The sequence below is a fragment of the Pilimelia terevasa genome (assembly GCF_014647915.1).
GTDB classification, from domain to species: domain Bacteria; phylum Actinomycetota; class Actinomycetes; order Mycobacteriales; family Micromonosporaceae; genus Pilimelia; species Pilimelia terevasa.
This window is the reverse complement of the sequence record NZ_BMQC01000017.1, coordinates 1-57,671: the sequence shown is the minus strand read 5'-3', so window position 1 is coordinate 57,671 and position 57,671 is coordinate 1. Positions and strand designations below refer to the sequence as shown.

The 57,671-nt window shown below is 73.5% G+C and carries 43 protein-coding genes (1 of these 43 running past the window's edge); 32 read left to right on the top strand and 11 right to left on the bottom strand.

The features are described 5' to 3' along the window. From IEY75_RS18130 to IEY75_RS18075, 12 genes are all read left to right on the top strand, one after another. A protein-coding gene (locus tag IEY75_RS18130; protein WP_189115582.1) for a VOC family protein crosses the window boundary here: on the top strand, window positions 1-184 show its 3' end. It extends 593 nt beyond the left edge of the window; the window shows 184 of its 777 coding nt (coding positions 594-777); its start codon lies off the left edge, out of view; the stop codon is at window positions 182-184. Between the two features lie 75 nt (window positions 185-259). Further along, window positions 260-2,038, top strand: a complete 1,779-nt coding sequence (locus IEY75_RS18125; RefSeq protein ID WP_189115581.1) for an HSP90 family protein — start codon at window positions 260-262, stop codon at window positions 2,036-2,038. Next, window positions 2,035-4,863, top strand: coding sequence for a hypothetical protein (locus IEY75_RS18120; protein ID WP_189115580.1), 2,829 nt, complete (start codon window positions 2,035-2,037; stop codon window positions 4,861-4,863). The genes IEY75_RS18125 and IEY75_RS18120 overlap by 4 nt, the downstream gene beginning before the upstream one ends. A 200-nt stretch (window positions 4,864-5,063) precedes the next feature. Next, window positions 5,064-5,951 carry a S1 family serine peptidase gene (locus IEY75_RS18115; protein WP_189115579.1) on the top strand — a complete coding sequence of 296 codons (888 nt, stop codon included), beginning with the start codon at window positions 5,064-5,066 and terminating at the stop codon, window positions 5,949-5,951. Window positions 5,952-6,055: 104 nt separating this feature from the next. After that, window positions 6,056-7,243, top strand: coding sequence for a serine hydrolase domain-containing protein (locus tag IEY75_RS18110; protein ID WP_189115578.1), 1,188 nt, complete (start codon window positions 6,056-6,058; stop codon window positions 7,241-7,243). A gap of 48 nt (window positions 7,244-7,291) precedes the next feature. After that, a complete protein-coding gene (locus IEY75_RS18105; protein WP_189115577.1) occupies window positions 7,292-7,582 on the top strand; it encodes a metal-sensitive transcriptional regulator in 291 nt (96 codons plus the stop codon). A gap of 165 nt (window positions 7,583-7,747) precedes the next feature. Next, entirely contained in the window at window positions 7,748-17,134 is a 9,387-nt protein-coding gene (locus IEY75_RS18100; RefSeq protein WP_189115576.1) for a polymorphic toxin-type HINT domain-containing protein, read from the top strand. Between the two features lie 11 nt (window positions 17,135-17,145). Further along, window positions 17,146-18,273 (top strand): Clp protease N-terminal domain-containing protein, encoded by a 1,128-nt coding sequence (locus IEY75_RS18095; protein ID WP_189115575.1) that lies wholly within the window; start codon window positions 17,146-17,148, stop codon window positions 18,271-18,273. 277 nt (window positions 18,274-18,550) lie between these two features. Next, window positions 18,551-20,440, top strand: a complete 1,890-nt coding sequence (locus IEY75_RS18090) for a tachylectin-related carbohydrate-binding protein (RefSeq protein WP_189115574.1) — start codon at window positions 18,551-18,553, stop codon at window positions 20,438-20,440. Window positions 20,441-20,588: 148 nt separating this feature from the next. Next, on the top strand, window positions 20,589-22,745 hold the full coding sequence (locus tag IEY75_RS18085; protein WP_189115573.1) for an acyltransferase family protein: 2,157 nt from the start codon (window positions 20,589-20,591) through the stop codon (window positions 22,743-22,745). A gap of 53 nt (window positions 22,746-22,798) precedes the next feature. Next, entirely contained in the window at window positions 22,799-23,509 is a 711-nt protein-coding gene (locus tag IEY75_RS18080) for a Clp protease N-terminal domain-containing protein (RefSeq protein ID WP_189115572.1), read from the top strand. A 104-nt stretch (window positions 23,510-23,613) separates the two neighbouring features. After that, window positions 23,614-24,438 carry a pentapeptide repeat-containing protein gene (locus tag IEY75_RS18075; RefSeq protein WP_189115571.1) on the top strand — a complete coding sequence of 275 codons (825 nt, stop codon included), beginning with the start codon at window positions 23,614-23,616 and terminating at the stop codon, window positions 24,436-24,438. Between the two features lie 104 nt (window positions 24,439-24,542). On the opposite strand, the gene IEY75_RS18070 is transcribed toward IEY75_RS18075, so the two are convergent. Further along, window positions 24,543-25,130 (bottom strand): histidine phosphatase family protein, encoded by a 588-nt coding sequence (locus tag IEY75_RS18070; protein WP_189115570.1) that lies wholly within the window; start codon window positions 25,128-25,130, stop codon window positions 24,543-24,545. A 410-nt stretch (window positions 25,131-25,540) separates the two neighbouring features. On the opposite strand from IEY75_RS18070, the gene IEY75_RS18065 reads away from it, so the two are divergent. Both IEY75_RS18065 and IEY75_RS18060 read left to right on the top strand, forming a co-directional pair. Beyond that, on the top strand, window positions 25,541-26,215 hold the full coding sequence (locus tag IEY75_RS18065) for a VOC family protein (RefSeq protein WP_189115569.1): 675 nt from the start codon (window positions 25,541-25,543) through the stop codon (window positions 26,213-26,215). A 161-nt stretch (window positions 26,216-26,376) separates the two neighbouring features. Beyond that, window positions 26,377-27,156 carry a hypothetical protein gene (locus IEY75_RS18060; protein ID WP_189115568.1) on the top strand — a complete coding sequence of 260 codons (780 nt, stop codon included), beginning with the start codon at window positions 26,377-26,379 and terminating at the stop codon, window positions 27,154-27,156. Between the two features lie 13 nt (window positions 27,157-27,169). On the opposite strand, the gene IEY75_RS18055 is transcribed toward IEY75_RS18060, so the two are convergent. Then, a complete protein-coding gene (locus IEY75_RS18055) occupies window positions 27,170-28,450 on the bottom strand; it encodes a DUF418 domain-containing protein (protein ID WP_229789870.1) in 1,281 nt (426 codons plus the stop codon). A gap of 285 nt (window positions 28,451-28,735) precedes the next feature. Between IEY75_RS18055 and IEY75_RS18050 the strand changes: the two genes are divergently transcribed. The 5 genes from IEY75_RS18050 (at window position 28,736) to IEY75_RS18030 (ending at window position 34,762) form a co-directional block, all read left to right on the top strand. Beyond that, entirely contained in the window at window positions 28,736-29,332 is a 597-nt protein-coding gene (locus tag IEY75_RS18050; protein ID WP_189115567.1) for a hypothetical protein, read from the top strand. 106 nt (window positions 29,333-29,438) lie between these two features. Then, window positions 29,439-30,497 (top strand): DUF2157 domain-containing protein, encoded by a 1,059-nt coding sequence (locus tag IEY75_RS18045; protein WP_189115566.1) that lies wholly within the window; start codon window positions 29,439-29,441, stop codon window positions 30,495-30,497. A gap of 59 nt (window positions 30,498-30,556) precedes the next feature. Then, entirely contained in the window at window positions 30,557-31,429 is an 873-nt protein-coding gene (locus IEY75_RS18040; protein WP_189115565.1) for an LLM class F420-dependent oxidoreductase, read from the top strand. A 130-nt stretch (window positions 31,430-31,559) separates the two neighbouring features. Further along, window positions 31,560-33,863, top strand: a complete 2,304-nt coding sequence (locus IEY75_RS18035) for a putative bifunctional diguanylate cyclase/phosphodiesterase (protein WP_189115564.1) — start codon at window positions 31,560-31,562, stop codon at window positions 33,861-33,863. A 77-nt stretch (window positions 33,864-33,940) separates the two neighbouring features. Beyond that, the gene (locus tag IEY75_RS18030) at window positions 33,941-34,762 is read left to right on the top strand and encodes a DUF1206 domain-containing protein (RefSeq protein WP_189115563.1); all 822 of its coding nucleotides are present in this window, start codon (window positions 33,941-33,943) and stop codon (window positions 34,760-34,762) included. A 22-nt stretch (window positions 34,763-34,784) separates the two neighbouring features. Here the strand turns inward: IEY75_RS18030 and IEY75_RS18025 are convergent, their stop codons facing one another. After that, complete coding sequence (locus IEY75_RS18025; RefSeq protein WP_229789872.1) at window positions 34,785-35,354, bottom strand: helix-turn-helix transcriptional regulator; 570 nt, start codon at window positions 35,352-35,354, stop codon at window positions 34,785-34,787. A 349-nt stretch (window positions 35,355-35,703) separates the two neighbouring features. On the opposite strand from IEY75_RS18025, the gene IEY75_RS18020 reads away from it, so the two are divergent. Further along, a complete protein-coding gene (locus IEY75_RS18020) occupies window positions 35,704-36,204 on the top strand; it encodes a hypothetical protein (RefSeq protein WP_189115561.1) in 501 nt (166 codons plus the stop codon). A 21-nt stretch (window positions 36,205-36,225) separates the two neighbouring features. On the opposite strand, the gene IEY75_RS18015 is transcribed toward IEY75_RS18020, so the two are convergent. Beyond that, window positions 36,226-36,801 carry a MauE/DoxX family redox-associated membrane protein gene (locus IEY75_RS18015; protein ID WP_189115560.1) on the bottom strand — a complete coding sequence of 192 codons (576 nt, stop codon included), beginning with the start codon at window positions 36,799-36,801 and terminating at the stop codon, window positions 36,226-36,228. Between the two features lie 306 nt (window positions 36,802-37,107). On the opposite strand from IEY75_RS18015, the gene IEY75_RS18010 reads away from it, so the two are divergent. Then, window positions 37,108-37,791 carry an HD domain-containing protein gene (locus IEY75_RS18010; RefSeq protein WP_189115559.1) on the top strand — a complete coding sequence of 228 codons (684 nt, stop codon included), beginning with the start codon at window positions 37,108-37,110 and terminating at the stop codon, window positions 37,789-37,791. A 19-nt stretch (window positions 37,792-37,810) separates the two neighbouring features. On the opposite strand, the gene IEY75_RS18005 is transcribed toward IEY75_RS18010, so the two are convergent. Then, window positions 37,811-38,758, bottom strand: coding sequence for a zinc metalloprotease (locus tag IEY75_RS18005; protein WP_189115558.1), 948 nt, complete (start codon window positions 38,756-38,758; stop codon window positions 37,811-37,813). Window positions 38,759-39,107: 349 nt separating this feature from the next. On the opposite strand from IEY75_RS18005, the gene IEY75_RS18000 reads away from it, so the two are divergent. Both IEY75_RS18000 and IEY75_RS17995 read left to right on the top strand, forming a co-directional pair. Next, window positions 39,108-40,379: a serine hydrolase domain-containing protein gene (locus IEY75_RS18000; protein WP_189115557.1), complete on the top strand. Its 1,272-nt coding sequence runs from the start codon at window positions 39,108-39,110 to the stop codon at window positions 40,377-40,379. Between the two features lie 129 nt (window positions 40,380-40,508). Continuing rightward, window positions 40,509-41,627: an outer membrane protein assembly factor BamB family protein gene (locus IEY75_RS17995; RefSeq protein ID WP_189115556.1), complete on the top strand. Its 1,119-nt coding sequence runs from the start codon at window positions 40,509-40,511 to the stop codon at window positions 41,625-41,627. 112 nt (window positions 41,628-41,739) lie between these two features. On the opposite strand, the gene IEY75_RS17990 is transcribed toward IEY75_RS17995, so the two are convergent. After that, window positions 41,740-42,453 (bottom strand): hypothetical protein, encoded by a 714-nt coding sequence (locus tag IEY75_RS17990; protein ID WP_189115555.1) that lies wholly within the window; start codon window positions 42,451-42,453, stop codon window positions 41,740-41,742. Window positions 42,454-42,762: 309 nt separating this feature from the next. On the opposite strand from IEY75_RS17990, the gene IEY75_RS17985 reads away from it, so the two are divergent. The 5 genes from IEY75_RS17985 (at window position 42,763) to IEY75_RS17965 (ending at window position 49,526) form a co-directional block, all read left to right on the top strand. Then, the gene (locus IEY75_RS17985; protein ID WP_189115554.1) at window positions 42,763-43,542 is read left to right on the top strand and encodes a hypothetical protein; all 780 of its coding nucleotides are present in this window, start codon (window positions 42,763-42,765) and stop codon (window positions 43,540-43,542) included. A gap of 211 nt (window positions 43,543-43,753) precedes the next feature. After that, on the top strand, window positions 43,754-45,025 hold the full coding sequence (locus tag IEY75_RS17980; protein ID WP_189115553.1) for an FG-GAP repeat domain-containing protein: 1,272 nt from the start codon (window positions 43,754-43,756) through the stop codon (window positions 45,023-45,025). 124 nt (window positions 45,026-45,149) lie between these two features. Next, complete coding sequence (locus IEY75_RS17975) at window positions 45,150-46,760, top strand: pyranose oxidase (protein WP_189115552.1); 1,611 nt, start codon at window positions 45,150-45,152, stop codon at window positions 46,758-46,760. Further along, window positions 46,760-47,659 carry a myo-inosose-2 dehydratase gene (gene iolE / locus IEY75_RS17970; protein WP_189115551.1) on the top strand — a complete coding sequence of 300 codons (900 nt, stop codon included), beginning with the start codon at window positions 46,760-46,762 and terminating at the stop codon, window positions 47,657-47,659. Before IEY75_RS17975 ends, iolE begins: the two co-directional genes overlap by 1 nt. Window positions 47,660-47,666: 7 nt before the next feature. Beyond that, window positions 47,667-49,526, top strand: a complete 1,860-nt coding sequence (locus IEY75_RS17965; protein WP_189115550.1) for a glycoside hydrolase family 15 protein — start codon at window positions 47,667-47,669, stop codon at window positions 49,524-49,526. On the opposite strand, the gene IEY75_RS17960 is transcribed toward IEY75_RS17965, so the two are convergent. After that, window positions 49,470-50,258, bottom strand: a complete 789-nt coding sequence (locus IEY75_RS17960) for a bestrophin-like domain (RefSeq protein ID WP_189115549.1) — start codon at window positions 50,256-50,258, stop codon at window positions 49,470-49,472. The genes IEY75_RS17965 and IEY75_RS17960 overlap by 57 nt on opposite strands. Window positions 50,259-50,361: 103 nt before the next feature. Here IEY75_RS17960 and IEY75_RS17955 point away from each other — a divergent pair, with 103 nt between their 5' ends. Further along, window positions 50,362-50,817: an ester cyclase gene (locus IEY75_RS17955; RefSeq protein WP_189115548.1), complete on the top strand. Its 456-nt coding sequence runs from the start codon at window positions 50,362-50,364 to the stop codon at window positions 50,815-50,817. A gap of 61 nt (window positions 50,818-50,878) precedes the next feature. Here the strand turns inward: IEY75_RS17955 and IEY75_RS17950 are convergent, their stop codons facing one another. From IEY75_RS17950 to IEY75_RS17935, 4 genes are all read right to left on the bottom strand, one after another. After that, a complete protein-coding gene (locus IEY75_RS17950; RefSeq protein WP_189115547.1) occupies window positions 50,879-52,954 on the bottom strand; it encodes an amylo-alpha-1,6-glucosidase in 2,076 nt (691 codons plus the stop codon). Further along, window positions 52,951-53,343, bottom strand: a complete 393-nt coding sequence (locus tag IEY75_RS17945; RefSeq protein ID WP_189115546.1) for an SCP2 sterol-binding domain-containing protein — start codon at window positions 53,341-53,343, stop codon at window positions 52,951-52,953. The genes IEY75_RS17950 and IEY75_RS17945 overlap by 4 nt, the downstream gene beginning before the upstream one ends. Before the next feature lie 134 nt (window positions 53,344-53,477). Beyond that, a complete protein-coding gene (locus tag IEY75_RS17940; RefSeq protein WP_189115545.1) occupies window positions 53,478-53,648 on the bottom strand; it encodes a hypothetical protein in 171 nt (56 codons plus the stop codon). 220 nt (window positions 53,649-53,868) lie between these two features. After that, entirely contained in the window at window positions 53,869-54,159 is a 291-nt protein-coding gene (locus IEY75_RS17935; RefSeq protein ID WP_189115544.1) for a CYTH domain-containing protein, read from the bottom strand. 219 nt (window positions 54,160-54,378) lie between these two features. Between IEY75_RS17935 and IEY75_RS17930 the strand changes: the two genes are divergently transcribed. The 3 genes from IEY75_RS17930 (at window position 54,379) to IEY75_RS17920 (ending at window position 57,610) form a co-directional block, all read left to right on the top strand. Beyond that, window positions 54,379-55,056 carry a hypothetical protein gene (locus IEY75_RS17930; protein ID WP_189115543.1) on the top strand — a complete coding sequence of 226 codons (678 nt, stop codon included), beginning with the start codon at window positions 54,379-54,381 and terminating at the stop codon, window positions 55,054-55,056. A 183-nt stretch (window positions 55,057-55,239) separates the two neighbouring features. Beyond that, window positions 55,240-55,473 (top strand): hypothetical protein, encoded by a 234-nt coding sequence (locus IEY75_RS21500; RefSeq protein WP_373290292.1) that lies wholly within the window; start codon window positions 55,240-55,242, stop codon window positions 55,471-55,473. Window positions 55,474-56,167: 694 nt separating this feature from the next. Then, window positions 56,168-57,610, top strand: coding sequence for a hypothetical protein (locus IEY75_RS17920; protein WP_189115541.1), 1,443 nt, complete (start codon window positions 56,168-56,170; stop codon window positions 57,608-57,610). Window positions 57,611-57,671: the final 61 nt, after the last annotated feature.

Sequence of the window (57,671 nt, the reverse complement as noted above, 5' to 3'; positions counted from 1 at the left end):
CCCGCCCCACTGGTCGGTCTACTTCGCCGTGGCCGACTGCGACGCGGTCGCCGACCAGGCCCTGGCGATGGGCGCCACCGAGCTGCTGCGCGAGACCACCCCGCCCGGCCGGATGGCGCTCATGCACGACCCGCAGGGCGGCAAGTTCTGCGTGATCACGCCGGACCCCACGTTCAGCATGTAGGACGGCGGGCACACCCCGCGCCGCGATCCGGGCTAGCCTGGCTCCTCGACACCCGGCGTCGAGGAGCCAGCGCGGATGAACAGCTTCCAGGTCGACCTGCGCGGCGTGGTGGACCTGCTGAGCCACCACCTGTACGGCAGTCCCCGCGTCTACCTGCGCGAGCTGCTCCAGAACGCCGTCGACGCCATCACCGCCCGCCGCGCCGACGACCCCGGCGCGCCCGCCGTCGTCTGGCTCGAACCCGCCGACGCCGGCCCCGACGGCGTGCTGCGCGTCCACGACACCGGCGTCGGGCTCACCGAGGACGAGGTGCACCGGTTCCTGGCCACCATCGGCCGCAGCGCCAAGCGCGACGAGCTCGGCTTCGCCCGGCACGACTTCCTCGGCCAGTTCGGCATCGGGCTGCTGTCCTGCTTCATGGTCGCCGACGAGGTCCGCGTCGACACCCGCGCCGGGGACGGCCGCACGGTGCGCTGGGTGGGCCGCGCCGACGGCCGGTACACGGTCGGGCCGGCGCCCGCCGGGCGGGCCGAGCGCGGCACCACCGTCACCCTGGTCCCCCGCCGCGACGCCGCCCACTGGCTGGACACCGCGACCGTCACCGCGCTGGCCCGCACCTACGGCTCGATGCTGCCCTACCAGGTCCGGGTCGGCGACGCGGTCACCACCGTCGGTGCCCTGCCCTGGGCGCCCGGACCGGACCGGCGCGCGCGGCTGCACGCCTACGGGCGCACCCTGCTCGGCGCGCCGCCCTTCGACGTCGTCCCCGTGCACGTGCCGGCCGCGGGGCTGACCGGCGCGGCGTTCATCCTGCCGGCGCCGGCCAACCCCGTGGCGCGCGCCGGACACCGGGTGTACCTGAAGCGGATGCTGCTGTCCGAGGGCGCCGAGGGCCTGCTGCCCGACTGGGCGTTCTTCGCCCGCCTCGCCGTCGACGCCACCGAGCTGCGCCCGACCGCGAGCCGGGAGGCCCTGTACGACGACGGGGTCCTGGAGGAGGTCCGCACCGCGCTCGGCGGCCAGATCCGGGACTGGCTGCTGCGGCTGTCCACCCGCGACCCGGCCCGGCTCGCGGCGTTCCTGGAGATCCACCACCTCGGCGTCAAGGCGCTCGCCCTGCACGACGACGACCTGCTGCGGATGGTCGCCCGCTGGTGGCCGATGACCACCAACACCGGTCCGCTGACGCTGACCGAGTTCGCCCGGCGGCACGGGGTCCTGCGGTACGTCGCCACGGTGGACGAGTTCCGGCAGGTCGCCGCCGTCGCCGCGGCCCAGCAGCTCGCCGTGGTCAACGCCGGGTACACCTACGACGCCGCGCTCATCGGCCGGCTCGCCGCCGTGGACCCCGCCGTGCGCACCGTCCGGCTGGAGCCGGGGGACGTGGCGACGGCGTTCGACGGGCTGGACCCGGCCGTCGAGCTGGGTCTACAGGGGTTCCTCGCCGCCGCGCAGGACGCCCTCGGCGCGGTGGACTGCGAGGTCGTGCTGCGCGCCTACGACCCCGTGTCGCTGCCGGCGCTGTACCTGGCCGGCCGGGACGCGCAGTTCCGCCGCGAACTCGCCGCCACCCGCCCGCAGGTCGGCGACGACTGGGCCGGGGTGCTGGACGCGATCGCCGACACCGCGCCGGCCAGCCGGCCGCAGCTCGTGCTCAACCACCGCAACCCGCTCGTGCGCCGCATCGCCGGCCTGCCCGACCGCGACCTGGCCGGCGCGGCGGTGCAGGGCCTGTACGGCCAGGCGCTGCTGCGCGGCCACCACCCCGTGCGGCCCGCCGAGGCGGCGCTGATGAACACCTCATTCCACGCCCTCATCGACCGGGCCGTGGCCGACCAGGACGGTGCGATGTGAACAGCGAACAGGTGACCGCGCTGCTGCGCGAGGCCGAGCGGCTGCCGGACGGGGCGGCGCAGATCGCCGCCGCCGAGGAGGCGATGCGGCAGGCCGACGCCCTCGACGACCCGAAGCTGCGGTTCGCGGCGCGGATGGGCGCCACCGAGGCGTACGAGCGCGGCGGCGAGCCGGCCAAGGCGTTCGTCACCTTCTCCTGGTCGCTGGCCGAGTTCGACCGCAACCCGGGGTACCACGACCGGTCCGACGACTGGCGGCTGCGCTGGCAGTTCAAGTACGTCTGCGGGTCGCTGACCGCCTTCCCGGAGGTGCCCCTGGACCGGACGCTGGCCGTCCTCGACGACATGGAGCGCCGGTACCGGGCCGGCGGGCACAGCCTGCACGCGGTGTACACGCAGCGGTTCGGGCTGGCCCGGCACCTCGGCGACGACGAGGCGGCCGCGCACTGGTACGACCGCTGGCAGGCGGCGCCGCGCGACGAGAACTCCGACTGCGCCGGCTGCGACCCCACGACCCGGGTCCACTACCTGTACGACCTGGGGCGCTCGCCGGAGGCCGTGGCGCTGGCCGGGCCGGTCCTGGACGGCCGGCTGACCTGCCGGGTACAGCCGGAGGCGATCCTCACCGCCCTGATGCTGCCGCTGCTGCGCGTCGACGCCCCGGACCGCGCCCGCGACGCCCACCTGCGCGCGTACCGCCGCCAGCGGGACCGGCCCGCCCGGCTCGACGCGATCGCCCAGCACGTGCGGTTCTGCGTGTTCACCGGCAACGACGCGCGGGCGCTGGAGCTGGTCCGCCGGCACCTGGACTGGCTGGACCGGGCGCCCTCGCCGTACGCCGCGATGGAGTTCGCCGCCGCGGCGGCCGCGGCGCTGCGCCGGGTCCCGGACGCCCGGATCCACCGCCGCCCCGCCGCGGGCGGCGAGGCCGTCGCGCGCGCCGCCGGGGACCTGGCCGAGGAGCTGGGCGGCCGGGCCGAGGAGCTGGCGGCCCGGTTCGACGCCCGCAACGGCACCGACTACCAGAGCGGGCGCGTGGCGATGCTGCGGCACGCCGGCCCGCTCGGGACGCACGTCCCGCTGACCGCGGTGCCGACGCCCGCGCCGGGACCGGCCGGCCACCCGAAGGACGCGGGACCGGCCGCCGACGCGCCGGTCGACGTGGTCCTGGACGAGCTGGAGCGCCGCCAGCGCGGCGGCGACACGAGCGCGGTGCGAGCGCTGGTGGCCGCCCACGCCGACCGCCTCGCCGCCGCGGGACTGGACCCGGTGCAGCGCGCCCGGCTGACCGAGGCGCGCGGCTGGGTGCACATCGCCGCCGACGAGTTCGCGCAGGCGCGGGCCTGCTGGGGCGAGGCCGCCGACGGGTTCCGGGCGGCCGGTGACGACGTCCGCGCCCACCTGTGCGTCGCCGCCGCCGGACTGGCCCGCTGCGTGGCGGCCGCGCAGGCGGAGCCGCCGGCCGGGGACGAGACCGACGCGGGCCTGGCGCAGGTGCGGGCGGCGACGGCCGAGGTGGTCGCCCGGGGTACCGCCGCGGACGCCTGCCGGGCGCGGCTGCGGCTGGCGCTCGCGCTCGTCGCCACCGGCGACGCCGCCGCGGCGCTGCCGGTCGTGGAGGCCGCCACCGCCCCCGCCGACGAACCGGAGCTGGGCGCCACCGTGGCCCTGCGCCGGATGCAGGTGCTGGCGGCGCTCGGCCGCGAGGACGAGGTGCCCGCCGCGCTGCGCGCCGCCTACGAGGCGGCCCGGGGGCTGGGCGGCGACGACTGGCCGCAGCTCTGCCTCGCCCACGCCGCGCACCTGCCGGAGGACGCGTCCGAGCTGGACACCGTCCTGGACGAGGCCGTGGCCGCGGCCGTCGAGCCGGACGTGGTCGCCAACGCCCACCTCCAGCGCGCCCGGCACCGGCGCGGCCGGGACCGGGCACCGGAGGCGGTCGCCGACTACGTGGCCGCCCTCGGCGCGTGCGTCGCGGCCGGCGCGACCGAGCCGGCCGCGTTCCTGCGGGCGGAGCTGGCCGACGCCTACCTGTCCGTCGGGCGCCCGGTGGAGGCGGCGGAGCTGGCCGAGGAGGCGCTGCCCGGCCTGGTCGCCGCCGGTGCCGCCGCGGACGCCGACCGGTGCCGGTACCTGCTCGTACGCTGCTACCGCGAGCTGGGGGAGTCCGCGGCGGCCGTGACGACGCTGGACGAGCTGGCCGGCAACCTCAGCGGGTTCGACCTGCTGGGCGACCACGGCCAGATGCGCGAGGAGGCCGGGGTGCTGCTGTACCGGGCCGACCGAGACGCCGAGGCCGCGGTGCGGTTCCGGCAGGCCGCCGACGCGTACACCCGGGCGGGGCTGGTGCTGCCCGCGCTGCGCGCCCTGCGCCAGCGGGCCGGCGCGCTGCACTGGGCGCAGGACCCCGCGGCGCCGGCCGCGCTGGCGGAGGCCGACGCCGCCGCGGCGGCGCTGCCCCCGCAGGTCGCCGCCGAGCCCGAGGGCGTCTGGGAGACGGCGATGCTCGCCCGTGACGGGGCACAGGTCCTCATCGGCGCCGACGCCCTCGACGCCGCGCTGGCCCGGGTGGCGCCGGTGGCGTCCCGGCTGCGGGAGATCGAGGCGTTCGGCGAGGCGCTGAGCGCCGAACTGGTGCGCGCCGAGATCCTGCTGCGCCTGGGTCGGGCCGCCGACGCCGAACCGGTCCTGCGCGAGCTGCTGACCGCCATCCCCCGCGACGCCCCCGCGATCGGCCGGGCGGCGGGCCTGTTGGCGGGCGCGCTGGCGGAGCAGGGCCGGCAGGAGGAGGCCGAGAAGGTCGCCCGGGAGTACGACCTCGCCTGAGAACGCCGCGCGCCGGTCGGCCCCGGCGCGCACCTTGCGTAGTGGTGCTCGGGTCTGCGTCTGCGGCGCTGGTGGGATCCACCAGCGCCGGCCTCCGCCTCCTCCGAACCGGCAGTCACACATTGTGACGTTCGGAGTGAACCGGGGGGCCAATCGACGCGTCTCTATGACCAGGAGTCCGCAGGCGGAGGAGAGTGCACATGGGCCGACGGTTGTTGATCACGGGATCCCTCATCTCGGTGGGCGTGCTGCTGGGAACGGCGGTCGTCGCGCATGCGGAGGAGGACCCGGTCGGCATCGTCGGCGGCAAGCCGTCGGCCGAGGGGGTGTACCCCTGGATGGCCCGGCTGAGCATGGGCTGCGGCGGCAGCCTCATCTCCCCGGACATCGTGCTCAGCGCCGCGCACTGCTTCAGCGGGTCCGACCCGGTGACGGCGGCGATCGGCAAGGTCCGCCACTCGGAGGGTGAGAAGATCACCGGCGACCAGGTGCGCAAGGGCGCCGGGCCGGAGCAGAGCGACTGGGCGGTCCTGAAGCTGAGCACGCCCTCGGCGGCGACGAGCTTCGTCAAGCTGCCCGCCGACGGCAGCCTGGACACCTCGCCGAGCTTCAGGACCATCGGCTGGGGGGCGACCTCCGAGGGCGGGCCCCAGTCGGAGGTGCTGCTGGAGGTCGACGTGCCGCTGGTGCCCGAGGCGCAGTGCGGGCCGGCGGCCCAGGTCGAGATCTGCGCCGGCGACATGGACAAGGGCGGCATCGACTCGTGCCAGGGCGACTCCGGGGGCCCGCTGCTGGCCGGTGACGTGATCGTCGGCCTGGTGAGCTGGGGCGAGGGCTGTGCCCGCAAGGGCAAGCCCGGCCACTACGCGAAGGTCAGCGCGTTCCTGGACGACATCCGGGACGCGATCACCGAACTCGGCGGGCAGCAGCCCGGCGGCGGTGGCGGCCCGACCCCCACGCCCAGCCCTACTCCGACGCCCGGCCCTACCCCCACGCCCGGCCCGACGGCCTCGCCCACCGCCTCGCCGTCGCCCACCCCGGACGGGGGTACGCCGTCGGACACCCCCGGACCGGGGGACACCGACTGACCATTTCCGGGCGCCTCATCCGCCATAAACTGACCGATTCAAGCGGTTAATCCGTTTTAGGTCGTTGTATCCGCGAAGCAGGCGGGTGAGGGCGGGAGGACACGATGCGGCGAACGGGCCGTGCGCGGTGGGTGGCCTGGTTGGCGGCGATGGCGACGGTGGCGGCGTCGGCGGGGTGCGGCCCCACGTTCGGCGGCGACGCCGAGCGGGTCGCCTGGCACCCGGCGCCGCCGCCCCGGGAGTCCACCTGCGAGGCCATCGCCCAGCGCCCGGGCAGCGACGCGTTCTACGAGTCCAACAGGCCCTACGTCGACCGGGGCGAGATCCGCCCCGACCCGCCGCGCGCCACGCCCGCCTCCCAGGGCGTGGACCCCGCCCGGCTGGCGCGGGCCGCCGCCGCGCTGGACGGCAAGCCCGGCGTGCGCAGCCTGCTCGTCCTGCGCAACGGCAGGCTCGTCTACGAGCGGTACCTGCACGGCGGGAGCCGCACGCAGAGCAACAACGTCCACTCGGCGTCCAAGGGCATCATCCAGGCGCTCGTGGGCATCGCGGTCGCGCAGGGCAAGGTGCGCAGCCTGGACGTCCCCGCCGCCGCGTACGTACCCGCCGAGTTCCCGCCCAGCTCGCCCAAGCGCGCCATCACCCTGCGCCAGCTCCTGACGATGTCCTCCGGCCTGAGCTGGACCGAGGACAGCACCGAGCACAGCATCGGCCGCACCCGCGACTGGGTGAAGGCGATCATCGACCGGCCCTACCGACCGGCCGGCCGGTTCAACTACAGCACCGGCAACACCCACGTCCTGTCGGCGGTACTCCAGGCGGCGACCGGCATGAGCACCTGCGCCTACGCCGAGCGGTACCTGTTCGGCCCGGCCGGGATCACGCCCGAGCACTGGGGGCGCGACCCGCGCGGCGTCTACTCCGGGGGCTTCAACCTGTTCCTGACCGCCCGCGAACTGGCCCGGTTCGGGCAGCTCTACCTCGACGGCGGGCGCAAGGGCGGGCGGCAGGTCGTCCCCGCCTCCACGGTCCGGCAGGCGGGCGCCGCGCGCTTCCCCGACGCGGGCGGCGCCGGCTTCGGCTACGGTTCGGGCTGGTGGGTCACCCGGGTCAACGGGCACAAGGTCCTGCTGGCCTGGGGCTGGGGCGGCCAGTACGTGGCCGTCGTCCCGGACCTGCGGATGGTGGTCACCACGACCCAGGACACGCAGGGCGGCGGCCGCCGGGTCGACGCCCGCGAGCTGGACATCCGCCGCTTCCTCGGGCAGTACCTGGTGACCCGGCGGGCCTGAGGTCCCAGCAGGCCCGATACCCCTCGGGGGTGTCGGTAGCATGAGGGGATGACGGCACCGCAGCGCGGCTACAGCGCCACCAAGGACCAGCTCCTCGCCCGGCTGCGCCGCATCGAGGGCCAGGTGCGCGGGGTCGAGAAGATGGTGGACGACGACCGGTACTGCATCGACGTCCTCACGCAGATCAGCGCGATCCAGGCCGCGCTGGACAAGGTGGGCCTCGGCCTGGTCGACGGGCACGCCCGGCACTGTATGCGCGAGGGTGCCTCCGCCGGCCGGGCCGAGGAGCTGACGACGGAGATGATGGCCGCCGTCGGGCGGCTGATGAAGCGCGGCTGACCTGCTACTGACGGGTACCGCTGTCGGATAGCCGACAGTCGCGGGCGCCCTCGTCCGGCTACGGGTAACGGCCGACGGGTTCGCCGCTTTCGCCCCGCATTGACGGACGTATATCTTCGTGGCACGGTCTCCGCCGACACTCCTTCACCCTCACCGGGGAGCGGTATGCGCGTGCGTCGGTTCCGGCCCGTCCGACGAGGTCTGTGGCTGCGTGCCCACCGGCCGACCGCCCTGCGGGCGGCCGTCGCCGTGGCGCTGGCCGCGGTCCTCGGCGCGAACGCCGCGGCCGCGGGCGCGGCGGCCGTCGACATTGCCCCGGCCCCGGCCCCGCCCCCGGCGCCCGCCCCGCTGCCCACCCAGCGGCTGGGCACCGCGACCGACTTCAGCCACGTCAGCCGTCCCGGCCTCAACCGGACCGTGCCCCAGAGCTGGCGCGGCAGGTACCCGCTGCCCCGGGCGAAGGCGCCGGTCTGGAACAGGGCCGCCGTCACCCCTGCCCCGGCGCCGGCCCCGCGCGCCTTCGACGCCGGCTTCGCCGAGGCCACCAGCCCCGAGGTGCCGGAGCTGCGCGACCGGTACCGCCGGGTGTACGCCAACCCCGACGGCTCCCAGACCACGATGCTCTCGACGAGCCCGCTGCACACCCGACAGGCGGACGGCCGCTGGGTGCCGGTACCCGCGGGCCCCCCGGTGGACACCCACCGCGCCGGCCGGACGATGTACGTCACCAGCGCCGGCCAGAGCACCTCTGGGGAGAAGTTCTACGCCGGGCGCGACGACGCCGGCCGTGCGGCCGCCGGCTACCTCGCCTTCGCCGACGACGACCTGCGCCGGCTGCGCGGCCACCTCGTCCTCGGCGCCGCCCTCGCCGTCGTCCAGTTCGACGCCCACACCTGCCGCCCGAAGCCGGTCGCCGTGCACCCGGTCACCGAGGCGTGGGACCGGGGCCGGACCTTCCCCGGCCCGGCGGTCGGGGCGCGGCTGGCCAGCCGGTCGTTCAACCACGGCCACATCGGACACGGGCAGAGCCAGTCGGCGTGCCCGGCGGCCTCGGAGCGCTTCGACCTCGGCGCCGCCGGGGCGGCGCTGGTCCGGGCCTGGGCCGACGGGAGGAAGCCGAACCACGGGCTGTCGCTGCGCGCCGCCGACAGCGCCGAGGCGATGAAGGCGTTCGCCACGACGGCGACGAGGAACCCGCCCGCGCTGTACGTGACGCACTCGCCGTACAACGCCGGCTACGAGATCCCCGACCCGGTGCCGAACCCGGCCGTCCAGCAGAACCAGCCCGGCAGGGTGAAGGTCACCGTCACCAACACCGGCGCCGAGGACTGGAAGGCCAACGACTTCTACCTCGGGTACCGGGTGTACGACGCCAGGACGGGCAAGGCCGTCGCGGAGCGGGTCCAGCGGGCCGCCGAGCTGGCCAGCACCGTCCGGCCGGGCCAGCGCGCCTCCGTCGAGGCGACCGTCCAGCCGCTGCGGCCGGGCGCATACCTCATCGACTTCAGCATGGTCGACGGCCGCCGCGGCGCGGTCTTCACCGACCACCAGGTGCCGCCGGGCCGGCTCACCCTGTACGTGTTCGACAAGCCGGCCGAGGTGCTCCGGCTGTTCCCCGCCAACGGGCACCAGGCGCCCACGCTGACGCCGCTGCTCTCGGTGTTCGCCACCGACCCGGACGCCCCGGCCGACAGCGCGCTCCAGTACCGGTTCGAGCTGTGCGAGGGGGAGACCCCGACGTCGGTCAAGGACTGCGTCACCCGCGACTTCAGCCCCCTGGCCCAGTGGCAGGTCCCCGAGGGCAGGCTGTACTGGGGGCGGTCCTACCAGTGGCGGGCGTTCGTCAGGGACACCGGCTCGACGATCGAGAAGCCGTTCACCTCGCTGCTGCCCTCGCCGCCGCAGCCCTCGGTCACCTCCGGCATCGCCAGCGCCCCGCACGCCGCCAAGGACCGCGACTTCGACCCGCAGCTCGGCAACGTCACCATGACGGCGCTGGACGCGCCCGTCGTGGTGACCGGCCCCGACCTGAACATCTCCCGGACGTACAACAGCCTGGACCCGCGCACCGACAGCATGTTCGGGGCGGGCTGGATCAACCGGTACGACATGCGGGTGACCCGGGACGGCGACAACTCGGGCAACGTGGTCATCACCTACCCGGACGGCCAGACGGTCCGGTTCGGCCGCAACCCGAACGGCACCTACGCGCCGCCGGCCGGCCGGGCCGGCTCGCTGACCGTCGACCAGGGCGAGTGGCTGCTGCGCGACCGCTCGGGCGTCCGGTACCGGTTCGACGGCGCCTCCGGCCGCCTGGTCAAGATCGTGGACCACGACGGCCGGGCGCAACTGGCCACCTGGGACGGACCGCGGCTGGCCAGGGTGCAGCAGGCCCCCAGCTCCGGCCACCGCGAGGACCGCGCCCTGCACCTGACCTGGGACCGGGGCCACGTCGTCCGGGTCAGTACCGACCCGGTCAACGGCGCCCCGCTCACCTGGGAGTACCGGTACGCCGGTGACCTGCTCACCCGGGTCTGCGGCCCGCTGGGCAGGTGCACCGGCTACGACTACGCCGACGGCTCGCACTACCGCTCCTCGGTGCTCGACGCGCGGCCCGAGTCGTACTGGCGCTTCGGCGACCACGCCGCCCCGGCGCACCCCGGCGGCGGGCCCGCCGGCAGGCCCGGCGCGGCCAGCGAGATCGCCGTCAACCAGGGCCGCGACGCCGGGGTCGCCACCGACGTCGAGTTCGGCGCCGAGGGGGCGGTCGCGGGTACGGCCAACAGGGCGGCGCGCTTCAACGGCCGCACCTCCGCGGTCGCGCTGCCGAGGAGCAGCCTGCGGCAGAGCCGCGACGCGGCCGTCGAGCTGTGGTTCCGCCAGGGTCCCCAGGACGTCGGCGGCCCGCTCGTCGGCTACCAGGACCAGCCGCTGGACAAGGCGCCGACGTACGGCGTCCCGCTGCTCTACACCGACCCGAACGGCTTCCTGCGCGGCCAGTTCGGCACCGGCCGCGGCGGCGAGCTGCCCGGCGACGTCAAGCTGCGCTCGCGCCTGCCGGTCAACGACGGCAGGTGGCACCACGCGGTGCTGTCGGCCGCCGGCAACGCGCAGTCCCTGCTGGTCGACGGCGAGGAGCACGCGAAGGTCGCCGGCCCGGCGCTGGACAACAGCACGCTGGACTTCGCCCAGATCGGCGCCGCCCACGTCACGGGCACCTGGACCGGCCTGCCCGCCGGCCGGCGCCACTACGCGGGCACGGTCGACGAGGTCGCCCTCTACCTGCGGCCCGTCACGGCGGAGACCGCCGCCGCCCACCACCGCCTCGGCCGGCAGGCCGCCAAGGTGCTGTCGAAGCTGACGCTGCCCAGCGGCAAGGTCGCCGCGGAGGCGGAGTACGACGTCGACCTCGACCGGGTCCGGGAGTACACCGACAGCGACGGCGGCACCTGGCGGATCGGCGCCCCCGCCGTCTTCGGCAACGAGTCCGACCTGCGCCGCAGCGTCGTCGTCCGCGACCCGCGCAACAAGCCCTACCTGTACGAGTACGACGCGATCGCCAACCGGGTGCTCCGGCTGGGAATGCCCGTCGGACTGGAGGGCGTGCCGCAGGAGACCGAGACCGACCCGGACGACCAGCCGGCGCCCACCAGGCCGGTCGACGAGTGCAAGCCCCCCAAGCCCGACGAGCCGGTCTTCTGCTCGGTGCTGCCCGACTCCGCCGGTACGCCCGTCTTCGTCCAGTGGGACCTGAAGCTGATGGGCGTGCGGACGTTCGAGTACGACGCGCAGGGCCGCCAGCGCCGGATCGTCAACGAGTACGCCGCCGCCCTGACCATGGAGTACGACGCGCGCGGCAACCTGACGAAGAAGACCACCTGCCGGGCGCCGGGGCAGTGCCAGTCGGTGTACTCGACGTACCGGTCCAGGGACCAGCTCGGCGGCGACGGCGACCTGGCCGACGACCTGGCGACCGAGGTCCGCGACGCCCGCTCCAGCGGCCCCGACGACGCGCGGTACGTCACCCGGACCCGGTACGACACCGCCGGCCGGCTCGTCGAGCAGCAGACGCCGATGCGGGCGACCGTCTCGCACGAGTACTACCGCGCCGAGAGCAACGTCGACCCCTACCCGAGCGGCCTGCTGGTCCGCAGCACCGACGCCAAGCGCCGGAGCACGCTGTTCGGGCACAACCGCAGCGGCGACGTCACCACCGTCACCATGCCGCACCTGGCCGGCGCCGCCGTGAAGCCGCAGACCGTCAGCACCTACGACGCGCTCGGGCGCCGGCTCACCGAGACGCTGCGCACCCAGGAGTACCCCGACGGCGTCACCACCAGCTTCACCTACGACGAGTACAGCCGCCCGGCCACGGTCACCGGTCCGGTCACCACCGATGCGGTCACCGGCACGAAGCACCAGCGGCGCACGGTCAACGAGTACGACGACGACGGCAACCTCACCCGCAGCACCGTCTCCGACGCGCTCACCGACGCGCCCGCCCGGGTCACCGTCGTGGAGTACGACGCGTTCAACCGCCCGGTCGCCACGCTGGACCCCGAGGGCAACGAGACGTCCCGGGAATACGACGTCTTCGGCAACGTCACCGTCGAGACCGACGCCAACGGCACCCGCACCGAGTACCTCTACACGGCGCAGAACAAGCGCGCCGAGGTCCGCCTCCGCGACCCGCGCAACATGGACGTCAGGCCCTGCCGCGACCGGGACAAGGGCAGGCGGTACCTCACCCTGCACGTCTACTCCTACGACTGGGCCGGGCGCCTGGCCAGCGACACCGACGCGCTGTGCCGCCGGCTGGAGTACGAGTACCACTCGGACGACCTGCTCAAGCGGATCGTGCTGAAGAACGCCGACGGCGCCGGCAGGGACGTCGTCGTCGAGCAGACCGAGTACGACAACGCCGGCAACGTCACCCTCCAGAAGGCGGCCAACGGCCGGCGGACCACGTACACCGAGACCGACGCCGACGGCCGGACCACCCGCACGGCCGAGGACCCCGACAACATCGCGCGCAGCACGCTGTACACGTTCGACGCCATGGGGAACCCGGAGACGGTCCGGGTCAAGGGCCGCTCCTCGCACCTGTCCGACGACGGCGCGTTCGACGACTGGGGCGAGCAGTCGGTGGTCGCCTACGACTACGACGCCCTCGGCAACCTGACCGCCGAGCGCGCCGTGGACGGCGAGCGCCAGCGCACCACCACGTACACCCACGACCAGCGCGGCCTGGTCACCAGCAGCACCGAGCCGCGCGGCAACGCCCCCGGGGCCGACCGCGCCGCCTTCACCACCACCTTCGGCTACGACGAGCTGGGGCGGCGGGTCCGGGCCACCGGCCCGCAGGTGGCGGCGGAGAGCGGCGGCGGCAGCCCGGCCGCGGGCCGGGCCACGACGGTCACCGGCTACGACGCGTTCGGCGAGGTCGTGGCCGTCCGGGACCCGCTGGGCAACGTCACCCGCACCGCGTACGACCGGCTCGGCCGCCCCGTGCGGACGACCGCCCCGACCTACACGGCCCCCGGCGGCCCCCACGAGGCGGTCACGCCGACGACGTCGACCCGCTACGACGGCAACGGCAACGTGGTCGAGAGCACCGACGCCCGCGGCAGGGTCAGCCGGTTCGGCTACGACCAGTTCAACCGGATCGTCACCCGGGAGCTGCCCGGCGGCGACGACGGCGCGTGGGCGGTGTGGCGGTACGCGTACACGGCGACCGGCGAGGTCAGCGAGGTCACCGACCCCCGGGGCGGGGTCACCCGGTCCACGTACGACGACCAGGACCGGCTCGTGACCGTCACGGTGGTGGAGCGCCACCCGCACCTCCAGCACCTGACCACGAGGTCCGCCTACGACGAGGTCGGCAACCTGCTCACGACCGAGACGCCCTCAGGCGCGGTCACCGCCAACCGGTACGACAGCGCCGGCCAGCTCGTCGCGACGACCACGCCCAACGGGGTGACCACCAAATTCGGCTACGACCAGTACGGCCGGCAGGTCCGGGTCAGCGACGGGGCCGGCCGCACCGTGCGCAGCCAGTTCGACCGGCTCGGCAACCAGACCGGCGAGAGCGCGCACGCCGACGCCAGGGAGAACGCGCCGAAGCTGCGCGCGGTCAGCAACCAGTACGACGAGGCGGGTCACCTGGTCCGGTCCGTGGACCCGTACGGCAAGGCGACCACCTTCGCCTACGACGCCGCGGGCCGGATGACCACCCAGGTCGAACCGGTCGGGGACGGCCGGACGATCACCACCGGCTTCGGCTACGACCTGGCCGGCAACCGCACCCGCTACACCGACGGCCGGGGCCACGACACGGTGTACACCGTCAACACCCTCGGCCTGCCCGAGTCCGTCGTCGAGCCGCGGACCGCCCGCCACCCCGAGCCCGCCGACCGCACGTGGACCGTCGCCTACGACCCGGGCGGCCTGCCGACCCGGCTGGCCGCCCCCGGCGGGGTCACCCGCAGCCGGACCTACGACAACGCCGGCCGGCTGCGCACCGAGAGCGGCGCCGGTGCCGAGGCGGCCACCGCCACCCGGGAGCTGGGCTACGACCTGGCCGGCCGGCTGACCACCGTGCGGGCGCCCCGGGGCGACAACAGCTTCCGGTACGACGACCGGGGCGCGCTGATGGCCAGCACCGGCCCGTCCGGCGACGCCACGTTCGACTACGACGAGGACGGCCGGCTGCGGCAGCGGTCCGACGCCGCCGGCACCGCGACCTTCACCTACGACAAGGCCCGGCTGGCCACCGCCACCGACGGCATGACCAGGCTGACCCAGCGGCTGGGCTACGACGCCGCCGGCAACGTCGACGCCGTCGACTACGGCGCCGGCCGGGTCCGCACGCTGACCTACGACACCTTCGGGCGCCTGGCCGGCGACACCCTGCGCAACGCCGAGGGCGGCGTCGTGGCCTCGCTGGCCTACGGCTTCGACCTGAACGGCCACCTGACGTCCAAGAAGGCCGTCGGCTTCCCCGAGGGCGGCGACAACACCTACGACTACGACGACGCCGGCCGGCTCACCCGGTGGACCGGCCCCGGCGGCGCCACCGCGTACGGGTGGGACGACGCCGGCAACCGCACCCGCGCCGGCGCCCACACCGCCACCTACGACGAGCGCAACCGCCTGCTGGCCGACGGCGAGTACACCTACGACCACACCGCCCGCGGCACGATGGCGGCCCGGACCAGCTCCGGCCTGAAGGAGCCGCTGGCCTTCGACGCCTTCGACCGGCTGGTGTCCGCCCACGGCCAGTCGTACACCTACGACGGCCTCGACCGGGTCGCCGGCCGCAACGACAGCCCCTTCCGGTACGCCGGGGACGACAACGACGTCGTCACCGACGGCGGCGACACGTTCAGCCGCGGCCCCACCGGCGAACTCCTGGCCACGGCAGCCAACGGCGGCGCCCCCCGGCTGGCTCTCACCGACGGCCACGGCGACGTGGTCGGCGACCTCGACCCGACTGCCGACAAGCCGGCCGCCCTGTCCGCCGCCACGACCTACGACCCGTGGGGGCAGGTCGTGGGCGCCAAGGGGGACACCGGCAACCTCGGCTTCCAGGGCGACTGGACCGACCCGGCCACCAGGCAGGTCAACATGGGCGCCCGCTGGTACCAGCCGGGCACCGGCGGGTTCGCCTCCCGCGACAGCGCGACCTACGCCGCGGGCGACTCGATCCTGGCCAACCGCTACACCTACGCCGCGGGCGCGCCGCTGGACTTCGACGACCCCGACGGCCACTGGCCCAAGTGGCTGGACCGCGGCGTCAACGCCGTCAGCCACACCATCTCCGCCGCCGGCCGGGCCGTCTCCGGCGCCTACCAGGCCGCCAGCCACTACGCGTCCCGCGCGTGGGAGTACGCCAAGTCGGCCGTCCGCACCGCGGTGAGCTGGGTGGGCAAGGCGGCGTCCTGGGTGTACGGCAAGGCGAAGGCCGGCTGGAGCTGGGTCGCCGACAAGGCCCGCCAGGGCTGGAACGCGATCACCTCCGGCAAGGCCTGGGACTGGGCCAGGCAGAAGGCCCGGGAGCTGGCCGCCCGCGCCTACGAGCAGGCCAGGCAGGTCACGGCGCGGGCGAAGGCCGCCGTGGTCGACGTGGTCCGCAACAAGGTCCTGCCCGTCGTCAAGGCCCTCACCAAGCCGCTGCTGACCGGGATCAAGACGGTCGTCTCCGCCAGCGCGAAGTTCGCCGCCAACGTGGTCGGTACGGTCCGCGCGAGCGTCAACGACCCGGCCAAGTTCCTCCAGGGCATGTACCAGGCGGCCGCCGACCGGGTCGGCGCCCTCATCGAACAGGCCTCGACGCTCGCCCACGCGGCCGGGGAGTGGGTGGAGGCCCACAAGGCCGACATCATCGGCTTCGCGGCCGGCGCGGTCGTCGGACTCGGCTGCGGGGCGCTGATCGGCTGGACGGGCGTGGGGGCGGTGGCCTGCGGGGCGCTCGCCGGGGCCGTCGGCTCCGCGGTGACGGGGGCGATGGAGGGCAAGCGCGGCGCCGAACTGTGGAAGGGGATCGGGACGGGGGCGCTGTTCGGCGGCCTGGCCGGCGGCCTCGGCTCGGCGGTGGGCGCGGGGCTCAAGGCGGGGTTCGCGGCGGTCGGCGGGGGACTGCGGACCGCGGCGGGCGCGGCTGGGCGCGGCATCTCGCAGGAGTTTTCGGCGCTCGCCCGGGGGCGGGTCTCGGGCGGTCTGCTCGGGCGGTGTCCGAACAGCTTCACCCCGGAGACGCGGGTGTTGATGGGGGACGGGTCGACCAAGCCCATCGCGCAGGTGAAGGTCGGCGACAAAGTATTGGCCACTGACCCGACGACCGCCGTCACGGCCGTCCAGGCTGTTACCGCGGTAGTCGCGGGCAGCGGCGACAAGGCTCTGGTCGAGGTGACCGTCCGCGCGCGGGACGGAGTCGGTGCCTCGGCGAATGTGACCGCCACCGCAGGCCACCCATTCTGGATTCCGAGCCTGCGTGCGTGGGTCCAGGCGAAGGACATCAAGCCCGGGTACACGTTCCTCACCGCTGATCGCCGGACCGTCGAGGTCGTTGAGGTACGCAACAGGTATTCACAGACAGCGGCGTTCAATCTTTCCGTCGGCCGGCTGCACACCTACTACGTGGCCGTCGGTGAGAGTGCGGTCCTTGCGCACAATTGCAAGGCGTATACCGGAAGTCACCGCCAGAATGGCGACTCCTACGTCGGCGAGCATCGCGCGTACGAATATCGGGCGTATCACGGGCGGCACCATGTGGACGGGCCACCCGACTATGTCGGCGCCCATCGCCCTGACACATGGTGGGACAAGGTTGGCGCCAAATTCGGTCCGCAAGTGTACGAGGCTGGACACGAGGGCTGGCAGACCGGAGCGTGGGTATCGGAGATCGTCGGTACGGTGGCACCGGAGTACGGGCCCGCCGCCCGCGTATTCGGTACGGTGGCGGGTGGCTCAAAGGGATGGCTGCAGGGCGGGCGCGACGGCGTCGATCCTTGGCGAATTCCGCATTACAGTCGCCCTAACGATTTCAACTGAAATGAAGACACATGGAATTTGCTAAGCATTCGATGGATCTGCTCGCCGGGGTCTATCGACGACTGGTGGGCACTCGGCACGCTCGGCCGTCAGCAGGCCATGTGGTGGTCGCGCTCGCTGATGTCCTGCCGGCGTTCGGGAGGCAGGTCGCCCCGTTGCGGGGGCGCCTGCTCAGTGCCGTCCAACGCGACGATGCAGAGCGCGACAGCACCGAGCTCGCCTTCTGGCGGTCTCATGAGGACCGTGAGCGGCCGGACGTGGAGTGCGAGTACTCCGCACAGGCCGGGCTGCGGGAGGCCACCGGCGCGGTGGCGGGCAGGGCGTCGTGGGACGCTTCCGTCCGTCCCGCCCTGACGTACGCAGCGAATCTCGCACGCGAGAGCCGTGCAGGCAACGTCGGTCCCGCGCACATGCTGGCGGCCTTCCTGCTGCCAGGCGGTACGCGGATGGCGTCCGTCCTGGCACACGCGGGGGTCACCCACGAAAGTCTGATGGGTGACCCGAACTTCCGGGAGGTGCTTGCCGACACGGGCGCGCCGTGTGCCGTGGGATGTTACGCGCTGCTCGCCGCGGGTGCGTTGGACACCAAGACGCAGCCGTTGAGCGCGATCCGGCGGCGATGGGAACGCGCGCGGACCCGACGCGATGCCGGCGGGCCTCTCCTGCACGCACTGATGAGGGAAGCGGAGCGACAGGCGTTGCGCGCTGGTCAAGACACGGTTTCGGCGGTTCATCTGCTTTCGGCGGTGGCGCAGGTGTCCTGCGACCTCGCTTATCTGAAGGTGAGTCTGGGACCCGCCTACGCCGCTTCGCAAACTGTGGTGAACGAGGTGGTCAGTCGCGTGACGTCGCTGGACTCCCTTCAGTTGGCGTGCGTGAATATGCCCGCGGAGTCTGCGAGGGCGACACATCCGTGGTGGCAATCGGAAAATACCACCGTATCGTTAGGTGAGTCGATGGCGAGAATCCTTGATGCCTTGACTCAGTTGGGCGGGAATCGTCAGGAACTGCAGTTGGCGGATGTGCTACGTGCACTGGACGACTACGCACCCGAGATGCGCAACATCGTCCTGGCCAATGGGTTGCACCCGGTCTTCGCGTCGATCCTCGATTCGCGGCGGTCATCCGATGGTGCGTGAAACAGGCGCGGTTCCCGTCCATGAGCGCGATGCGGATACGGAGCGGACGACGAAAGATGTGAAACAAGTTCTCAGGAAGGAAACTCCCGTGTCGACAACTATTTTCCTTCGGGGTCGCCGCGCCGTCGCGAACTCGACGACCACGATATCCGCCTGCCTCCTGGTGACCATGGCGACAACCGTTGCGGTGAACGCAGGACCGCCAGGCTCTGCAGCGACCGGTCTGCGGTCCCCGGAGCCACCGAAGTGCAGCGGCAACGCGATTTTCTTCGGGCAGGTGGACAAGACGCTCGCCACCTGGAAGCGGACTGCTCCCGGTGGCAGCAGCGCCGGGAAGTGGGAGGTCGAGAAGAAGGTCATCGGCACCTCTGGCTGGGATCGCTTCGAGAAGGTTTTCGCCGGGCCGGAGGGTCGGATTTACGCGATCGATTCCAACGGCAACGACGCGGAGCGCGGGCTGTGGCGGTACCGGTGGACCGGCTCCACCTGGGACACCAGCCTCGGCGGCAGGGCCGCCTACCGGATGAGCGACAGCTTCACGCTGTTCGGGAACAAGGACTACCGCAACCGCATCACGGTCGATGAGAGCGGCGACATCTACGCCCAGGACAACGACGGCCGGCTGAAGTTGTACCGGTTCGACGAGGGCGCCAGGACGTGGGCGATCAACGGCCAGTTGGTTGACATTCACTTCGGCAACTTCAACCTGATCACCAGCGGCGGCCCGGGCATCATCTACACCCGCAGCGGCGCGAACCGGTTGTACCGGTACCGGTACGACGTCACGTCGCAGCGGTGGCTGAAGGACCTCGACGTCAACTACAAGGGCCTGGGCAACCTGAGCTCCCTTATCCCGGTCGGTGGCGGCAACTTCTACGGAGTGCTGAACAAGGAGGTCGAGAAGCATCCGGCCGGCAGTCTGGTCCACTTCCAGGTCCACGAGCCGAAGTTCGATCAGCCGGTGAAGTACACCTACCTCGGCGGTGACTTCACGAAGGTGCCGAACTTCGCGGCCAATCCCGCGACCTGCCGCGTGCAAAGCTCGCATACCCCTGCACCGGTCCTGTTGCCGGCGGAGTCGGCCGCACCGGTCAGCGCGTTGGAGACTCCGCAGTTGGGCACGCCCCTCGGATCGATCGACATCACCTACAGCGAACAGGTGACGGGCCTGCGGCACTGTCGGGTGATCTCTGGCGGCGACCAGCCCACTGCATGTCCGGTACTCAGCGTCGAGAACGGCGGTGCCGATGTCGCCTTCACCGGCCAGCCGGCGATCGCGGTCAACGGCAGGCGGCTCGTCCAGATTCTCGGCCACAGCCGCGCCGACGGCCACTACTGGCTGGCCACCCAGTCGGAAGCCGGCTCGCCGTCCTGGCGGCTGCGCGACTTCGGTGGGCGTCTCAAGGGTCGCCCCGAGGTCGTCGCCCATCCCAACGGCGCGCTGACCTATCTCAGCATCGACGTCGAGGGCGCGCTGTGGTTCCGTAAGCAGGACGGCAGGGACGGCGAGTTCATCGGTTGGATGAAGGCCCGTGACACGTCGCGTTTCGCGGTGACCCCGACGGCGGCAGCCATCGATGACGACACGCTCCTGCTGATCGGACAGGATGTCTCCGGCAACCTGATCTCGGGCGAGATGAAGCGCAACGACCCCTGGACAGTGACATGGACCTCGCTCGGCGCGGGGACTTTCGCCGGTGAGCCGTCGATCGTGCGGCTGCCCGGCAAGCGGTTCCGGCTGTTCGCCCGGACCACCGAGGGCGACATCGTGACGCAGGCCAACGACGTCGACAAGCCTTTCCCGCGGGACTGGTCGCCGGTCGGTGAGATGGCTGCCGCCGGCGCTCCGGTAGCGATCATGGACATCGCCAACAGTCGGTTCGCGGTACTGGCGCGTGGGCCGGAGAACCGGGTGTACCTGTCGTACGAGACTGCCACCGGTTCGGGTGAGTGGGCGCCGTGGGTGCCACTGCGGCTGGTTGGTGGCGAGATGCCGGACGCTGCCGCGACAGAGTTGGCGATCACCCCGGTAACCGTCGGCGCCGACCCCCGGTGGTCCGTGGTGTACCGCAACCAGAACGGCGCGCTGCGGGTCATCGAGCGCCGGTTCACGTCGCGTACGGCGGAGCCGTCCTTCGTCATGCGTGAGGTGCCGGCGATCCGCTAGGCGGGTACGGGTCCCCCGCTGACGACGGGGGACCCGCCGGCTCGTGCGATCGCGGCGCTACCGGTGGTGGACATCGCGTGTTGAACCCCGACCAGCCCGGTGGGTATCGTCTACGCTCCCTGCCCGCGACACGATAGATGCGAGCTCGATGACCACTGCCTCGTGGACTGCTCGGACCAGCCCCTCACCGGAGAGCCGGCGGTCGCTACCGCAGTCACGCCGGGCGAATGGTGGCTTTAGGGCTGATATCGAAGGTCTGCGGGCGCTCGCTGTCCTGGCCGTTGTGGTCGCCCACTGCGGAGTGTCCGCGGCTGCCGGCGGCTACGTCGGTGTCGACGTCTTCTTCGTGGTGTCGGGTTACGTCATCACGCGCGGGATCCTGGCGGAGGCGGAGAGCCACGGACGCCTGGCTGTGGGGGCGTTCTACGCGCGCCGGGCGCTCCGACTGATTCCCGCCGCGGTGCCGGTCCTGTTGGCGGTCCTGGTGGGCACCTACCTGCTCCAGCCGTTGCGGGTGCGCGAGGTCGCCCTGGACGTGGCCGGCAGCGTCGGCTACTTCCTCAACTTGCGCCTGGCCGTGACCGGCACGGACTATTTCGCGGCGGACACGCCGCCTTCCCCCGTCCAGCACTTCTGGTCGCTCGCCGTCGAGGAGCAGTTCTACCTCGTCTGGCCCTGGGTGGTGGTCGGCCTGCTCCTGTGGGCGTACCGCCGGGACCGCGGCGGCGCCCGGTTTCGCGGTTGCCTCGTGGCGACGCTGTGCCTCGGCGTTGCCGTCTCGTTCGCCTTAGGCGTGTACCTCACCGCGCACGCACCATCGTGGGCGTACTTCGCCACGCCGGCACGGGCCTGGGAGTTGGGGGTCGGGGCACTCGTCGCGGTCGGCGACGGTCGGGCGCGTGGGCTCATCGGCTGGCTACGGGTCGCTCTCGGCAGCGCCGGGCTGGCCGCGGTCGCCGCCTGCGTCCTGCTCTTCGACGACCGAACTCCTTTTCCCGGCGTCGTCGCGCTCGTCCCGGTGCTCGGTACTGCCGCTGTCATCGCGGCCGGTGCGGGGTCGTCGCGGCAGTTCCTGCAACGCCTACTCGGCCTCGCGCCGCTCCAGTTCATCGGCCGGATCAGCTACGGGTGGTACCTGTGGCACTGGCCGTTCCTGCTGTTCGGCGTAGCCCTGATCGGCGAAGAGGCGACGGTGTGGCACCGGTGCGGCCTGGCCGGTGCCGCCCTCGCCGTGGCCTGGCTCAGCTACCACCTCCTGGAGAATCCGGTCCGGCGTTCGCGGCGGCTGCGGCGTCGGTCGGCGCGGGGTGTCGCCGTCGGTCTCGGCGCGTCCGCCGTCGTGGCGGCGCTCGCGGTAGCCACGTGGGCCAACCCGCCGCGGGTCATCGGCGGGGGATCCGCGAAGGAGGTCGGTGCGGGCCTCGCCGCCGCGGACGATCCCGAGCGGGAGATCAGGCGCCTGCTCGCCACCGCGGACGGCGGGCCGGCCCCCGTACCGGCCAACTTGACGCCCGCCCTCGACAGCTCGACGGCGGTCGCTGGCACGGTGTATGACGGGGAGTGCCAGCAGTCTCACACCGCCGCCCATATCCGCGCACACTGCATGTACGGCGACTCCGCGAGCGCCACGACGGTCGTCCTGTTCGGCGATTCCCATGCCGCCCACTGGTTCCCGGCGCTGCGCCGGGTCGCCGAGGAACGGCGCTGGCGTTTGTCGGTGTGGACACTCAATGAGTGCCCACCGCCACCGGTCGCCCCGGAGTTGCCCACGCCGCAGCGCGGCCAGGCATGTCAGCGGTGGCGGGCCGCCGCGCTGAAGTCCATCCGGGAACTGCGGCCGGCGCTGGTCGTGACCTCGATGTCGGCGCGGTATCAGTCGGGGGGCGACGACGACACCGACCGGTTCTGGCTGGACGGCTGGCGGCAGACTGTCCGCGCGCTGGGGCCGACGCGGGTCGCCATGATCAGCTTTGTGCCGTTTCAGCGTGGTGGAGTCCTGCCGTGCATGGCGATCTACCGGAAGGACACCCGCCGCTGCGTGGCCCAGACCGACTCGGCTCTGCCCCGCCCGGAGCGCCGCCGCTTTCTCGCCGCGGGACTCGCGGAGCACGGGGTGCAGGTCATCGATCCGGCACCGTGGATCTGCGGTCCGCGCCTCTGCCCGATGATCGTCGGCAACCTGCTGACGTACCAGGATCTGACCCACTTGACGCCTGCGTACTCCGCATTTCTCGCCCCGGTCCTGAAGGCGCAGCTCATCGACCACGACGGTCACTTCCGGGCCGCCCGGAGTGCTGTGAGCTGACGTATCGTCAAGGAAAGGTTGACGTTCTCCATACGTCAACCTACTCTTGACGCATGGAGAAAATTCGACTGGACGACCTCATCAACGGCATCCGCACCGGCTACCCCGACCAACCCCTGGAGCAGCTCACCGCCGCGGTCCTGGCCGCGGACCACCTCAGCGACATCGCCGACCACCTGATCGGCCACTTCGTGGACCAGGCCCGCCGCAGCGGCGCCTCGTGGACCGAGATCGGCGGCTGCATCGGCGTCACCAAGCAGGCCGCGCAGCAGCGGTTCACGCCCAAGGGCGACGCGAACATGTTCAGCCGCTTCACCGAGCGCGCGCGCACGGTGGTGGTCCAGTCGCAGGAGGAGGCACGCGCCGGCCGGCACGCGCAGATCCGCCCCGAGCACCTGCTGCTCGGCCTGCTGTCCGCGCCGGAGGGCCTGGCGATGCACCTGCTCGCCGATCAGCACGTCACCCCGGAGGCGGTGCGGGCCGCCGTGGCGGCGGCGGTGCCGCCCGGCCCCGAGGGTGCCGAGTCGCCGGCCCTCATCCCCTACGACCCGGCGGCGAAGAAGGTCCTGGAGCTGACCGTCCGCGAGGCGCTGCGGATGAACCACAACTACGTCGGTACCGAGCACCTGCTGCTGGCCCTGCTGCGCGCCGACCGTCCGCGCGACGGCGCGGTCGCGGCGCTCGGGGTCGACGCCGACGCGGCCGAGGCCGCGCTGCGGACGGTGCTCGACTCCCTGAAGCCTGCCACCGGCGACGCCGGCTGACCGCGACCCGACCGCGCGGCACCGCCAGGCACGGACCGGCCGCCGCGTCGGCGGGGTGACTACGCTGGACCTCCGCCAGCGCCCACCCGCCGACAGGAGCCGCCGTGCCGGACGACGTTGCCGCACGCGACCTGCGCGCCGACTGCGCGCGGTGCTTCGCGCTGTGCTGCGTGGCGCCCGCGTTCGCCGCGGGCGCGGACTTCGCCGTGGACAAGCCGGCGGGCCAGCCGTGCCGCCACCTGCGCGCCGGGGACTTCGGCTGCGGCATCCACGCCGGCCTGCGGGAGCGGGGATTCGCCGGCTGTACCGTCTTCGACTGTTTCGGCGCCGGCCAGCAGGTGGCGCAGGTGACGTTCGGCGGCCGGGACTGGCGCCGGCACCCGGAGCTGGCGGCGCCCATGTTCGCCGCCTTCCCGGTGCTGCGCCAGGTCCACGAACTGCTCTGGTACGTCACCGAGGCGCTCGCGCTGCCGGCCGCCCGGCCCGTGCACGCGCGGCTGCGCGCCGCCCGCGCCGCGCTCGACGCGGCGGCCGCGCTGCCGGCCGCCGCCCTGCCCGACCTGGACGTGGCCAAGCTGCGCGCGCGGGTCAACCCCGACCTGCGCCGGGCCTCCGCCCTGGCCCGGGCCGGGGTGGGGCGCTCCGCCGACCACGCCGGCGCGGACCTCGTGGGGCGGCGGCTGCGCGGCGCCGACCTCGCCGGGGCCAGCCTGCGCGGCGCCCAGTTGATCGCCGCCGACCTGCGCGGCGCCACGCTGCGCCGCGCCGACCTCACCGGCGCCGACCTGCGTGGCGCGGACCTGCGGGGGGCGGACCTGACCGACGCGCTGTTCCTCACCGCCGCCCAGCTCGCCTCGGCCCGGGGCGACGGCACCACCCGGCTGTCCGGCCCGCTGCGCCATCCCGACCACTGGGTGGGCCTCACCTGAGCCCGACGACGAGTCCGCGGCGCGCGCGGCCACTTCGTCGAGGGCACCGGGGAGGCGAACGGGACCAGCCCGCGCCGCGGTCAGTACCCCGGCCCGTCCCGCGGTCAGTACCCCGGCCCGCCCCCGTCGCCCAGGTGCCCGGTGTCGTTGAACGCCACCAGTGTCGGCGGCGCGGCGTCGCGCCAGGCGACCACGGTGAGCGCGGCGTGGGCCTGGTCGAGGCCGAACCAGCGCCAGTCGGGGGCGTCCAGGACGTGCCGGACGAACCAGCCGATCACGAAGTTGTGCGTCACCACCAGCTCGTACCGGTCGGCCGCGTCCACCCGGCCCAGCCGGTCGACCGCGGCCCGCAGGCCCGCGGCGCCCTCGTCGCGCTCCCGCTCCGGTACGCCGGCCAGGAACCGGCGGTGCGCCGGGGTGAGGTCCGCGGCCTCGGCGGGGAAGGGCCAGGGCGTGCGGTCGGCGGCCAGCGGGCAGGCGTGCGCGGCCAGCTCGGGCGCCTCCCGCAGCAGCGCGTCGGCGGTCTCCCGGGTGCGGGCCGACGGCCCGTGGTGCACGGCCGCGAACGGCACCCCGCGCAGCCGCCGCCCGAGCTGGCGGGCCTGCCGCTGGCCCCGGGCGGACAGGCCCGGGTCGGCGCCCGAGGGCGCGGGCTCGCCGTGCCGGACCAGATAGAGCACCGTGCGCGCCACCGCAGCCCCTTCCCGGGCCCGGCCCCCGCCGGACGCCCCCACCCTCACGGGTCCGGCCCCGCCGGACGCCGCCACCTCCGGCGCGCCGCCCGGCCGCCGTCGACCCGCCCATCCTGGCCGATTCCCGCCACCGGCGCTGCCCGGGGACCCGGCAGTCCTGCCCCGAGTCAACGTGAGTGACCCGGCGGTGGCTGGGCCACCAGGGCTGACTCTCAGCGCGTGGGCCGCCGGCGAACGGCCCCACCGATGGCGGTGAACGCCAACGCGGCGAGCAGCAGGTGGCCCGGGACGAGGAGCAGTGCGTGGGGGTGGAGCAACTCCGCCGACCAGCGAGGAGGGGGGCGCCCCGCCCGGCGGTTCCGTCTCCGGTGCGATGCTGCCGCCGCGGGTACACAGGTAGATTTGTCGCTATGGATCCTCGTGTCGCGGCGGTCGTGCCGGTGCTCTACGTCAGGGACGCCGCCGCGTCGGAGGCGTTCTACCGCCTGTTCGGATTCGTCGTCGACCGCGAGGGCGGCGCGGGCGACGCCCGCTGGATCTACCTGCGCTGCGGCGCACACACGGTCCTGCTGGCGGAGGTGCACCCGCCGCTGGTGCAGGTGGAGCTGCCGTTGGCGGTGTACGTGTACGTCGTCGACCTCGCCGGCACGCTGGCCACCCTGGCGGCGGCCGGCGTCGCCACCGAGCACGTCGGCTACCCGGATCACGCCCCCGGCGGCGAGGCGCGGGCCGTCGACCCCGACGGCAACGTGGTGCTGTGCGGCCAGCCGACCGCCGTACCGGAGGCCGACCGGGTCGCACCGACCGGTCCGCCCGCCCGGTTCACCCTGATCAAGCAGGCGGCCGAGGAGGTCGCCCGGCGCGGCGGCGCCCCGGCCCGGTGCCAGGTCGGCCAGGCCGACGGCCGGCCGTGCAGCCGGTCGGCCGAGGTCAAGCTCGCCGACCCGTGGGGCGACACCGCGTGGGCGTGCGTCGCGCACGCCGAGGAGGCGCTGATCGCGGCCTCGGCGGTGTTCATCGCCCGCGAGCCCGAGGGCGGGCTGGCCAGCTTCCTGCGCGGCCGGGCCGCCCGCCGGACGCCGTGACCGGGGCGGTTCCGGGTGCGTGCGGTGTGGGCGCCCGGCCGCCCGCGGCGCCGCGGCGCAACCGGACCGCACCCGAGCGGAGCCGCGTCCGCACCGCCGGCCCGGTGGAGTGGACCCGTCGACCGTGCGACCCCCCGCCGCGGCGACGGGGAGGAATCACCGTGCGTCTGTCCAGCGTGCTCGCCGTACTCGCCCTCGCGGCGGCCGGGTCGGTCGTCGCCGCCGGCCCCGCCGCGGCCGCCACGGTCTGGGGCGCCAATCCGCCCGCGGGCAATCGGCTGGTCACCAACGAGTACGCGTACTGGAACCGCGGTCGCGCCGGCAGCCTGACCTCTCCCTCCTGGGAGATGACCAGCGGCTCGCTGTACGCCCGGCGCACGTCGGCGGGGTCCGTGTACTGGAGCGGCCGCCCCGACGACCGCGCCCCGGACGCCCGCTCGGCCAGCGGCACCAACTCGGCCGTCTTCCGGCTCACCACGAAGGCCGCGACCTTCCGCGACACCACCGTCCGCACGAGGCTGAACATCGCCGGCCTCACCGCGACCCGCAGCACGCCGCGCACCGACTGGGACGGCATCCACCTGTTCCTGCGGTACCGCGGCGAGCGCCACCTCTACTACGCCAGCGTCGCCCGCCGCGACGGGCACGTGGTCCTGAAGAAGAAGTGCCCGGGCGGCAGCAGCAACGGCGGCACCTACTACACGCTCGCCGAGCGCGCCGGCCACCGGATCCCGTACGGCCGGTGGCGGTGGGTGTCGGCCTCGGCCCGCAACCACGCCAGCGGCGCGGTGAGCCTGTACCTGTCCGTCGGCGACCGGCTGGTGCTGCGCGCCACCGACCGCGATACCGGCTGCGGGGCGATCCGCGCGGCCGGCCGGGTCGGCGTCCGCGGCGACAACGCCAACTTCACCTTCCAGTCCTTCCGCGCCGCCCGCCTCTGACCGCGGCGCCGGCTCACGCCCGGTGGGCGCCCCCGCGGCCGTACGCCGCGCCCGACCGCCGCCAGGGCGGGATCTCCGCGTAGCTGACCGCCCGCAGGGCCCACTCCACCGGGCCGTACGGGTGGCGGCGCAGCCACCAGGCGCTGAAGAAGACCTGTACGGCGAACAGCGCCAGGCCCGTCCCAACCGCGGCCAGAGGCGACACCCGGCCGACCAGGCCGAGCCCGTAGCCGGTGAAGACGAACGCGGCGAACACCGACTGGCCGAGGTAGTTGCTCAGGGCCATCCGGCCCGGCGGCGCGAGGAACCGGGCCACCGCCGGGGCGGCGTCGAAGATCAGGATCGCCCCGGCGCCGTACGCCGCGGCCAGGGCCGGGGAGGCCAGGTAGCTGTAGGAGATGGCGAAGTACTCCAGCGCCGTGTCGACGTAGCGGGCGTTGGCGAAGGCGTACAGCGCGGCGCCGGGCACGCCGACGAACAGGCCGCCGACGACGACGGTCCAGAGGGTGCGGCGGTGCCGGGCGGGGTCGGCGAGGAACCGTGCCCGCCCGGCCACCATGCCGACCAGGAACATCGCCAGCACGATGGGCGCCTGGAACTCCAGCAGGACCGACAGCATCTCCTGGTAGTCGGCCCAGCGCTGGGCGAGGATGTCGGCCAGCCCGCTGCGGTAGGCGGCCTGGGCCGTCGCGGCGTACGCCTGCACGGCGTCGGCGTCCACGCCGTCGGGGGTGTCCCAGTGCCAGGCCAGGGCGCCCCACACGCCGTAGTAGTGCACCCCGCCGACGACCAGCGCGCCGGCCAGCACGGCGGCGACCCTACTGGGCACCCGGTGCAGCGCGAGCAGCGCGAGCCCGAGCGTCGCGTACAGCATCAGGATGTCGCCGTGGAAGAGCAGCAGCGCGTGCAGGAGCCCGATGGCGAACAGCCCCGCCAGCCGGCGCACGAACCGCGGCGCGAAGGCCGCGCCGCGCCGCTGCGCGGACGTGATCTGCAGGGTCAGGCTGTAGCCGAACAGGAAGGAGAACAGCAGGTAGAACTTCGTCTCGACCACGAGGTCCACGAGGTAGGCGACGGTGCTGTCGACGGGCCGGGCGAATGCCGGGTCCGGGATGCCGGTGCCCTTGTACGCGGACGCGAAGTAGCCGATGTTGACCAGGAGGATGCCCGCCAGGGCCAGCCCGCGCAGCGCGTCGACGTTGACGAGGCGGGAGCCCGCCGGGCGCGGCGGTGTGGTGGCGTCGCCGGAAGCGCCGTGCTCCGGCATCGATTCGATATTGGTGGTCTGGGTCATCACTCGCCTAGGCAGTCGTGCCGGAACGGGCAATCCGACTCATCCACCGCCGACCGGCGCCGCCGACGGACAACACTGTGTCGATTCTGCGTGGCCGATCTCCGGGCCGCCTCCGCGATTCCTGTAGATCTGCTGTCAATCCGCCGCGGCGGACGGACTGGTCGGTGAGTGGACATCGGCCGTCCGAACGGTTTACCGCGGGTGTCCGGCCGGGTGGTGGCGGAAGATCGACAAACCCGCTTAGGGTCCGCGGTGGGATGCGCGATTCCTGAGGAGGACCGCGACATGCGGACACGTCGTACCCCGGTCCTGCCGGCGCTGCTGGCGCTGGCGCTGGGCCTGGCCGGCTGCGGCGCCGGCTCGCCCCCGGCCTCGGCGGTGGCGCTGCGGACGTCGGCGACCGACCCGGAGGCGGACGTCTACGACGACGACGACAAGCTCGTCCAGGTGCCGCACGCCGACGTGGTCAGCGCCGGGGTGACCCGGACCGCCACGAAGCTGGAGCTGCGCTACGCCACCCGGACCGCGCGCGACCCGGTCGGCGACCCGAACTGGACGAGCGACAGCACGTACACCGACATCCTGCTGGAGACGACCGGGGACGCCGATCCGGACTTCGACGTCGAGTACGGGGTGTCCGAGGGAGAGCTGTACGTCGACGTGTACCGGGTCGACGACCGCGACGAACCGCCGGTGCTGTGCGCCGGGGACGCCGAGTTCACCGGCGACACCCACGTCGCCACCGTGGCCCTGGCCTGCCTCGGCGACCCGGCGACCGTCGGGTACCGCGTCGAGACGGTCTACGACCAGGACGTCGCCGCCGAGGACTCGCGGGCCGCCTACGACTTCGCCCCGGACGAGGGCTTCGTGACCCTGGGCTGACCGGGAGCCGCCGGTGAGCGGGCCAGTGTGTCGAGGTTCGTGGAGTGACGGCGCTGGCGCGCCTGCTGCTGCACACCGGCTCCGGAGCCTGCGGCAGGATGGGCCGATGACCTCGCCTCCGCGACCCGACCTGTCCGCGCTCGTCGACCGCTGGCTCGCCGACGGCGTCCTCGCCGAGGCGCACGCCGCGCGGGTGCGCGCCGACCTGCGCGCCGCGGCCGACGCCCCGGCCGAGCCGGGTCAGCCCGCCCCGGCCGGCGGCAACGCGCTCGTGGTCGAGGGCCTGGGGTACCTCGGCGGGGTGATCGTGGTCGTCGCGCTCGGCCTGCTGGCCGGGTCGCTGTGGGCGGACCTGCCGGTCGCCGGCCGGCTGGCCCTGCTCGGCGCGGCCACCGCCGCGCTCGTGCTCGGCGGCGCGCTCGCGCCCGTGCGGCACGCCGCCGGCCGCCGGCTGCGGGCGGTCCTGTGGCTGGCCGCCGCGGCCGGTACCGCGATCCTGCTGTCGGCGGCCGTCGACGACGACGGCCTCGGCGTCGACGGCGACGTCCGCCCGCTCGTGGTCACCGCCGGGGCCGCGGCGGGCGCGGCGGCGCTGTGGTGGTTCCACCGCAGCGCGGTGCAGCAGGCGGCCGCGCTCGTGGGCCTCCAGGCGACCGTCCTCGCCGCCGCGGCGCTGCACGACGGGGAGGGGCCGACGATGGCCGCCCCGTGGGCGGTCGGCGTGGCGTGGGCGGCGCTGGCCTGGGGCCGGGTCCTGCCCGGGCGCCGGGCCGGGATGGTCCTCGGCGCCGGTACCGCGGTCGCGGCGAGCCTGTTCCTCATCGACCAGGGCGGCTGGACCGGGGTCCCGCTCGCGACCGCGCTCGGGCTCGCGGTGGCCGCGGTGTACCTGCGCGACCTGGTCCTGCTGGGCCTCGCCGCGGGCGGCGCGCTGGTGGCGCTGCCGCTGGTGGTCTCCACGTACTTCCCCGGCGCCACCGCCGCCGCGCTGGTGCTGCTCGTCGTGGGCGTGCTCCTGGTCGGCGCGGCCCTGTTCACCGCGCGCCGCCGCCGCAGCGCCGGGCCGCCGCCCCCCTCCCTGCTGACGGCCGGCTCGCCGGCGGTGGCGGCGGCCGCCGCGGCGGCGGTCCTGGTGCCGACGGCGGTCCTCCTGCTGCGCGGGTAGTCCCGCGCAGCAGCCGCGCCGCACCCCCGCCGCGATTACGCTGACCGGCGGAGGTGCACATGAGACTGGGCCTGCACTACTGGAACTTCTCCACCCCGGACGACCCGGCGCGGATCGCCGCGACGCTCGCCGGGACGGCGCGGACCGCGGAGGAGGCGGGCATCGACTCCTTCAGCGTCATGGACCACTACTTCCAGATGGCACACCGCGGGGGCGGCGCCCACGAGCCGATGCTGGAGGGCTACACCACCCTCGGGTACGTCGCCGCGCTCACCCGGCGGATGACGCTGGGCGTGCTCGTCACCGGGGCGCTGTACCGGTACCCGGGCCTGCTCGCCAAGATCGTGACGACGTTGGACGTGCTCTCCGGCGGCCGGGCGCAGCTCGGGCTGGGCGCCTCGTGGTACGAGCGGGAGCAGCGCGGGCTCGGGGTGCCGGTGGTCCCGGTGGCCGAGCGCTTCGGCCGGCTGGAGGAGACCCTCCAGATCTGCCGGCAGATGTGGAGCGACGACGACGGCCCGTACCGGGGCCGGTACTACCAGCTCGACGAGACCCTGTGCGTCCCCGCGCCGCTGCGCCGCCCGCACCCGCCGATCATGGTGGGCGGCGGCGGGGAGAAGAAGACGCTGCGGCTGGTGGCCCGGTACGCCGACCTGGGCAACGTCTTCGGCAGCAGCGTCGAGGACGTGGCGCACAAGTGCGCGGTCCTGCGCGAGCACTGCGCGGCGCAGGGCCGCGACCCCGCCTCGGTGGAGATGACCGTGATGGCGGTCAGGTCCCCGCTGGACGACGTCGACGCGTTCCTCGCCGACGTCGAGGCGTACGCGGCCCTCGGCGTCACCGAGGTGCAGGTCCTGCCGCAGGGCGACCCGGTCGCCTTCGTCGAGCGGCTGGCCGCCCGCGTCGTGGGCCGCGTCGCCGCGATCGGCTAACCGGACAACCGCCCCACCCGGGCGCGGACACCGCACGACACCCGCGGTTTCTTGGCGGACCCTGGGAGAACGGCTCACGTCCGGCGCACCACGGCCGATCCGCTCGGTAAGGACGAGGGGAGGCGGCGCCGTGCGGACTCGGCAACTGTTCTACCGTGCCTTCCCACGCCTGTTCGGCCTCACCGCCGGCCTGGTCGCCGTCAGCGTCGCCGGCCTGGTCGCGGTCGCGCTCGGCCTCCTGCCCGCGACCGCGGCGTGGCTGGCCACGGTCCTGAGCGGCCTGGCCGCCGGGCTCACCTGCTGGCGGCTCGCCGCCGAGATCCGCCCGGCGCCCGGCCGCCGCCAGTTCTGGTACAGCACCGGCTCCGCCATCACGCTCGTGTCGCTGGGCTCGGCGCTGCACCTGTACCAGTCGGTGCGGGCCGCCACCGAGCTGGCCCCCAGCAACGTCACCCGCTGGCTCAACGTCCTCGGCGCCGCCGTCATGGTCGTCGGCCTGCTGCGGCTGCCCCGTCGGCCGGTCACCGCGCCGGCCGTGCGCCGGGTCAGCCTGGACGCCGCCATCGTCCTGACCACCGCCGGCGTGTTCGCCTGGCACCTGTCCTTCGGCGAGGCCGTGCGGGTGCTGCCCGGCGGCGGCTGGAAGATGTTCGCCGGCATGATGGTGATGTCCGCCGTCGCCGCGGTCGGCTTCGTCAAGGTCACCCTCGTGGACGACGCCGCCGTCTCGCCGGCCGCCGTGCAGCGGGCCGCCTGGGGCATCGGGCTGGGCGTCGGCCTGGGCCTGGTCGCGCCGCTGACCGTCGCCGCCCTGCACATCCGGCCGGTGGTCCTGGCCCTGCCGGCCACCGCGCTCGGGTACGCGCTCGCCGCCCGGCGGCAGCGGCGCGCCCGCGACGGCGAGCAGGCCGCCCGGCCCAGCGGACCCGCGTTCAGCCTCATGCCGTACCTGTCCGCCGCCGCCACCACGGGCCTGCTGCTGGTGGTGGCGTGGCGCGGCGACCACCGCAGCCTGCTGCCCGTCGCCGCCGGCACCACGGCGCTCATCGGCCTGGTCCTGTACCGGCAGTTCAACGCGGTGCACGCCAACGACCTGCTGCTGCGCCAGGTCGACGTCAGCACCCGCCAGCTCCGCCAGATGCACCGCCAGCTCGACCACCAGCGCCGGCATGACCGGCTGACCGGGCTGATCGACCGGCGGGAGTTCGAGGAGGAGCTGGAGCAGCGCGCCGCCGCCGGCCAGACCGGCACGCTGGCGCTGATCAACGTGGACAACTTCAAGGCCGTCAACGACCACGTCGGCCGGCCGCTCGGCGACCAGCTCCTGCTGCTGGTGGCCCACCAGGTGTGCGCGAGCGTGCGCGCCAGCGACCTGGTCGCCCGGTTCGACGGCGACGAGTTCGCGGTGCTGCTGCGCGACCTGTCCGTCGCCGACGCCGCCGGGGTGCTGGACCGGATCGACCAGACCGTCCGGCAGCCGGTCGACATCACCGGCCACGACCTGGTCCTGACCGTCAGCGTGGGTACCACCGAGACGCGGACCGGCGCCGACGCCGGTGAGCTGCTGCACCGCGCCAACCTGGCGCTGTACGCGGCCAAGTCCGGCGGCAAGGGCCGCCGGGTGCACTACAGCGAGAGCCTGGAGGAGCGGGTCAACAACGACGTGCAGCTCGGCGCCGAGCTGCGCCGCGCCCTCAACGAGGCGCAGTTCACCCTCGTTTACCAGCCCGTCGTGCGCCTGCCCGACGGCCGGATCGCCGGGGCCGAGGCGCTGATCCGGTGGGCCCACCCGACCCGCGGCGCGGTGCCGCCCGACGAGTTCATCCCCGCCGCCGAGCGCACCGGGCTGATCGTCCCGATCGGCGACTGGGTGCTGGTGCAGGCGTGCAGCCAGGCAGCCGGCTGGCTGCGGTACAGCGGCGCCCAGCCGTGGCGGGTCAGCGTCAACGTGTCCGCCCGGCAGCTCATCGAGGCCGGCTTCGCCGCCCGCGTCGCCGAGATCCTGGACGGCACCGGCCTGCCCGCCGACCGGCTGACCATCGAGGTCACCGAGACCGCCGTCTTCGACAACCAGGTCGCCGCCGCCGCCCTGCGCCGCATCGCCGACCTCGGCGTCGCGGTCGCGCTGGACGACTTCGGCACCGGCCACTCCTCGCTGGCCCTGCTGCGCGCCGTCCCGGTCGACATCCTCAAGGTGGACAAGCTGTTCATCGACCACGTCGCCGACAGCGACGCCGACGCGACGATCGCCACGGCCGCGCTGTACATCGCGCAGGGGCTCAACCTCGGCGTCGTGGCCGAGGGCGTCGAGACCACGGCGCAGGCCGACCGGCTGCACGAACTGGGCTTCCCGGCCGCGCAGGGCTACCACTTCGCCCGGCCGGTGTCCGGCGCCGACATCCTCCGGCAGTTGCGGGCGCTGGCGAACCGGTAGGCGTTTGTCCGGGCGGCGGCGCGGGCACTGTCCGGCCACCCCGAGACAGGAGCAGCCGTGCAGTACAGAGTCCGGCCGTGAACGCCGTCGCCGAGGCGGAGCGGACCGCCCGCCGTACCGCCGGGCACCCGGCCCTGGCCGCCGCCGCCCGGTTCGGGCTGGCCGGTTTCGGCGTGCTGCACCTGCTGATCGCCTGGCTGGCGTACCGCATCGCCGTCGGCGCCCCGGCCGGCGAGGGCGACCAGAGCGGCGCGCTCGCCTACCTCGCCGCCCAGCCGATGGGCCGGCCGCTGGTCGGCGGCATCGCCGCCGGCCTGGCCGCGATGGCCCTGTGGCAGCTCCTGGAGGCCGCCGTCGGGCACCGCGGCCGCAGCGGGGCGCGCCGGACCGCCGAGCGGCTGGTCTCCGCCGGCCGCGCCGTGGTCTACGCGTACCTGGGCACCACGGCGGTGAAGGTGCTCGCCCGGGCCGCGCGCTCCGGCGCCGACCAGCAGCAGGCCGTGAGCGCGCGGCTCATGGACACCGGCCCGGGCCGCGCGGCGGTGGTGGCCGCCGGCGTGGTGGTGGCCGCGATCGGCGTGGGCCTGGCCGTCTACGGCGTCACCCGGGGCTTCCGCAAGCACCTGCACACCGGCCGGATGACCGCCGCCGTGCGCCGCCTGGCGCTCGCCGCGGGCGCGGTGGGCTACACCGCGAAGGGTGCGGCGTACGCGCTGGCCGGCGCCCTGCTCGTCGTCGCCGGGGTCACCTCGGCGCCGGCCCGCGCCCGCGGGCTGGACGCCGCCCTGCGCGGCCTGGCCGACCAGCCGCACGGGGGGTACCTGCTGATCGGCGTGGCCGCCGGCCTGGCCACCTACGGCGGGTACTGCTTCGTCCAGGCCGGCTACCGGAAGGTGTGAACCCGCGCCCGCCGGACCGGCGTCAGATCAGGCCGTTGCGCAGCGCGTAGGCCACCGCGTGCGCCCGGTTGCGCAGTTGGAGGCGGCGGGTGACGTCGTGCAGGACGTTCTTGACGGTCCGCTCGGAGTAGGACAGCTCCGCGGCGATCTCCCGGGTGTCGTGGCCGTCGGCGACCAGCCGCAGCACCTCGACCTCGCGGGTGGACAGGCCCAGCAGGTTGAGGCCGCGCGGTTCGAGGACCTGGCGCTGGAGGCGGCCCATCTGCGCCATCAGCCGGGCCAGCAGGTCCGCGGGCAGCGCCCCCTCGCCGCGCGCGACCGCCATGATGACGTGCGCCATCCGCTCGGCGCTGGCCTCGCTGCGCCGGACCAGCCCGACGACGCCGTGCTCCACCGCGGCGGACAGGCCCAGGTCGTCGATGGTCGCCGGGACGAGGATGAGCCGCTTGGCGCCCCCGCGGTGCAGCCGGCGCAGCAGGCCCACCGCCTCGTCGTCCAGGCGTTCCACGACGACGAGCGGGAGCGCGTCCGGGGCCTCCTCGGTGGCCGAGAGCACGTGCAGCTCCGGGCGGGGACGCAACTGCGTCGCCATTCCCAACCGTGAGATGGGATCCGCGGCATGGACGCTGACGGCCACCCGTTCCACAGTGCTGCCTCCCGGCATCGACAGGGCGTGACATTGTCCGATTAGGATAGTGGTGATTGACGGGCGTTCACCGGCCAGGGCGGCGCTCCGCCGACCGTCACCCCGCCACCCCGCGACCCTTCCCGCCGCCTCCGGCCGGCGCACCCCGCGACCACCGGGTCGCTGCCGCGGACGACGGCCGCGGTCATCAGATCGGGTACTTCCGGCGCGGCGGGTTTCCGCAGGTCCGCGGCGGGGCATGGCGGTCGATGACGTCCGCGGCGGCCGGTCGCGGCGATGACCAGGGAGTTCACCGATGACTGACACGGCCCAGCCGGCGACGGCGTCCCCGAAGCAGAACCGGCGCGGCGGGAAGCCGGACACCGACGACGCGCCGTCGGCGACCCCGCCCGCGGCGGCAAGCTCGCCCGCAGCGGCGACAACCCCCCACGCGGCGGCGGCCTCTGTCCGCCCGCCCGCGGCCGACCTCCAGCGGGAACTGCGCGAGACGCGCGCCGAGATCCTCGGCACGGTGCGGGAGCTGAGCCGCCGGCTCGACATGTCGACCCGCGCCTCGGAGGCGCTCACCCAGCGGTGGCAGCAGGCCCGCGAGGTCGCCGGCACCCAGGTGGAGCGCGCCCGCACGGCCGTCCGGGAGGCCGACCCGCAGACGCGCCGCCGCTGGACGACCGCGGCGGCCGCCCTCGTGCCGGCCGTCATCGGCGTGCTCGCGCTGGTCGGGCGCCGCCGCCGCAGGCAGCCGGCGACCGTCGCCCGGCGCCTCCTCGACAACGCCACCCGCACCCTGCACCGCTGACCCCCGGGCCAGCGGTGCAGGTCAGCTCCCCGGTCGACCCGCGGGGCGGCCCGCCCGGTCGGCGGGGGGCGGCGCGCCGGTGAGCAGCGGGACGAGCCACACGGCCGCCGCCAGTACGGCGGCGGCGGCCATCGCGAGCGCCCGCACCGCGGCCGGCCCGGCCGCCGCCGAGGGCAGGACCGCCGCCCCTCCCGCGGCGACCCATGCCGCGGCGGCGAGTACCCCCGCGCGCCCGACCACGAACCCGGTGACGGGCGCGCCGCCGCCGAAGCAGCCGCAGGGCGCCGCGGGTCGCCACCGCAGGAGTGCCCAGGTGTACCCGGTGTAGGCCGTGTAGCAGAGGGCGAGCGCCGCGAGCGGCCAGCCGAGCAGCCCCGGCGCGGCGCCCCAGGCGAGCAGCGCCGCCGCGCCGACGGCCACCTCGGCCGGGCCGACGAGCGCGGCGACCGGTCCGCGCAGCCGCCGCGGCAGCAGCGCCTGGACGTCGAGGCCGGCGCGGAACACCCGGGGGTGCCGGAGGTGGCCGATGCCGGCGGCGACGAGCAGGAGCGCACCGGAGAGCGCGACGGCCGCCACGGCGTGGCCCCAGGTGATCACGGCGGCTCCCGGTGCGAGACATCGACGGCTCAGGACCGTAGCAGGTGGACAGCCGCCCCGCCGCCCGCCGACCGGGCCGCCGGCGTCACCGCCGGCCGGTCACCGGGTCGTGTCCCCGGCCACAGGGGCGGCGGGGGAGCGGGTCCGTGGGTACGGTGGGGAATGGAACCAGCACCGCTACGCCCGCCGCCCCCGCACTCCCCGCCCCCGCACCCGTCGCCGTATCCACCGGCGCCGCACTCCCCGCGTTCCGGGCTGGCGCCTTCCGGAGAGCCGCATCTGGGGTCGCTGCCCGAGCTGAGCACGATGCCGATGCACGCGATCACCGAGGTCCACGGCGAGCACGGGCTGCGGGAGCGGTTCCGCCGCGAGATCGCGCGGTTCGGCGAAGCCGACCAGGAGCGCCTGCGGGACGCCCTCGACCTCGCCGGCACCCTGCACCGCGACGACCGCCGCACCCGCGAGCCGTACGTCAACCACCTGCTGCGGGTCGCCATCCGGCTGGCCCACCACTACGAGGTCCGCGACGTCGACGTGGTGATCGCCGGCCTGCTGCACGACGCGGTCGAGGACCACGCCGCGGACCTCGCCCCGGACGCCCCCGCCGCCGCGGCCGGCGCGCTGCGGGTGCTGGGCGAGCGGTTCGGCGCCCGCGTCGCCCGCCTCGTCGCGGCGGTCACGAACCCGGCCTGGGACCCGGCCCGCGACCGCCACGTCCAGTACCGCGAGCACCTGGCCCGTTCGCTGGCGGCCGAGCCGTGGGCGCGGGTGCTCAAGGCGTCCGACTTCACCGACAACGGCGTCGGCATCATCTACACGGCGGGCCCGAAGACGGCGACCCTGGCCCGCAAGTACCGCCCGCTGGTGCCGATCCTGCGCGGCCTGATCGCCCGCCCGGACAGCCCGGTGTCGCCCTCGGTGAAGCGGCACATCGGCAGCCAGCTCGACCTGGCCGAGGAGCGGTTCCGCGCGATCCTCGGCCCGTCCTGAGCGGCGCCCGGGCCTGCCGCTACGCGGCGGGCGCCCGGTACGCGGCCCAGGCCTTGGCCATCCGCTCGCCCTGGCCGGCGGTGAACTCGGTCATGCAGGCGTCGCTGGAGTAGTCCATGAAGTTGTGTACCGGGTCGGCGCCGGGCGCCGGGCAGGTGTCGCGGTCGGTGGGGCAGCCGGAGGCCGAGGTCTGCTCGGCGGGGGTGTCGGCGACCTCGTCGCCGCTGGCGCTGCACCCGCCCTGGAACGTGTGGTAGAGGTTCAGCCAGTGCCCGACCTCGTGGGTGGCGGTGTCGCCCTCGTTGGCGTTGCTCTGGGTCCCGCCGGGCATGGACTCGTTGAGCATCACCACGCCGTCCATGACCTTGTCCTGCGAGCCGGGCAGCGTCGCCCAGCCCAGTGCCCCGATCTTGCCGATGTAGATGTTCAGCGTGTCCATGCCGCCGACCCGCAGTGCCGCCTTGATGGTTCGCTCGTTGTTCGAGTTGATCTGGTACCAGCTCGCGTTCTCGACCCGGTTCGTCTTGAGTAGCTGGAACTGGAACTGCGTGGCCGCGCCGCCGATGCGGCCCGCGTACGCGTCGTTCATCGTCTTCATCTGCGCTTCGATCATGGAGTCGGGCATGTAGCCGCCCGGCCGGGTGCCGTCCTTGCTGATCACGTGGAGGACGGTCGGGATGGTGACCACCGCGCGGGGGCCGGGCAGCGCCGGGCGGTGCCGCAGCCGCTCGGCGAAGTCGCGCTCGCGCGCGGCCGCCTGCGCGGGGCCCAGGTCGGTGGGGTCGACGTGGCCGGCCTCGTGGCCGGGCAGCGGACGCGCGGTCGGCGCCGCGCCGGTACGCGAGGGCGCGCAGGTCGCCGAGTCGGCGGGCGCGGCGGCGGCTGGTGCGGCGACGCCGGCCCCGGCGCCGAGGAGCGCGGTGGCGGCCAGAGCGGACAGGGCGGGGTGCCGGTTACGGGAAGGCATGGGGGTACCTCTCGGAGCGTGGGGGCCGCGCCCTGACGGGGGGTGGGGCGCGCGGCCGGTGGGGATTCGGCGCGCTGTCATCGAACTATGGATATCAATCAATTGGCAAGATCTAAAACCGTCGTCGGGCCGGGAATGTATTCACTTTCGCGGCCCGCCAGCACCGTCGAGTTGTCGGCTTACATGCCATTGGTCGGCTGTGTCGGCGAATCTTAAGGAAGGTTTCAGGTAACGCAATGGGCCACCCAAGGCATCCACCGTGATAGTTGCCCGTGTCACTCGTCGAGAGGGGTCGGTCGGCATGAGGAACCAGGAGAGTCGTCACGGTGCCCGACGGCGTCGGCGCCGGGTGGGCCTGCGCGGGGCCGTCGCCGCCGCGGCGGCGCTGGTCATCGGCGCCGGCACCGTGGCCCTGGCCGACAGCGCCCGGCCGGAGCTGGCCGCGGCGCCGGCGGCGCCGCAGGTCGACGCCACCGGCACCGGGTCCGCCGCACCAGCGCCCGCGGCCGCCCCCGCCGAGGCGCCGGCCCGGAAGGTCCCGGCCCGCCCGGCGCCGGTCCGTCCCGCGAAGGGGGTCGGCGCGGCGGCCGCCCGCGCCCAGTGCGCGACGATCAGCAAGCCGGTCGGGGACGGCGGCTTCTACGACTACGCCCCGCCCATCCAGGAGCCCGGCGCGGCGCTGGTGGGCTGGCGGGAGCGGCCCGAGGCCGGCCACAACATGGACGCCGCCGCGCTGGGCCGCGGCGGCGACTCGCTGACCCGGGTCCCGTCGATGCGCAGCCTGGTGGTGGTCCGCAACGGCAAGCTCGCCTACGAGCGGTACTACGGCACCGGCAGCCGGCGGCAGAGCAACAACGTGCACTCGGCCTCCAAGAGCCTGATCCAGGCCCTGGTGGGCGTGGCGATCGAGCGCGGCCAGCTCTCCCTGGACACCACGGTGGCGCAGGCGCTGTCCAAGACGATGAAGGTGCCCGCCAGCCAGGGCGGGGTGACGGTGCGGCAGTTGCTGACCATGACCTCCGGCCTGGAGTGGGAGGAGGACGAGACGGAGTACACGGTCGCCCGGTCCCGCAACTGGGTCGCCAGCATCCTGTCCCGCCCCCGCAGCGGCACGCGCTTCAACTACAGCACCGGCAACACGCACGTCCTGTCGGCCATGCTCAAGGCGGTCACCGGCAAGAGCACCTGCGAGTTCGCCGCCGAGACGGTACTGGGCGGGCTGGAGATCGCCCCCGAGCGCTGGGCGCGCGACCCCCAGCAGGTGTCGGCCGGCGGCTTCAACGTGTACCTGACCGCGCGGGAGCTGACCCGCTTCGGGCAGCTCTACCTCGACAACGGCATGTACCGGGGCAAGCGCGTCCTGCCCGCCGCGACCGTGACCCAGGCGCGGACGATCACCGACCGGCGACAGGCGTACAGCGCCGGCTGGTGGGTGACCGACGTCGGCGGCGTACAGGTGCAGTCGGCGTGGGGCTGGGGCGGCCAGTACGTCTGCGTCATCCCCGCCAAGGGCCTGGTGGTGACGGCGACCCAGGACACCAGCCACTACGACGGGGCGCCCGCCCAGGACATCGACATCAACCAGTTCCTGCGGCAGTACGTCCTGCCGGCGGCGCGCTGATCCCGCGGCGGGGCGCGAAGCTCCGGCCGGAAGTCGGAATTCGCGCTCCCGCCGTCCACTGTGGCGGCGTGCGCGCCGGTCGGGCAGGCTGCCGGAGGTAGGCAGCCACGCCCGCAGGGAGGTGCCGCGGTGGCCGGGTCAGCGCCGATGGGCCGCCGGGCCGCCCTGCGCTGTGGCGCCGCGGGGGCGCTCGCGCTGGCCCTCGGTACGCCGGCCCCCGCCGCGGGTGCGCCGGCCACGGGGCGGCGGCGTGCCCGCCCCGACCCCGTCCGGTGGTCGTCGCCGCTGCCGGACGGACCGGTGGAGTGCGGCGTGGCCCTCGGGCACGGCGCCGTGTACGCGGTCACCGGCAGTCAGCTCACGGCGGTCGAGGTCGCCAGTGGCGCGCCGCGGTGGCGGGCCGACCTGCCGGCCGTGCGCCGGTCCTACGCAACCCTGCTGACGGCACGCGACCACGTCGTGGCAGGCGTCGCCGACTGGATCACCCCCTCCCAGGTGCGGTACCAGACCGCGGCGCGGCGGCCCGGCGACGGCGCCCCGGGCTGGGAGTCGACCTCGTTCTGCCCCCGCGCGGTGCACGGCGACGCACTGGTCGCCGAGTTCCGCCCCACCCGCAGCCGCCGCGACGTGGGCGGCTTCGCCGCGGCGACCGGCGCGCTGCGGTGGCGCCTCGCGCGGACCGGGATCGGCGAGACCGACGTCACCGACGGGCAGCCCGACCGGCTGGTGGCGCACGCGCCGCTGGCGGGGGAGGGAAGCTGGGTGCTGCTGGACGCCCTGACCGGCGACGTGCGGTGGCGCCGGCCGCTGCGCGGCGTCGCGGCCGCCACCGCGGACACGGGCGACGGCCTGATCGTGATGGTGCAGAACGAGTCGCGGTTCCTGCAGCGCATCAATGCCGCCGCCGGCACGCCGGACTGGGTGGTGTCGGTCCCGGACGCCTGGGCACTGCGCCTGTCGGCCACCGACGCCGTCGTGGCGACCGCGGCCGGCGCGGTCACCGCCCACGACCTGCGCACGGGCGCGCCGCGCTGGACGTGGACGCCGCCGGCGACCGTGCGCCAACCCCGCCTGCGCGTCAGCGGTGCCCGGGTCTACCTCGACGGCGGCGATGTCGGGTGGCTGCTCGACGCGGCCACCGGCGCGCTGATCGGCCCGCCGGTCGTCGACCTGGGCTGGCCCGCGATGGACGACTCGACGCTGTACGGCGTGAACGCCGGCCGCCTGGTGGCGCTGGCCCTGCCGTGACCGATGCCCGAGGACCCTGCGGGGCGGCCGGGCATTGCCGGGTCGTCAGGGAGCGCCGTCGGCGGGCCCGGCCGCCGCAAGGCGGCGCCCGGTCGCGCGCACCTGCCACCGCTCAGAACGCCGGACCCTCGCGCCTCACCACGTCCAGCAGAGTGCGGTCGGGCTGCTGCGAGCACTGGTAGCTGATCTGCGGCAGGGCCAGCGGGCTGCCGTAGCCGCCCAGGCCCAGCCGGTCGGCCGCGTCGAGCATGACCTGGCGACGGGTCAGGTCGTCGGCGCGGCCCCACTCGCGGCAGGTGGAGTCGGGCGTGACCCGGCTGGTGGCGGTCGCGGCGCCCACGTCCCGGACCCAGCCGACGATCCGCGGCCCGGCGTAGAGGACCGCCGCGACGCCGAGGGCGGCGAGCAGCACCATGCCGATGAGCGACCCGTACCGCCGGTTGTCGGACGTGTTGTGGCTGTCCACGATCGAGTCGCGGCCGGAGACGACCTGGTGGCCGCCGACCTGCGCGCCGGGCGAGTGGAGGACCTGCGCGGCCGGTGCCGCCCCGGCCATCGCGTCGGCGAGCGCCCGGATCTCGGTACGCAGGTGGGGGTGCCCGTGCAGGAGGCGACCGAACTCCGCCTCCCAGCGCCCCTCCTCCCGGGCGGGCTGGCCACCTGCGGTGAGCGCGGCGCGGGTGCGGTCGAGCCGGGCGCTCGCGTCGGTACCGGCGCGGGCGAACAGGGCGGCCACCCGGGGCCGGTAGGCGGACCATGCCTCGGTGGCGGCGACCTGGATGAGGGCCTGGGCGGCGGCTTGGGCGAGTACGTCCGTGGGGTCCATGCGCGGTGGCTCCCTTGTGGGCAGCGGCCGGGTCTCCCACACTAGGGCGGTGCCTCGGCGGAGAAAATCGCCCGTTCGTGGCCGACCAATGTCCCCGCGGTGCCGGGCGTCCTTGGGCGCGCCGCCCACATCCTGCCGATCTGTTGCGACTCGCGGGCGACAGAGGGGGCGGTACGGTCGGGACAGTGGTCCGGCCGGCCGGGGGTGTGGGTGCGCGAGAGGACAGGACACGCGCAGGCGGATTCGTGGCGACCACCCGAATCCGCCGCCCGCCGATCGACCGCCGCGATAGCCACCGACGCCGCGGCGGTGCGCGACCTCCAGCGCGTGGCCGGCAACCGGGCGGTGACGGCGCTCGTGCAGCGGGGAAAGCTGGTCCGCAAGGGCTCAGGGAGGCCCGCCGGCGCACGGCAGGCTGTCGCTGGGCGGAAGAGTCCGGCCCGTGTGGCCGCGCCGGTGCTTTCGGACTCGCTCCTACCCGCGCGGGAGGAGGGATACCTGGGCAATTTCTCCCGGATCCGCAGGTGGCACGTCAACCCGCCGCAGCGGGGACTGATCATTCAGGAGGTGACCCGAACCTTTACCGTCGTCTACTGGCAGGGTGACACCTGGGCGTCCATCAGCGGGAACGCGCTGGACGAGTACGCCAAGCACAAGATCAACGCAACGGAGAACCGTTACTGGGAGCTGTGGACGGTTGACCCGACCGGGGAGGTCGGCGACGGGGGCCTGGACGCCTTCGGGCTGGCCTCGGTCATCCCGAGCGCCGGGTTGAAAGCCAGACTCAGGGCCGGGTTGAAACCCAGGCCGGAAGCCAGCTCCCTGCAGTACACCTCGTGCGGCAGTTTTGTCATCCGCGGGCGGGCACGCTTCTTCCCGACGCCCGCGCGCCTTACCCCGAGGGCACTGGGATTCCGCAGAAGTGGTGTCTCCTCGTCCAACGGGCTGCCGAGCAGGATGGACGACCCGGCCGCCATCCCCGCCGCCGCACCGCGCGAGGCGGTCACCTACACCGTCACCGCGCATTGGACCAGCGCCGGCGAGGCTGAGTCCTCCTGGTACAGCAGGGTCAGTGGCCGGCGCGCCTGATGCGGCCGGCGGTGGCGGTACGTCGCGGCGGACCAGGTCGTCGGGTGACTCGGGCAGGCCGGAGCGGCCGCCGGACCGCCGAGCCTACCCGGGCCGGGCCGGGGGTGGCCGGCTCTCGCCGAACCCGCACACGACGGCGCCACCGGTTACTACGCTGCGGGGCGGGAAGGTGCCTGACCAGGGCAAACGCATCGTCGCAGGGGAGTCGCCCGTGCCAGCTGACCACACACCACGCTTCCGCACCACGGTCATCGACGCCGACCCGCGGGACGGCTACTGGGTACACGCCGTCGACATCGACGGGGACGGCCGGATGGACCTGGTGGCCTCGGGCCTCACCCACGGCGAGGTGGTCTGGTACCAGAACCCCTCCTGGCAGCGGCGCACCATCGCCACGATGGACAAGCCCGTCGCGCTGGACTCGGCCGACCTCACCGGGGACGGCCGGCCGGACCTGGTGATCTGCCACGACTACGGCAACTGCATGTTCAACTGCGGCCCGCGCGACGGCAAGATCTCGTGGTTGCAGAACCCGACCGCCGCGGACTCCGACGGGCAGTGGCGGCAGCGCCCCATCGCCGACCTGGTGGCGACCCACCGGGTGCGGGTCGGGCGCTTCACCGGCGACCACCTCCAGGTCGCCGCCCTGCCCGTGGTCGGCCCCGAGGGCGGCGCGGCGGGCGTCGCGGCGCCGGTCCGCACGATGATCTACGACCGGCCCGACGACGTGGCCGGCGACGGGCCGTGGGCCGGCAAGGAGATCGACGCCGCGTCGTTCAGGATCATCCACGGGGTCGTCGCGCGGCCCCTGCCGGGCACGCCGCGGCCGGACCGCGACTCGTTCCTGCTCGCCTCCGCCGAGGGCCTGACCTGGCTCGGGTACGGCGACGACGGGCGCTGGCGGCACCACCGCCTCGGTACCGGCGTCGCGCCGCAGCGCTCGCACGAGTTCCCCGAGCACGAGTTCTCCGGCAGCGGGAACCTCGCCGTCGGGACCGTGGGCGGCCAGGAGTACGCGCTGATCCTCGCGGTCGAGCCGTTCCACGGCGACACCCTCGCGGTGTACCTGCGCCCGCCGGGCGCGCTGGACTTCACGACGCCGTGGCAGCGCCGCGAGCTGGAGGTCTTCCCCCGGCCCGACGACACCCACGACGCCGTCGCCCACCACGTGGTCGCGGCCGACTTCGACGGCGACGGCGACGACGAGTTCCTCGTCGCCCTGCGCGGGCCCGAGCCGGTGCAGGGCGTCATGTACTACAAGTTCGACGCCGCGGGGCAGGTCGTCGTACGCGAGCGCGTCACCACCGACTCGGTGGCCCGGATCGCCGTCGCCGACTTCACCGGCGACGGCCGGCTGGACTTCGTCACGACCTCGTACGACACCGTCGGCTACTACGAGGTCGACGACCCGCGCATCGCGCTGCACGTCAACGACTTCGGCACCCCCGCGGGCGCGCAGGCGCCCCCCGGCGGCGACGGCTGAGCGCTCCACCGACGACAGGTACGGCACCACCCGTCCGGCGGGCACCGCCAGGCGCGAGCACACCCGCCCGGCGGCAGCGCCGCCGCCGGGCACACCGGCAGACACCAGCACACGGGGAGACCACATGGCAGACGAGACGATCCGCGTCGACACCCTGATCGTGGGCTCCGGCCCCGTCGGCTCCACCTTCGCCCGCGAACTGGTCGGCGCGGGCCGCAAGGTGATGATGATCGACGCGGGGGCGGCGCTCTCGGAGCGGCCCGGCGAGCACCTGAAGAACGCGTACCTCTACCAGAAGAACCTCGACCTGTTCTCGTCGGTCATCCGCGGCCACCTGAACCTGCTGTCGGTGCCGCCGAACCTGCGGCCCGAGGTGACCCTGGACCCGGGCGCGTTCCAGATCGACCGCGACCGGTACCGCGGCTTCACCCTCAACAACCAGAACCCGGACCAGGACGCCGAGACGAACCTGGGCGCCGCCGCCGTCACCTACGGCGTCGGCGGCATGGCCACCCACTGGACGTGCGCCACGCCCCGGCACCACCCCGAGCTGGAGCGCTCGCCGCTGCTGTCCGACGCCGAGTGGCGCGCCCTGTACGAGGACGGCGAGCGCCTGCTCAACACGCACGTCGGGGTCTTCGAGCACTCGATCCGGCACCAGGTCGTCCGCGACGCGCTCCAGCGCGCCTACCCGGAGCTGCCCAAGCCGTACGAGGTCCAGAGCCTGCCGCTGGCGGTCGAGCGGCGCCGGGACAACCCGGAGCTGGTCCGCTGGTCCGGTGCGGACACGGTGCTGGGGGAGCTGGCCGACCCGAAGGCCCCCGCCCGCACCGACGGGCGCTTCGACCTGCGCGCCGAGCACCTGTGCACCAAGCTGGTCCGGTCGGCCGACGGCAGCCGGATCGAGTACGCCGAGGTGCGCGACCTGGCCCGCTGGCGGACGATCCGGATCGAGGCCGACCAGTTCGTCGTGGCCGGCAACGCCTACCTGACCCCGCAACTGCTGTGGGCCTCCGGGATCCGCCCGCGGGCACTGGGCCGGTACCTCACCGAGCAGCCGGTGGCGTTCTGCCAGATCGTGCTCCGCCAGGACCTGGTCGACGGCATCGCCGACGACAGCCGGTTCGCCGAGCAGGTCCGCGCCTACCGCGACCGCAACCCCCAGGACCCGGTGCCGATCCCGGCCGGGGACCCGGAGCCCAACGTGTGGATCCCGGTGTCGGCGGACCGCCCCTGGCACTGCCAGATCCACCGCGACGCCTTCCACTACGGCGACCTGGCCCCGAACGTCGACAGCCGGCTGATCGTGGACCTGCGCTGGTTCGGCATCGTGGAACCGCGGTTCGAGAACCGGATCTCGTTCTCGGAGGAGCACACCGACACCCACGGCCTGCCGCAGCCGTCGTTCACCTTCACGCTCACGCCGCAGGACCGGGCGCGCCAGCACGCGATGATGAACGACATGCTGCACGCGGCGACGGCGCTCGGCGGCTTCCTGCCCGGCTCGGAACCGTGCTTCGTGGAGCCGGGCCTGGGCCTGCACGTGCACGGGACGACCCGGATGGGCGAGGACCCCGACACCAGCGTCGTGGACACCGACTCGCGGGTGTGGGGCATCGACAACCTCTGCCTGGGCGGCAACAACCTGATCCCGCGCGGTACGGCCAGCAACCCGACGCTGACCAGCGTGGCGCTGGCGCTGCGGGCGGCCCGCCGGCTGGCCGGGCGGTCGTGATGCTGTTCCCCGAGGGGGCCGTGACGCTGGGGATCACCCCGACCGTCTGGACCAACGACGACTTCCCGGGCATCGGCGAGGACATCCCGTTCGAGCAGTGCGTCAGCGAGATGGCCCTGGCCGGCTTCGCCGGGTGCAGCGTCGGGCACAAGTTCCCGAAGGACCCGGCGACGCTGAAGGCCGCCCTCGACCTGCGCGGGCTGCGGGTGTCGGAGCCGTGGGCCAGCACGTACTTCACCGCCGACGGGATGCACGAGCGCACCGTCGCCGGGTTCCGCGACCAGATGGCCTTCATCAAGGCCGTCGGCGGGGACCGGGTCGTGGTGGCGGAGCTGGGCCACGCGGTACACCAGCAGCCGCTGGCGCTGCTGGCCAACCGCCCGGTGTTCGGCGACGAGCAGTGGCAGCGCATGGTCAACGGCCTGCACGAGCTGGGCAAGCTCGCCGCCGACGCCGGCATGACCCTGTGCTACCACCACCACATGGGCACGGGCGTGCAGACCCGCGCCGAGGTGGACCGGCTGCTGGCCGACACCGACCCGAACCTGGTGCACCTGCTGCTGGACACCGGCCACCTCACGTGGGCCGGCGACGACCCGCTGGCGCTGGCCGCGGACCACGGCGACCGGATCGCCCACGTCCACCTCAAGGACCTGCGGCAGGAGGTCCTGCGCCGGTGGCAGGGGGCGGACACCAGCTTCCGGGACGCCGTCCTGGAGGGCATCTTCACCGTGCCCGGCGACGGGATGATCGACTTCGGGCCGATCCTGCGGGCGCTGGCCGGGTCGGGGTACCGGGGGTGGCTGGTGGTGGAGGCCGAGCAGGACCCGGCCAGGGCGCACCCGCTCACCTACGCGATGCGGGCCCGGCGGTACCTGCGCGACGTCGCGGGCGTGTGAGGCGGCGGTGGGGTACCAGCGGATCGAGGACTACGGCGTCATCGGCGACCTGCACACGGTCGCGCTGGTCTCCACCACCGGCTCGCTCGACTACCTGTGCCTGCCCGACTTCGACTCGCCGACGGTCTTCGCCGCCCTGCTGGACGACGAGAGCGGCGGGCGGTTCGGGATCGGGCCGGCGGTCGACGGGGCGCGGCTGCGCCAGCTCTACCTGCCGGACACCAACGTCCTGCTGACCCGGTTCCTGTGCGGCGACGGCGTCGCCGAGGTCACCGACTTCATGCCGGTGGGCACGATGCGGCACGCGCACGCCGTCGTCCGCCGGGTCACCGGCGTGCGGGGGCGGTTCCGGTTCCGGGTGCAGTGCGCGCCCCGGTTCGACTACGGGCGCCAGCCGCACCGGGTCGAGCAGCGCGACGGGGAGGTGCTGTTCATCCCCAAGGGCGGCGACGCGCCGACCCTGCGGCTGCACACCCCGGTGCCGCTGGAGGTGGTCGGCGACGACGCCGTCGCCGAGCTGGTCGTGGAGCCGGGCCGGACGCTGGACTTCGTCCTGGAGGTGGTCGAGCCGGGGCGGGCCAGCCCGGCCGCCGGGTCGCGCTGGGCCGCCCGGGCGTTCGCGCACACCGTCGGGTACTGGCGGGACTGGGCCGGGCGGATCCGCAACGGCGGGCGCTGGCGGTCCGAGGTGGTCCGGTCGGCGCTGGCGATGAAGCTGCTCACCTCCCAGCGGTACGGGTCCATCGCCGCCGCCGCCACGTTCGGGCTGCCGGAGCTGGTCGGCGGCCAGCGCAACTGGGACTACCGCTACACCTGGATCCGAGACGGCTCGCTCACCGCCGCGACGCTGGTGGACCTCGGCTGCGCCGACGAGCCGCGGGCGTTCCTGAACTGGGTCACCCAGCGGTACCGGGAGAGCCCGGAGCCGGGCGTCCTGCAGATCATGTACGGCATCGACGGCCGCCGCGACCTGACCGAGTCGACGCTGCCGCACCTGCGCGGCTACCTGGACTCCCGGCCGGTGCGGATCGGCAACGGCGCCTACGACCAGCTCCAGCTCGACATCTACGGCGAGCTGCTGCACCTGGTCGACCGGTTCGACGCCGCCGTCGAGCCGGTCACCTACGAGCTGTGGTGCCACCTGCGCGCCTCGGTCGACTGGGTGGCCGCGAACTGGCGCCGCCCCGACGAGGGCATCTGGGAGGTGCGCGGCGGCCGGCACGAGTTCCTGTACGCCCGGCTGATGTGCTGGGTGGCGCTGGACCGGGCCGTGAAGATCGCCCGGCGGCGCTCGCTGCCCGGGCCGGTCGCCGACTGGGAGCGGGTGCGCGACGAGATCCACGCCGACATCCACGCCGGCTTCTGGCACGCCGGCAAGCGGGCGTTCGTGCAGTACCGCGGCGCCGACACCGTGGACGCCGCCAGCCTGCTGATGCCGCTGATGGGCTTCGTCTCGCCGGTCGAGCCGCGCTGGCTGGACACGCTGCGGGCGATCGAGCGGGAGCTGGTCGAGGACTCGCTGGTGTACCGGTACCGGACGGCCGCCGGCGCCGCCGACGGGCTGGCCGGGACCGAGGGCACGTTCTGTATGTGCTCGTACTGGTTCATCCACTGCCTGACGCTGGCCGGCGACGCCGACCGGGCGCAGTTCTACTTCGAGAAGATGCACAGCTACGCCAACCACCTCGGCCTGTACGCCGAGGAGATGGACGGCACCGGGCGGTACCTGGGCAACTTCCCGCAGGCGTTCACCCACCTGGGCCTCGTCGGCGCCGCCCGCGCGCTGGACGCGGCGCTGGCCGCGCGCGGCTCAGCCGGTGGACAGGTCCTCCACGACGCTGGCGTAGCTGTCGGGGGACACCCGTAGCGCGCCCGACAGCGGGTGGTTGAGCAGCACCACGAGCATGAGGTTGCTGGCGACCGCGAAGGCGACTCCGGTGATCATCGTGTAGTGCAGCCACCGGGTCTCCAGGCCGAACAGCGCGCAGAACACGAGCACCACCGCGCTGGCGAAGGCGATCAGCACCCACAGCGGCCACTCCAGGTGGGCCTGGCCCGCGCGGTGCAGCCGGTCCTCCCGGTCCCGGGCCACCTGCCCCAGCTCGGCGGTGGTCTCCTGGACGAACGCCCGCTGCGCCTCGCTGGCCGGCTGGGCCTGGCCGACGAGGGTGTACAGCGGCTCCAGGGTCTGCGCGTCGCGGGTCTGCGCCTCGGTCTCGCTGTGGCCCTGCTTGGGCCACCAGTGCAGCACCGCCCGGTTGTACGTCAGGACCGCCTCGGTGTACTTCGCCTGCTGCGCCGGGCCGAGCACGCTGGAGCCCTCGGCGATCGCGCCGAGGCTGAACGCCTCGCGGTACGTGCGCTCCTTGGCGTCGGTGAAGTTGTCCCACTGCTCGGCGATGATAAAGCCGACGGTGACCGCGTAGATGACCCCGATGACCGCGGCGAGGAAGCCGGCGACGTCGTTGTGCCGGCGGGTCTGGATCTCGGGTATCCAGCGCCGGATGACGGCCTGGAGACCGACCGCGAATGCGGTGAGCCCCACGATGATGACCGCCATGACCGCCCACAGCGGAAGGTCCGCGAGCAAATTGTCCACAACCCCTCTGTCGCCCCCGCGCGGCTGATTGACTGCTGCTGGACAGTGCCGCGCAACTATTGTTCCGCGGCGTGAATGCACACGATGGAAAACGGGGGAACAGGTGGGTATCGAGGAGAACAAGGCAGTCGTGATGCGGGCGTACCTCGACGGGATGAACCGCCGGGACATGGGCGTCATCCGCGAGTGCTTCGCCCCGGACTACGTGAACCACTTCCCGGCCGGGCAGGGCGAGGTGCGCGGCATCGAGGACTTCACCAGGACGCTCGGCGAGTTCCTGGACGCGTTCGACGACCTGGTGTTCACCGTCGACGACATCCTCGGCGAGGGGGAGAAGGTGACCCTGCGCTGGTCGGCCGTCGGCGTGCACACCGGCGAGTACCGGGGCATCCCGCCGACGACGGTCATCCCCCCGACGGGCCGGACGGTGAGCTTCAGCGCCACCGACATCTACCGCGTCGTCGGCGGGCGGGTCGTGGAGGAGTGGAACACCCTCGACGGCTGGGACATCATGCACCAGATGGGCGCGGTCAAGAAGGCCGTGCCCGCCACCGCCTGAGGCGTCCCGCGCAGTGGGGACCTGGCCGCTCGGCCAGGTCCCCACTGCGTGGTCCGGTGGTTCAGCGAACGCGGCCGGGCGGCCGGGTGTCGCGGGCGCGGGCGAACGCGTCGCGGCGGCCCCAGCGCCCCGGGATGTCGTACAGCGCGACGTGGCCGGCGCCCTCGGGCAGCTCCGGGTCGACGACGAGCTGGTCGCCGGTCGGGTCCAGGCCCAGCATCGTGCGCAGGAACAGCAGCGGCGCGCCCGTCGACCAGGCCTGCGGGCTGCACGCCGTCGGGTACTGGACCGGGTACCGGGTCAGCTCGCGCTCGTACCCGCCGAACGCCTCCGGCAGCCGCCCGTCGAAGTAGGTGGCCGCGTCCAGGATCCCCCGGGCGATCCGGGCGGCCTCGGCGCGGAACCCGTACCGCCGCAGCCCCCACGCGATGAACGAGTTGTCGAACGGCCACACCGTCCCCACGTGGTACCCCACCGGGTTGTACCGCCGCTCGCCCTTGGCCAGCGTGCGCACGCCCCAGCCGGAGAACAGCCGGTCGCCCATCAGGTGCCGGGCCACCGCCTTGGCCTTGCTCTTGTCGACGATCCCGCTCCACAGCAGGTGCCCGATGTTGGAGCTGAGCGCGTCCACCTGGTTGCCGTCGGCGTCCAGCGCCAGCGCGTAGTACTGGCCGTCGGCCACCCAGAAGTCGCGGTTGAACCGCCGCTTCAGCGCCGCCGCCTCGGCCTCCAGCCGGTCGGCGAAGGCGGGGTCCTTCCAGGCCAGCCGGGCCAGCCGGGCCCCGCGGATCTTGGCGTCGTAGGCGTACCCCTGCAGCTCGCAGGTCGCCCGCGGGAAGCCCGGCAGCCGGCCGTCGCTGAAGGAGATCGAGTCCCAGGAGTCCTTCCAGCACTGGTTCTCCAGGCCGGTCTCCTCGTTGCGCCGCCGGTAGTAGATGTAGCCGGTACCGCACAGGTCGGCGTACTCGTCGATCCAGTTCAGGGCCGCCCGGGCCTCGGGCTCCAACTGACGGGCGAGCGCCACGTCCCCGGTCCACCGCTCGTACTCGTCCAGCAGCACCACGTACAGCGCCGTGGCGTCGGCGTTGCCGTAGTAGGGCGAGTGCGGCTGCTCCTCGAAGGCGGCGCTCTCGCCGTAGCGCATCTCGTGCAGGATCCGGCCCGGGTCCTCGTCGCGGAAGTCGTCGACGGTGGCGCCCTGCCAGTCGCCGAGCGCGCGCAGCGTGGTCCGGGCCAGGTCCGGGGCGAACGGGAGCGCCTGGAGGCTGGTGAAGATGCTGTCCCGGCCGAACATCGTCATGAACCACGGCAGCCCGGCCGCCGGCAGGCTGTACCTGCCGGCGATCGGCGGCGAGAACCGCAGGGCGGCGAGGTCCACGAGGCTGCGCCGGTACGTCACCCGCCAGTCGTCGTCCTCGCACTCCAGCTTGGGCGCCTGGGCCAGCCAGTGCTCCAGGTTGTGGGTCATCCGGTCCTCGGCGTCGGCGAACGCCCGCCCGCCGCGGCGGGCCCCGCTCCCGGCCTTGGGCGGCGGCGCGACGTCCACCGCCCCGACCGCGGCGACCTGGAGTTCGGCGCACCACTCGCCGTGCGGGGCCAGCCGGACGGCGAACGTCAGCCCGCCCTCGTCGACCCGCACGTCGCGGTCGCTGGTGATGACGGTCTCGCGGACGAAGGACTCCCGGGCGTACCCGAGCAGGAGCTGCCGGCGGTCGACGCGGGTGTAGTTCTTGCCCTTCTTGGCCGTGGCGTTCTTGACCTCGAACAGGTCGGCGAAGTCGGCCCGCGCGTCCATCCGCACGGTCAGCTCGACCTTCTCGTTGGCGTGGTTGAGGATCGTGATCTCCTCGCGGAACCCGTTGCCGACCGCCCGCCGCCGGATCACCGAGAGGTTGGCGTCCACGTAGACCGTGCCGGTGCCGGGGACGAGGAAGAACTTGGCGGCGTAGTACTCCAGGTGGTCCACGGACAGCGGGTTGAGGCTCTGGCCGTCCACGGTCAGCGCCCAGGTGGACAGGAACCGGGTGTCGGCGGCGAACAGGCCCGAGGGGTCCGTCGGCGTGGCCTGGATGTCGCCCCGGTCGTCGCTGACGACGAACGTGTTGCCGTCCAGGATCGAGATCGGTGCCCCGCTCACCGGACCCGCCCCCGCCCCGCGCCGGCGCGGGCGCCCGGCGCCTTTTGGCGCGCGAGGTGCTGGCGGGCCCGCATGTACCGGTGGAACAGGACGAGGAGCTCGGGCTTGTCCTGGACCGCCGCGACCCGGCCGCGGAGCATCATGGCGTAGGTGTTGGCCTCGCCGCGGGCGATGGCCTCGAACAGCGCGTCGTCGGTGCGCACCACGCAGTCTGCCGGCCCGCGCCGCTTGGACACCGAGACGGCGCTGTGCTCCACCGTGACCAGCCAGCTCCGACTTCGTTTGCCCGACTCCAGGTCGAACCGGATCGTGCCCGCCGCCCGCGCCAGGAGGGGGTGCGCCCCGCCCTCGCTGAGCTCCCGGAAGTACCGCTCGGCTGTGTCTTCCATATGCCCCGCCCTCGTCCGGTCGTCGTCACCGGGAGCCTATGGCGCAACTGTTGCGGCGGTGCCGATTCCGCAGGTTCCGCCTTGCGGGGGGCCAGGCCGAGGTACGTGAACCGTCAAGTGGTGGGGCGGTCCGGTCAGCGCCAGCGGCGGCCGCGCAGGCCCGCGCCGACGCCGGCCATCTGGAGCGCCAGGCACAGGAGGCCGGCCAGCATGAGGCTGGTCGCCGTCATGGGTCCGAGCGCGTTGTCGGTCAGGTCCAGCAGCAGGGCCAGGCCGAACAGGACCGCGGCGATGACGGCGAACATGATTGCCTCCGGGGGGCCGGGGAAACGGTTGCGGCGAACTTGTCCCCCGGACCGGCGCCGACCAAACACCGCCCGGTCGGCGCGGCGCCGGACCCGGTGGGCTGCTCAGGCCGCGGCGGGCGGCCCGCACGCGGCGTGGGCGGCCTCGAAGATCGCGCGGGCGCGATCTTGCACCCGTGCTTGGCAGCGTCGCCGCGGTCGGGGGCCGGTGGCTGATCGGTCAGGCGCGGGTGTCGAACGTCAGGGACGACTCGGCGAGGATGTCGCGGCCCAGGACTGTGCGGTACACCTCGTCGACGCTGCCGTACGAGGCGTCAGCGAGGTCCAGGCCGAGAGCTTCGGCGGCGTCGCGGACGGCTGCCTCGTCGGGACCTTCGACTTCGAGGTAGGTGGGCAGGCCGGGCCAGGTGTCGATGTCGAAGGTGACGCCGCCGAGCTGCCACTCCTCGCGGTAGTTCTCCTGGTACCGCTTGGCGGTGAAGCCCATCGCCTGCAGAGAGCCTTGTGCCACCCGCACAATGTAGTGAGGTTACGACAAGTAGCAATTCCTGTACTATCGGAAAGCCGACAGTCCATAATGGTGTGATTTCTGTCATCAACGCTTCCGAACCTTGCCGCACATCGGGTAAGGCATAGTGACCATGTAGTCCGCTCGCTACCATGACATCGACCGACGTACATGGATGGCTGTAGCCACCGAGCCGTTGCCAGTCTTGATGAGGAGGGTGAGATGCAGATCCAGCCGAGCGTGATCCATCAGTCGGGCCGCGCGCTCTGCAGGTCCGTCGCTGCGACCGTCGGCCTCGCCGCCGCCGTCGCCGCGACGATCGCCACCCCCACCGCAGCCTCCCCTGCTCCACCTACGGCGGCCCAGGAGGGGCGGGACGATCCGACACCCGCGCTTCTCGTGCGCCTGAGCGCCGATCTCAAGCGCACGGTCGCCAGCGACGAGATCATTGCTGCGGCCACCCAGCTCGGCGAGACGCTTGTAGCGCTGCGCCGCGCGCCGAACGCCGGCGACAGCTCCGCCGGCTTCAAGGCATCCAGCGTGTGGGCGGCGCGCGGCGACGGGCCCTTCCGCATGATTAGCGACTACCTGGTATACGACTGGGGATGCTTCGGCGACGATGAGATCTGCAGGGAGAGCCGACCTGATCTCGGCTACATGGCCGGCCACCGGCTCTCGGACGGCCACCTGCTTATGCTGGTGTGGACCCCGGCCGGCCGGCCGGTCTCGGCGAAGACAGCCGAGGGGGCGACGATGGAACGCTCGCCCGGTGTGCGCGGCTGGGTGATGTGGGCTCGAACCAGACAGCCGTGGCAGGCGACAGTAACGGTGACCCGGTCCGATGGGCGCACCTACCGGCTCCCCCACCAGCCCGGCGGGATCATCGACCGCCAGCCCTAAAAGCCACTAAAATGATTTCTGGGTCGATCCAGTTGGTCAGTCGGCGTCAGCAGATGAGGCCGCAGGCGAAGCTGACGAATCGCTTGTCCAGAGCCCTGATCCCCGTGGTCTCACCTCTGGCGAGGCCACGGGACGACCTCCGCGTGTGCGGGGACGAGGCTCGTTGACCTGGGGCGCTGCGGCTTGTCGTGCCCGACCGTCCTCGCCGAGCGCGTCAAGCAGTTCGCCGACCTACTCACCGGCCCACGCGGCGAAGACCTCGACACTTGGATGAGCCTCGTCGACGCCGACGACCTACCAGCCCTGCACAGCTTCGTCTACGGCCTGCGAAAGGACCTACCCGCCGTCGTGGCCGGCCTGACCCTGCCTACAGCAACGGAACGATCGAAGGCACCAACACCAAGGTCAAATTTCTGAAGCGGCAGATGTACGGCCGTGCCGGCTTCGCCCTCCTACGCCAACGAATCCTGCTCGCGTAGGCCGACAGCAGCGACCACCGTTTCTGCGCCAGAGCCGTTGTTCTACAGACCCGGTCGGTTCAGCATCGTTCGGTCATCGCACGTTTCTGCCGAACGTCCGAACATCTGGCCCGTCAACCGAAGGTTGACTGTCGGCCGGTGGGCGCACGAGCCCTGGACGAACGTGCCAGTTCTTACTGACGGTGTTGCCTTCGAAGGCTGCCGACGTGTGCTCAGACTCGCAAGTGACACGAGGCTATATTCGCTGGTTCGGCTGCTTGCCGTAGCAGAATCACGGTGTGTCCAGACACCTGTCCTTCGGCATGAGTACCGATATTAGGAACTTTACAGGCGAAATTTTTGATATGCCTGTTTGAGCGTTGGTTCGGTACGGTTTCCCTTCGTTCTGTTGGCCGCTCATGTGGGGATCAATCGTCTTGCGCCGCTACAGTCACATGTCTGGGTCCGTGCGTCAGGCCAGAACAGCTTATGGATTTCGTCGGGCTGTGGTCGGTTTGGCGACGGTTGCTGTTGGAGCCGGTCTGGTTAGCGGTGTGGGGCCGGCCGCGCCTGCTGTTGCGGCGCCGGTGGCGCCGGAGAGTGTGCCTTCTCAGGTAGGGGCGTTGGATGCGGCGAAGCGTCACGGAACTCGGGTGGACATCGGTGACTTGACGACGGAGACGGATCGGGCGTGGGCGCGTCCGGACGGCACGATCGAGTGGGAGCATCGGTTCCGACCGGTACGTGTGAAGCGGGACGGTGGTTGGCGGCCGGTCGATCTGACTTTGGAGAAGCGGTCTGACGGGAGTGTTGGGCCGCGTGTCGCAGCCGCCGATGTTGCGTTCGCCGGTGGCGGATCGCACGCCATGGTGACGATGGGGCACGAGGGCGACCGGGTCGGTTTGGACTCGCCCACAGGTGCCCTCCCGGAGCCGCAGCTCAGCGGCGACACGGCGGTCTACCGTGATGTGCTGCCGGGGGTGGATCTTCAGCTGCGTGCTGATGTGGATGGCTTCGCGCAGGTGTTCGTGGTCAAGACGCCGCAGGCGGCTAAGCAGTCGGCGTTGCGGAAGCTGCGCTTCGGGTTGCGAGGCGAGGGTTTGGCCGTCCGTAAGGTGGCCGGCGGCAACCTGTCGGTCGTTGACGACTCCGGAGAAACTGCTTTCGTCGGTGGTACGCCGTTGATGTGGGATGCGTCCAGCGAGCATGCCATCGAGGGCGACGACCGGTTGGTGGCAGACACCGGGCCGGTCAGCACTGTCACGATGCCGGTTTCTGTGGCTGACGGGGCGCTATCGATCACACCAGATGTGGCTCTGCTGACCGACGAAGCCGTGTACCCGATCTTCATCGATCCGAGTATGACCGCGCCCCGCCGCACTTGGGGGATGGTGAACTCGGCCGCCCCGAACACCTCGTACTACAACTCGACCAGCGAAGCGATGATCGGTACGCCGAACGCTGGCGCGACGATCTACCGGTCCTACTTCGCCATCAACGCCGACTCGATCCCGTGGGACACCAACTACGTTGTCTCCTCGACCCTGAACATCCAGAACACCTACAGTGCGTCCTGCACACCTACGGCCTGGGGCGCCTACTCGGTGGGTGGTTCACTGAATGCTTCCACCACCTGGAACAACCCGATGTCGTGGAAGGTGTTGCAGCACCAGACCAGCGAGGGATACGGCCGCACGGGCTGCGGGGATCCCACCGTTGTTAAGGTTCCGCTCACCGACCTGACCCGGGCCTACCAGACCTCAAGCGCCGCCAGCATCGCCTTTGGCGTGCGTGCGCTGAGTGAAACCGAAACGCGTGGCTACAAGCGGTTCAGCAACAACCCTACGCTGACCGTGGTCTACACTGCCTACTCGACCGCCAGCCTCTTGGCCACCTCGCCGCTGACCGCCTGCCCCACCGGCACCATCCGCGGCTACGTGGGACCTTCCCCAACACTGCAGGCGAAGGTCACCGACCCTGAAGGCGGCCAGATCGTCGGCCAGTTCGAGTGGACACCGGTCTCCGGAGGCACGGGTCTGCTGCACCAACTGGTGACAGTTCTAGTCAGGCGGCCTGACTGGCCGGTGGAGTCATGATGGTCTCGTACTCGATAGGGGTCAACCGGGCCAGCGACCGTTGTCGTCGGCGCCGGTGGTA

What these genes read in the sequence shown, in the direction of transcription:
- IEY75_RS18085 (WP_189115573.1), top strand. Translation starts at nt 20,589, where the DNA reads ATGACCACTGCCTCGTGGACTGCTCGGACCAGCCCCTCACCGGAGAGC.
- IEY75_RS18045 (WP_189115566.1), top strand. Translation starts at nt 29,439, where the DNA reads ATGACCTCGCCTCCGCGACCCGACCTGTCCGCGCTCGTCGACCGCTGG.
- IEY75_RS18100 (WP_189115576.1), top strand. Translation starts at nt 7,748, where the DNA reads ATGCGCGTGCGTCGGTTCCGGCCCGTCCGACGAGGTCTGTGGCTGCGT.
- IEY75_RS17975 (WP_189115552.1), top strand. Translation starts at nt 45,150, where the DNA reads ATGGCAGACGAGACGATCCGCGTCGACACCCTGATCGTGGGCTCCGGC.
- IEY75_RS18080 (WP_189115572.1), top strand. Translation starts at nt 22,799, where the DNA reads ATGGAGAAAATTCGACTGGACGACCTCATCAACGGCATCCGCACCGGC.
- IEY75_RS18125 (WP_189115581.1), top strand. Translation starts at nt 260, where the DNA reads ATGAACAGCTTCCAGGTCGACCTGCGCGGCGTGGTGGACCTGCTGAGC.
- IEY75_RS18010 (WP_189115559.1), top strand. Translation starts at nt 37,108, where the DNA reads ATGCCGATGCACGCGATCACCGAGGTCCACGGCGAGCACGGGCTGCGG.
- IEY75_RS18095 (WP_189115575.1), top strand. Translation starts at nt 17,146, where the DNA reads ATGGAATTTGCTAAGCATTCGATGGATCTGCTCGCCGGGGTCTATCGA.
- IEY75_RS18040 (WP_189115565.1), top strand. Translation starts at nt 30,557, where the DNA reads ATGAGACTGGGCCTGCACTACTGGAACTTCTCCACCCCGGACGACCCG.
- IEY75_RS18110 (WP_189115578.1), top strand. Translation starts at nt 6,056, where the DNA reads ATGCGGCGAACGGGCCGTGCGCGGTGGGTGGCCTGGTTGGCGGCGATG.
- IEY75_RS17945 (WP_189115546.1), bottom strand. Translation starts at nt 53,343, where the DNA reads ATGGAAGACACAGCCGAGCGGTACTTCCGGGAGCTCAGCGAGGGCGGG.
- iolE (WP_189115551.1), top strand. Translation starts at nt 46,760, where the DNA reads ATGCTGTTCCCCGAGGGGGCCGTGACGCTGGGGATCACCCCGACCGTC.
- IEY75_RS17990 (WP_189115555.1), bottom strand. Translation starts at nt 42,453, where the DNA reads ATGGACCCCACGGACGTACTCGCCCAAGCCGCCGCCCAGGCCCTCATC.
- IEY75_RS17930 (WP_189115543.1), top strand. Translation starts at nt 54,379, where the DNA reads ATGCAGATCCAGCCGAGCGTGATCCATCAGTCGGGCCGCGCGCTCTGC.
- IEY75_RS18025 (WP_229789872.1), bottom strand. Translation starts at nt 35,354, where the DNA reads ATGGCGACGCAGTTGCGTCCCCGCCCGGAGCTGCACGTGCTCTCGGCC.
- IEY75_RS18005 (WP_189115558.1), bottom strand. Translation starts at nt 38,758, where the DNA reads ATGCCTTCCCGTAACCGGCACCCCGCCCTGTCCGCTCTGGCCGCCACC.
- IEY75_RS18065 (WP_189115569.1), top strand. Translation starts at nt 25,541, where the DNA reads ATGGATCCTCGTGTCGCGGCGGTCGTGCCGGTGCTCTACGTCAGGGAC.
- IEY75_RS17940 (WP_189115545.1), bottom strand. Translation starts at nt 53,648, where the DNA reads ATGTTCGCCGTCATCGCCGCGGTCCTGTTCGGCCTGGCCCTGCTGCTG.
- IEY75_RS18105 (WP_189115577.1), top strand. Translation starts at nt 7,292, where the DNA reads ATGACGGCACCGCAGCGCGGCTACAGCGCCACCAAGGACCAGCTCCTC.
- IEY75_RS18020 (WP_189115561.1), top strand. Translation starts at nt 35,704, where the DNA reads ATGACTGACACGGCCCAGCCGGCGACGGCGTCCCCGAAGCAGAACCGG.
- IEY75_RS18050 (WP_189115567.1), top strand. Translation starts at nt 28,736, where the DNA reads ATGCGGACACGTCGTACCCCGGTCCTGCCGGCGCTGCTGGCGCTGGCG.
- IEY75_RS18055 (WP_229789870.1), bottom strand. Translation starts at nt 28,450, where the DNA reads ATGACCCAGACCACCAATATCGAATCGATGCCGGAGCACGGCGCTTCC.
- IEY75_RS18115 (WP_189115579.1), top strand. Translation starts at nt 5,064, where the DNA reads ATGGGCCGACGGTTGTTGATCACGGGATCCCTCATCTCGGTGGGCGTG.